The organism is Dinghuibacter silviterrae (assembly GCF_004366355.1).
GTDB lineage: Bacteria > Bacteroidota > Bacteroidia > Chitinophagales > Chitinophagaceae > Dinghuibacter > Dinghuibacter silviterrae.
In genome coordinates this window covers 227,659-285,329 of record NZ_SODV01000001.1, presented here as the reverse complement: position 1 = coordinate 285,329, position 57,671 = coordinate 227,659, and the positions used below count along the sequence as shown (strand labels likewise).

42 protein-coding genes (2 of these 42 only partly in view) are annotated in these 57,671 nt (G+C 57.6%); 30 read left to right on the top strand and 12 right to left on the bottom strand.

Annotation, left to right across the window (positions count from 1 at the left end; all coding sequences use genetic code 11):
- From EDB95_RS01205 to EDB95_RS01175, 8 genes are all read left to right on the top strand, one after another.
- Positions 1-2,878, top strand: the 3' portion of a protein-coding gene (locus EDB95_RS01205) for a SusC/RagA family TonB-linked outer membrane protein (RefSeq protein ID WP_133989762.1). 221 nt of this gene lie to the left of the window's left edge; the window shows 2,878 of its 3,099 coding nt (coding positions 222-3,099); the start codon falls outside the window, past its left edge; its stop codon occupies positions 2,876-2,878.
- Between the two features lie 34 nt (positions 2,879-2,912).
- Complete coding sequence (locus EDB95_RS01200; protein ID WP_133989760.1) at positions 2,913-4,391, top strand: RagB/SusD family nutrient uptake outer membrane protein; 1,479 nt, start codon at positions 2,913-2,915, stop codon at positions 4,389-4,391.
- Positions 4,392-4,408: 17 nt separating this feature from the next.
- The gene (locus EDB95_RS01195; protein WP_133989759.1) at positions 4,409-6,232 is read left to right on the top strand and encodes an arylsulfatase; all 1,824 of its coding nucleotides are present in this window, start codon (positions 4,409-4,411) and stop codon (positions 6,230-6,232) included.
- Between the two features lie 114 nt (positions 6,233-6,346).
- The gene (locus EDB95_RS01190) at positions 6,347-7,366 is read left to right on the top strand and encodes a sterol desaturase family protein (protein ID WP_133989757.1); all 1,020 of its coding nucleotides are present in this window, start codon (positions 6,347-6,349) and stop codon (positions 7,364-7,366) included.
- Between the two features lie 57 nt (positions 7,367-7,423).
- Complete coding sequence (locus EDB95_RS01185) at positions 7,424-7,753, top strand: hypothetical protein (protein ID WP_133989756.1); 330 nt, start codon at positions 7,424-7,426, stop codon at positions 7,751-7,753.
- A 131-nt stretch (positions 7,754-7,884) separates the two neighbouring features.
- Entirely contained in the window at positions 7,885-8,052 is a 168-nt protein-coding gene (locus EDB95_RS27195; protein WP_162852444.1) for a hypothetical protein, read from the top strand.
- Between the two features lie 11 nt (positions 8,053-8,063).
- A complete protein-coding gene (locus EDB95_RS01180) occupies positions 8,064-8,264 on the top strand; it encodes a hypothetical protein (protein WP_133989754.1) in 201 nt (66 codons plus the stop codon).
- 42 nt (positions 8,265-8,306) lie between these two features.
- Positions 8,307-11,279, top strand: a complete 2,973-nt coding sequence (locus EDB95_RS01175; protein WP_133989753.1) for a M43 family zinc metalloprotease — start codon at positions 8,307-8,309, stop codon at positions 11,277-11,279.
- Here EDB95_RS01175 and EDB95_RS01170 read toward each other — a convergent pair.
- Entirely contained in the window at positions 11,269-12,042 is a 774-nt protein-coding gene (locus tag EDB95_RS01170) for a hypothetical protein (RefSeq protein WP_133989751.1), read from the bottom strand. The genes EDB95_RS01175 and EDB95_RS01170 overlap by 11 nt on opposite strands.
- A gap of 36 nt (positions 12,043-12,078) precedes the next feature.
- On the opposite strand from EDB95_RS01170, the gene pxpB reads away from it, so the two are divergent.
- From pxpB to EDB95_RS01150, 4 genes are read left to right on the top strand one after another with little or no spacing between them, the layout of a single operon-like run.
- Entirely contained in the window at positions 12,079-12,780 is a 702-nt protein-coding gene (gene pxpB, locus EDB95_RS01165; RefSeq protein WP_133989750.1) for a 5-oxoprolinase subunit PxpB, read from the top strand.
- Positions 12,761-13,774, top strand: coding sequence for a 5-oxoprolinase subunit C family protein (locus EDB95_RS01160; protein WP_133989748.1), 1,014 nt, complete (start codon positions 12,761-12,763; stop codon positions 13,772-13,774). The genes pxpB and EDB95_RS01160 overlap by 20 nt, the downstream gene beginning before the upstream one ends.
- Positions 13,710-14,489, top strand: a complete 780-nt coding sequence (locus tag EDB95_RS01155; RefSeq protein ID WP_246073432.1) for a 5-oxoprolinase subunit PxpA — start codon at positions 13,710-13,712, stop codon at positions 14,487-14,489. The genes EDB95_RS01160 and EDB95_RS01155 overlap by 65 nt, the downstream gene beginning before the upstream one ends.
- Entirely contained in the window at positions 14,461-15,648 is a 1,188-nt protein-coding gene (locus EDB95_RS01150) for an NRAMP family divalent metal transporter (RefSeq protein ID WP_133989747.1), read from the top strand. The genes EDB95_RS01155 and EDB95_RS01150 overlap by 29 nt, the downstream gene beginning before the upstream one ends.
- On the opposite strand, the gene EDB95_RS01145 is transcribed toward EDB95_RS01150, so the two are convergent.
- The 3 genes from EDB95_RS01145 to EDB95_RS01135 form a co-directional block, all read right to left on the bottom strand.
- Positions 15,635-16,456 (bottom strand): hypothetical protein, encoded by an 822-nt coding sequence (locus EDB95_RS01145; RefSeq protein ID WP_133989746.1) that lies wholly within the window; start codon positions 16,454-16,456, stop codon positions 15,635-15,637. The two genes, EDB95_RS01150 and EDB95_RS01145, sit on opposite strands and share 14 nt — an antisense overlap.
- Positions 16,457-16,596: 140 nt before the next feature.
- Complete coding sequence (locus EDB95_RS01140; RefSeq protein WP_133989744.1) at positions 16,597-16,929, bottom strand: hypothetical protein; 333 nt, start codon at positions 16,927-16,929, stop codon at positions 16,597-16,599.
- A 148-nt stretch (positions 16,930-17,077) separates the two neighbouring features.
- Positions 17,078-17,965, bottom strand: coding sequence for an AraC family transcriptional regulator (locus tag EDB95_RS01135; protein ID WP_133989743.1), 888 nt, complete (start codon positions 17,963-17,965; stop codon positions 17,078-17,080).
- Positions 17,966-18,074: 109 nt separating this feature from the next.
- Here EDB95_RS01135 and EDB95_RS01130 point away from each other — a divergent pair, with 109 nt between their 5' ends.
- The 7 genes from EDB95_RS01130 (at position 18,075) to EDB95_RS01100 (ending at position 28,511) form a co-directional block, all read left to right on the top strand.
- Complete coding sequence (locus EDB95_RS01130; protein ID WP_133989742.1) at positions 18,075-19,616, top strand: alpha-amylase family glycosyl hydrolase; 1,542 nt, start codon at positions 18,075-18,077, stop codon at positions 19,614-19,616.
- Between the two features lie 14 nt (positions 19,617-19,630).
- A complete protein-coding gene (locus EDB95_RS01125; protein ID WP_133989740.1) occupies positions 19,631-20,458 on the top strand; it encodes a phytanoyl-CoA dioxygenase family protein in 828 nt (275 codons plus the stop codon).
- On the top strand, positions 20,455-22,371 hold the full coding sequence (locus tag EDB95_RS01120) for a beta-L-arabinofuranosidase domain-containing protein (RefSeq protein ID WP_133989739.1): 1,917 nt from the start codon (positions 20,455-20,457) through the stop codon (positions 22,369-22,371). The genes EDB95_RS01125 and EDB95_RS01120 overlap by 4 nt, the downstream gene beginning before the upstream one ends.
- An 18-nt stretch (positions 22,372-22,389) precedes the next feature.
- Entirely contained in the window at positions 22,390-23,730 is a 1,341-nt protein-coding gene (locus EDB95_RS01115; protein ID WP_162852443.1) for an APC family permease, read from the top strand.
- A 3-nt stretch (positions 23,731-23,733) separates the two neighbouring features.
- Positions 23,734-24,204, top strand: a complete 471-nt coding sequence (locus EDB95_RS01110; RefSeq protein ID WP_133989737.1) for a heme-binding domain-containing protein — start codon at positions 23,734-23,736, stop codon at positions 24,202-24,204.
- Positions 24,201-26,219, top strand: a complete 2,019-nt coding sequence (locus tag EDB95_RS01105; RefSeq protein WP_133989735.1) for a DUF3857 domain-containing transglutaminase family protein — start codon at positions 24,201-24,203, stop codon at positions 26,217-26,219. Before EDB95_RS01110 ends, EDB95_RS01105 begins: the two co-directional genes overlap by 4 nt.
- Positions 26,220-26,294: 75 nt before the next feature.
- On the top strand, positions 26,295-28,511 hold the full coding sequence (locus EDB95_RS01100; RefSeq protein ID WP_133989734.1) for a glycoside hydrolase family 3 N-terminal domain-containing protein: 2,217 nt from the start codon (positions 26,295-26,297) through the stop codon (positions 28,509-28,511).
- Here the strand turns inward: EDB95_RS01100 and EDB95_RS01095 are convergent.
- On the bottom strand, positions 28,469-29,365 hold the full coding sequence (locus tag EDB95_RS01095; RefSeq protein WP_162852442.1) for an N-acyl homoserine lactonase family protein: 897 nt from the start codon (positions 29,363-29,365) through the stop codon (positions 28,469-28,471). The two genes, EDB95_RS01100 and EDB95_RS01095, sit on opposite strands and share 43 nt — an antisense overlap.
- A 34-nt stretch (positions 29,366-29,399) precedes the next feature.
- On the opposite strand from EDB95_RS01095, the gene EDB95_RS01090 reads away from it, so the two are divergent.
- The 3 genes from EDB95_RS01090 to EDB95_RS01080 all read left to right on the top strand — a co-directional run bounded on the left by EDB95_RS01090 (position 29,400) and on the right by EDB95_RS01080 (position 33,891).
- Positions 29,400-30,188 carry an ABC transporter ATP-binding protein gene (locus EDB95_RS01090; RefSeq protein ID WP_211352031.1) on the top strand — a complete coding sequence of 263 codons (789 nt, stop codon included), beginning with the start codon at positions 29,400-29,402 and terminating at the stop codon, positions 30,186-30,188.
- 4 nt (positions 30,189-30,192) lie between these two features.
- Positions 30,193-31,896: a hypothetical protein gene (locus tag EDB95_RS01085; RefSeq protein WP_133989730.1), complete on the top strand. Its 1,704-nt coding sequence runs from the start codon at positions 30,193-30,195 to the stop codon at positions 31,894-31,896.
- Positions 31,897-32,025: 129 nt separating this feature from the next.
- Positions 32,026-33,891 carry a BamA/TamA family outer membrane protein gene (locus EDB95_RS01080; RefSeq protein WP_133989729.1) on the top strand — a complete coding sequence of 622 codons (1,866 nt, stop codon included), beginning with the start codon at positions 32,026-32,028 and terminating at the stop codon, positions 33,889-33,891.
- A 207-nt stretch (positions 33,892-34,098) separates the two neighbouring features.
- On the opposite strand, the gene EDB95_RS01075 is transcribed toward EDB95_RS01080, so the two are convergent.
- The 6 genes from EDB95_RS01075 to EDB95_RS01050 are packed head-to-tail and all read right to left on the bottom strand — an operon-like array spanning position 34,099 to position 42,748.
- Positions 34,099-35,244: an acyltransferase family protein gene (locus tag EDB95_RS01075; RefSeq protein WP_133989727.1), complete on the bottom strand. Its 1,146-nt coding sequence runs from the start codon at positions 35,242-35,244 to the stop codon at positions 34,099-34,101.
- A 10-nt stretch (positions 35,245-35,254) separates the two neighbouring features.
- Complete coding sequence (locus EDB95_RS01070) at positions 35,255-36,118, bottom strand: BT_3987 domain-containing protein (RefSeq protein ID WP_133989725.1); 864 nt, start codon at positions 36,116-36,118, stop codon at positions 35,255-35,257.
- Positions 36,115-37,650 carry a SusD/RagB family nutrient-binding outer membrane lipoprotein gene (locus EDB95_RS01065; RefSeq protein WP_162852441.1) on the bottom strand — a complete coding sequence of 512 codons (1,536 nt, stop codon included), beginning with the start codon at positions 37,648-37,650 and terminating at the stop codon, positions 36,115-36,117. The genes EDB95_RS01070 and EDB95_RS01065 overlap by 4 nt, the downstream gene beginning before the upstream one ends.
- 16 nt (positions 37,651-37,666) lie before the next feature.
- On the bottom strand, positions 37,667-41,155 hold the full coding sequence (locus EDB95_RS01060) for a SusC/RagA family TonB-linked outer membrane protein (protein WP_133989722.1): 3,489 nt from the start codon (positions 41,153-41,155) through the stop codon (positions 37,667-37,669).
- 6 nt (positions 41,156-41,161) lie between these two features.
- Positions 41,162-42,148: a FecR family protein gene (locus EDB95_RS01055; protein WP_133989720.1), complete on the bottom strand. Its 987-nt coding sequence runs from the start codon at positions 42,146-42,148 to the stop codon at positions 41,162-41,164.
- A gap of 51 nt (positions 42,149-42,199) precedes the next feature.
- Positions 42,200-42,748, bottom strand: a complete 549-nt coding sequence (locus EDB95_RS01050; RefSeq protein WP_133989719.1) for an RNA polymerase sigma factor — start codon at positions 42,746-42,748, stop codon at positions 42,200-42,202.
- 116 nt (positions 42,749-42,864) lie between these two features.
- On the opposite strand from EDB95_RS01050, the gene uxaC reads away from it, so the two are divergent.
- The 3 genes from uxaC to EDB95_RS01035 are packed head-to-tail and all read left to right on the top strand — an operon-like array spanning position 42,865 to position 45,990.
- Entirely contained in the window at positions 42,865-44,265 is a 1,401-nt protein-coding gene (uxaC, locus tag EDB95_RS01045; protein ID WP_133989718.1) for a glucuronate isomerase, read from the top strand.
- Complete coding sequence (locus tag EDB95_RS01040) at positions 44,262-45,338, top strand: sugar kinase (protein ID WP_133989716.1); 1,077 nt, start codon at positions 44,262-44,264, stop codon at positions 45,336-45,338. The genes uxaC and EDB95_RS01040 overlap by 4 nt, the downstream gene beginning before the upstream one ends.
- A complete protein-coding gene (locus EDB95_RS01035) occupies positions 45,331-45,990 on the top strand; it encodes a bifunctional 4-hydroxy-2-oxoglutarate aldolase/2-dehydro-3-deoxy-phosphogluconate aldolase (RefSeq protein WP_133989715.1) in 660 nt (219 codons plus the stop codon). Before EDB95_RS01040 ends, EDB95_RS01035 begins: the two co-directional genes overlap by 8 nt.
- A gap of 25 nt (positions 45,991-46,015) precedes the next feature.
- Here EDB95_RS01035 and EDB95_RS01030 read toward each other — a convergent pair whose 3' ends face one another.
- Positions 46,016-47,581: an ArnT family glycosyltransferase gene (locus EDB95_RS01030; protein WP_133989713.1), complete on the bottom strand. Its 1,566-nt coding sequence runs from the start codon at positions 47,579-47,581 to the stop codon at positions 46,016-46,018.
- 70 nt (positions 47,582-47,651) lie between these two features.
- Between EDB95_RS01030 and EDB95_RS01025 the strand changes: the two genes are divergently transcribed.
- The 5 genes from EDB95_RS01025 to EDB95_RS01005 form a co-directional block, all read left to right on the top strand.
- The gene (locus EDB95_RS01025) at positions 47,652-48,395 is read left to right on the top strand and encodes a ThuA domain-containing protein (protein ID WP_133989712.1); all 744 of its coding nucleotides are present in this window, start codon (positions 47,652-47,654) and stop codon (positions 48,393-48,395) included.
- Entirely contained in the window at positions 48,395-49,030 is a 636-nt protein-coding gene (locus EDB95_RS01020) for an MgtC/SapB family protein (protein WP_133989711.1), read from the top strand. Before EDB95_RS01025 ends, EDB95_RS01020 begins: the two co-directional genes overlap by 1 nt.
- A 25-nt stretch (positions 49,031-49,055) precedes the next feature.
- Positions 49,056-51,158: an ATP-dependent DNA helicase RecG gene (recG, locus tag EDB95_RS01015; protein ID WP_246073430.1), complete on the top strand. Its 2,103-nt coding sequence runs from the start codon at positions 49,056-49,058 to the stop codon at positions 51,156-51,158.
- A gap of 64 nt (positions 51,159-51,222) precedes the next feature.
- Positions 51,223-54,936 (top strand): DUF7948 domain-containing protein, encoded by a 3,714-nt coding sequence (locus EDB95_RS01010; protein WP_246073428.1) that lies wholly within the window; start codon positions 51,223-51,225, stop codon positions 54,934-54,936.
- Between the two features lie 68 nt (positions 54,937-55,004).
- Positions 55,005-57,671, top strand: partial view of a DUF7948 domain-containing protein gene (locus EDB95_RS01005; RefSeq protein ID WP_133989707.1) — the 5' portion only. The gene runs 909 nt beyond the window's last position; the window shows 2,667 of its 3,576 coding nt (coding positions 1-2,667); it begins with the start codon at positions 55,005-55,007; its stop codon lies off the right edge, out of view.

The following is a 57,671-nucleotide window of genomic DNA, read 5'->3' as shown; positions in this document are numbered from 1 at the left end:
ACGCGTTCCCCTTACCTACGAGGTATCGTTTACCGGCTATAAGACAAAAAACGTAGACATCAAAAGCTACGGACACGTGGACATACAGCTGGAGGAATCCAACAAGGCGTTGGGGGACCTCCTGATCGTGGGCTACGGTACCCAGCGCAAAAGCGACCTCACGGGTTCGGTGGCCACGGTGTCCAAAAACCTGTTGACCCAACCTTCTTCCTCCTTTGACAACCTGCTGCAGGGCGCTGTCTCCGGGGTGTCAGTGACCCAAAGCTCGGGCCAGCCGGGAAGCACGGCCACGATCCGGGTCCGGGGTGGGAATTCCATTTCATTTGGGAACGCACCCCTGTACGTGATCGACGGGTTTATCGTCTATAACGATAACGACTATGTCAATTCGGGGGCGACGAGCGGGGCAGCGGTCAACGCGCTGTCGACGATCAACCCGAGCGATATTGAAACGGTGGAAGTGTTAAAAGACGCTTCCGCCACGGCCATCTATGGATCCAGGGGCGCCAACGGGGTGGTGATCATCACGACACGCCGGGGCAAAAAAGGAACCAACGAGGTCAACTACAGCACTTATATAGGGTCGCAGGCGGTCTCCAAAAAGATACCGCTGATGAACGCATCCCAGTGGGCGTCGCTGATCAATGACGTGAATGTCAGCGACGGCGTGGCCAAGACATATACCGACGCCCAGATTACGGCTGCCGGTACGGGCTCGGACTGGCAAAGCAGCGCGCTCCGGAAAGCCCTGGAGCAAAACCATGAATTGTCGATCTCGGGAGGCGATGAGAAATCAAGGTACCTGATCTCGGGGAACTATTTCGACCAGGAAGGGGTCATCGTAAACTCGGGTTTCAAACGCTATGCGGGTCGTATCAATTACGAGCGGAATGTATCGGACCGGCTGAAGGTGACGGTCAACGCCTTTGGGAGCGCCTCCAAACAAACGGAGTTGCCGGGCAGCACTTATGGAAGCATCAATTTCAGCAACTATTATTCCACCTTGCTGACGACCTCGCCCATCGTCCCGATCTATAACGCGGACGGTTCCTTTTATGTAAAAAGCCCTTACCTCACCACACCGACAAACCCGCTGCAGGACATCGAGGCGACGACGAACCAAAGCAATATCGTCCGCACCTTAGGGAACTTTGCAGCGGAATATAAGCTGTTGAAAGACCTTACGCTCAAGGAAACGATCGGGGCGGACCTGCTCTATACCAAGCAGAACTATTATGCACCGTCCTATACGTCCGCGGGCTATGCCTCCAGTGGCGTCGCGTCGATTGGAACGGTTACGGCCACGACCTGGGTCAATGAAAATACGCTTACCTACGACCACTCTTTCCGGGACGTCCACTTTCTCACCGTGCTCGGGGGGTATACCACCCAGGCGGAAAAGGACGAAGAGGCGGTGACCAATGCCCAGAAGTTCCCCAACGACCTTACGGGCTACAACAACTTAGGTTATGCGGGGACCCCGGTGCTGGGCACTTCCGGGGGGCATACCTCGGTGCTGAATTCCTACCTGGGCCGGGTCAGCTATTCCTACCGGCACGTGTATAATGTGACGGTTTCCGGCAGGGCGGATGGGGCTTCGGTACTTGGCGCCAACCACAAGTGGGGCTTTTTCCCCTCTTTGGGTCTTTCCTGGAATGCCAGCGAAGAGCCCTTTTTCCGGAGTCTTAAGAATACGGTCAGCAACCTGAAGCTGCGGTTGACGGGTGGGCAAACGGGTAACTCCGCCGTCCCGCCGTATAGTTCCCTTGCGGTTTTGGGTGCCAGCAACTACTATTTCAATTCCACCCTCGTCACGGGTACGGCGCCGACACAGCTGGCCAACCCGAACCTGAAGTGGGAAACGACCACCCAGTACGACCTGGGCGTGGATGTCGGGTTTTTGAATAACCGGGTCAACTTTGTGGCGGATGCCTATTATAAGAAGACCACCGATTTGTTGTTGAATGTCCCCTTGCCTTTGTATACGGGGTATGCCAGCGAACTGGAGAATGTGGGGAGCGTCAACAACAAGGGGTTGGAATTCTCCTTGCGCACGGACAATATCCGGAGCAGATCCTTCTCCTGGACCTCCAACCTGAACTTTGCCACCAACCGCAACAGGATCCTGAACCTCGGGCAAGGCGTCAGCAGCTACTTCCCCCTCGCGCCCACAGGCCAGGTATCGCCGGTGATCGTGGCCGTGGGACTCCCCGTCGGGGCGTTCTGGGGGTATAGTACGCAAGGCTTGTTAACCGCTGCGGACCTTGCCAAGGGGGTGCCTACCCTGGCGGGTGTACCCCAGCGACAGGGCGATACCAAATACGTGGACTATAACGGCGACGGCAAGATCACCACGGCAGACAAGCACTACCTGGGGAGCGCCCAGCCCAAATACACGTATGGGTTCTCCAGCACCTTTACGTATAAAGGCTTTGACCTGTCCTTCCTGTTTCAGGGCGCCTACGGGAACAAGATCTTCAACCTCCTCCAGCAGACCCTGGAGCGGCCCACCCTGTCGCAGAACGTATCGGCCGTCCTGGTCAACCGTTGGAGTGCAACCAACCCCAACGGTACGGTGGCCCGGGCGACGGATTCGCCGGTGCCGCAGGTGACGGACCGTTACATAGAAAACGGATCTTATCTAAAGCTGAAAAACCTGTCCCTCGGCTATACGCTGGACAGAAGCGTGGCGGCGAAGATTCACGCCAAACAGCTCAGGGTATATGTGTCGGCGCAAAACCTGTGGACCATCACGCGGTACAGCGGGTATGACCCGGAAGCCAATTTTTATGATGGGGACAATACCAAGGCGGGGATCGATTATGGGATTTATCCGCCGACCCGGACGTTTCTCGGCGGGTTGAGTGTCACCTTTTAATGGCGCCGCAGGCGCAACTCAAAAATGAATTTCGATGAAGAAAATATTTTTGCCGGCAGCTTTGCTGGTGGTCTCCTGCAATAAGCTCTCGGAGAACCCCAATTCGGAGATCGTGAGCTCCCAGTTTTATAAGACCTCGTCGGATGCCGTGGCGGCCGTAACGGCGGTCTACAGTACGCTGAACAGCGATCCGGCCGGTGACTTTCCGATCTATGGCCGTAACCTCAACCTGCTCATAGAAAATGCGAGCGACAACCAGGTATACAGTCCGTCGAATACCAATCCCGATGTACGGGCGCTGGGGACGGAAACCTATGTATCGTCCAACGACAGGGTCCATAAGACCTGGCAACAGCACTATTATGGGATCAGCCGGGCCAACGTAGCGATTGACAACATCCCGCAAATACCGCTGACCCAGTTTGCCGATACGACGCTCCGGCCCCGGTTGGTACGGGAGGCCAAGTTTATACGCGCCCTTCTCTATTTCAACCTGGTGCGGATGTTCGGGCCCGTGCCCCTGGTGCTGCACGATCCCGCCACGGTCAACGTCAATGCGCTCAAGATTCCCCGGTCTTCGGTGGACAGCATCTATGCGCAGATCATCAATGACCTCAACGATGCGACCCAACTGCCGGCGATCTACACCGGGGCAAATATAGGAAGGGCCACCAGCGGGGCGGCGCACGCCTTGCTGGCAAAGGTGTATGTGACCCGCAGGGACTGGACGGACGCGCTTTCGGAGATCGACACGGTCACTAACAGCGGATTGTATGGCTTGTTCCCGAATTTCAGGGACGCCTTTCAAAAGGCGACCAAGAACGGGATCGAGCATATTTTCTCGGTGCAGTTCGAGAGCAACCTGGGGGCCGTGAACAGCGAACAATTTCTAAGCCTGAGCTTCGCCTCCTTTAATACGTCGGTCTGGCCGGCCGACGTTCCCGCGGACAGCAGCGTTTCCCAATTGTTCTCCAACGCGGATACGCGGAAGGTTGTGACCTTTTACACCACTCAGTACAACGCAGCCACGGGGCAGACCGTGGTCTTTCAAAATGCTTATACGCCTTATCTGAACAAATTTGTCGATTATAGCCTTTCCCCGCTGAGCAATCAAAGCAAGAGCGGTTTGAATTACCCGGTCATCCGGTATGCCGAGATCCTGTTGTTAAAGGCGGAGGTATTGAACGAACTCCAGGGGCCCACGGGGAGCGCTTATACGGCGATCAACCAGGTCCGCGAAAGGGCCGGGATCGGCGACCTGTCGACCGGGTTAACGCAGGCGGCCTTCCGCGACTCCGTTTTTCTGGAACGCCGAAAGGAATTCATACAGGAGGGGCAGCGCTGGTTCGACCTGGCGCGCAGGGGCGGTACGTATTTGTTTGACGCCGTCACCACCATTGCAGCCAAGCAGGTGGCCAACGGGGGTGGCGCCGCGGTCAAGGATACGCTTTTCCCTATTCCGCTCACCGAAATACAACTCAATTCCCTACTCACGCAAAACGCGGGGTGGTAGACCATAAACAAAAAAATATGCGCAAAACCTTATTGACAGCGGGCATCATGGCAGCACTGACCCTGCCCGCGACCGCCCAAACCTACAAGGGAACCGTGGGCCGGACGCTGGCCGAATCGACCGAATGGTGGCAACAACCCACGCGGGCGCCCCAAGGAGCACCCAACGTGATCTGGATCATTTTGGATGACGTCGGCTTTGGCGCCAGCAGCACCTTTGGGGGCGTGATCCGTACCCCTACTTTCGACAGCCTGGCCGCGGCCGGTCTTCGCTATACAAACTTCCACACTTGCGGCATCTGCGCGCCGACGCGGTCGGCGCTGCTGACGGGACGGAATCACCATTTCGTCCACGAAGGCGGGTTTTCGCACATCAGCCTGTCGGCGGGTTTTCCCGGGTATGACGGGCGCATACCGTCCAAGGATGGAACGATTGCGGAGATCCTCAGGGACAATGGGTATAATACTTTTGCCGTGGGTAAATACGGTTTGACCCCGGACGAGGATGCCACCGACGCGGGGCCGTTTGATCGCTGGCCCAGCGGGAAAGGGTTTGAACGCTTTTTTGGTTTCCTGGGGTCACAGACAGACCAGTACCAGCCGGACCTGGTAGAAGACAACGCCCACGTAAAACCCGACGGGCGAAACCTTAACGAGCAGATCACGGATAAGGCCATCGCATTTATCCAGGCCCAGCACAAGGCGGCGCCCACGAAACCCTTTTTCCTGTACTATGCCCCGGGCGCGACGCATGCACCCCACCAGGTTTCTCATGAGTGGAGCGACCTGTATAAAGGCAAGTTTGATGAAGGATGGGATGTTTTCCGGGAGCGCGTTTTCGAGAATCAAAAGCGCCTGGGGATCATCCCCGCCACCGCCACCCTGCCTGCCCGGAATCCGAATATCAAGGCGTGGAACAGCCTGACGGCGGACCAGAAAAAGGTGTACGCGCGGTTTATGGAAGTATACGCGGGATACCTTACCTATGCGGATCACCAGGTCGGAAGACTGGTTGATTATTTGCGGGAAAGCGGACAACTGGACCACACCCTCATCTTCGTGATCATCGGGGACAACGGGGCGAGTAAGGAAGGGACCCTGGCCGGTACGATCAACAGGGGAACGCTCAGCCGGAGTTTACCCGAGGAAGAAGCGGTCCGCAGGAACCTCGACTCCTTAGGGGAGGTCGGTACGCCCCAGGGGCACAATACCAACTATCCCCTGGGATGGGCCCAGGCCGCCAATACGCCCTTTAAATACTGGAAGCAGGACGCCAACGCCGAGGGCGGAACGCGGAACCCGCTTATCGTTTACTACCCCAAAGGCATTACGGACGCCGGGAGCATTCGTACCCAGTACGGACACGTTAACGACCTGCTGCCGACGACCCTGGAATTCCTGGGCATACCGTTCCCCTCGCAGATCCGGGGCGTGACCCAGGACACGCTGCAGGGGACCTCGCTGGTCTATTCTTTTACCGACCGTAACGCGCCTTCCCGTCATACGGAACAATACTATTACATCTTCGGTGCACGCTCGGTATACAAGGACGGCTGGAAAGCCGAGGTCTATCACCACCCGGACATCCTGGACCTGAGCCGGCCGGGTGGTCCGGATACGTCGATTCACAGGGACTATGACAAGGATACCTGGGAGCTGTACCACCTGGACGAAGACTTTAACGAACAGGTCGACCTGGCGTCGAAATACCCCGAAAAGCTGGCCGAGCTAAAGGCCCAGTTCGAGACCGACGCCAAGCGGTACAACATCTATCCCTTTATCGATTGGCAAGACGTGTTCACACGGAAATTCCATAAAACCGTCCTTTATGATCATCCATGACGTTGACATTTTGCTAAGGAAGATCGCCGTGGGTATCGTCATCGCCCTGGTGCCGTTCCTGTTGTTTTTCGGCGGGCTCTGGTTGATTCGTCACATCCTATAATCGCTATCGTTATGAAAAAAATTACCCGGGACGCGGTCATCAGCGTCTTTCTCTACCTCGCCCCGCTGGCCTTGATGTTGCTGACCTTCCGGCTGACGGGCAGCCGTCCCTGGCTGCATACGGTGACGCCTACGCTGGGATTCAAGGCACCGGCGTTCCTGGAGGCGGTCTTCCAGAACCTGTCTACCTGGGGCCTGCCGGCCATCATGGTGGTGGTCGGCCTCGTCGAGTTCGGCTATGGTTTGTACGAGCGTAAGTGGACGCGGAATGAAAGGTTTCTGGACATCGTCTGCTTTATCGCACCAAAGATCATCATCCGTCCGTTGCTGACGTATACCACGCTAAGGTTGTTGCCCCTTGCCCTCCCGGGTTTGAAGGGGACCTTTGCCTGGGTACCCTTCTGGTGGGGCTTTTTTATCATCGCGGTGGCGGACGACCTGACGCAATATTGGTACCACCGGCTGCACCACCAGGTGCCTTTCCTGTGGCGGTTCCACCGGACGCATCACTCGGCACCCTATATGGGGATGGCGATGGCCAGCCGGCAAAACATCATTTATACGATTTTCTTTTCCCAGACTTATCTGACGGCTGCGCTGGTGTACCTGGGTCTGGGCTATCCCGCGCTTTTCGTCGGGGGCATCAAGTCGCTGATCACCCTGTCGGCCCATTCCAGCATACCCTGGGACAAGCCCTTTTATAAATACAGGGTGCTTCATCCGATCGCCTGGGTGTTGGAGCGGCTGATTTCCACACCCGCTACCCACCAGGCGCATCATGCCGATACCACCGGCGACGGGGTAGGGCACTACAAAGGCAATTTCGGGAATATGTTTTTTCTCTGGGACATCTTCTTTGGCACGGGGATCATCACCCGCAGATACCCCCAGACGTTTGGGATCAAACACTACCAGCAGGAGGAGTGGTATGTGCAATTCCTGTGGCCGTTGTTCAAGTCGAAGAAACCCGGTAGCGAACTTTCCGCGGACGGCCCCATGGTGGGCGGAGAGGCAATCGTTAAAAATGGTTAAAGCCTTAAACGAAAAGAACGGTAGAAGATCCTATATACAACACGAAAAACTAGAATTATGAAAACGAAAATCTTTACTACGATGTTGATGGCTGCCGGTCTTCTGATCACTACCAGTTCTTTTGCCGACGGACATTTTGCTCAAACGCATCCCCGCCGCGACCAGGTCAATGACCGCCTGGGTAACCAATACGGCCGGATCGACCGGAAGGTGGACGACGGGCGGATGAGCCGCGCGGAGGCCTTTAAACTCCATCGTGAAGACCATGATGTCCGGATGGAAGAACGGTCTATGGCCCGCCTCGACCACGGTCATATCACCAGGGGTGATCAACGGTTGTTAAACCACCAGGAGAATCATATCAGCCGCCAGATCTATCGTCATTAATTATTCCATACGCAGATGGTTTTGAATACAGCAGGCCGCCCGAAAGGGCGGCTTTTTTTATGGCAAGGCCGCTGGGGCGTCTTTTCGCAGGTGCGGCATCCAAGTGGGCCGCCGGTTCGTATCTTAAGGGTATGAAAAAGTTCCTCGTCGTGGCCTTGCTCATTTCTATCCGTGGGTTGAGCCAAAACAGCTTTAACGATAGCCTGGCCGTCAGCCGCAATACGTATACCCGCAACGCCATGGAGGCGTTGGGCGGTTTTGTATCGACCTCGTGTATATCACCGGCGGTTTCTATCTGAGGGAACGAGGGATGTCGGAATCAAACGTCGTATCGAAGGAGCAATACCGGGGATATGGTAGTAGTATTTCTATACAGGGCGGCTGCCTGGGGGTCATGGATGCGCTCATGATCCTGCTGCATCACAGGAACTCCGTGCGTTTGAACAACAATCTGAAGAATCTGGAGATGCGGGTCGGTCCCGGAGGGGTAGGACTGGCGTATAAATTCTAGGAATGGTATACTTTTTGAAGTATATTTGGTTGCCACTACCCAATGAAATCCAATACATTCCGTCTATACTCGCTACTCATCTGCTGCATGCTCGCGCTCACCGCCCGTGGCCAGGTTCCTTCCTATATGCATCCCATCAGTGCCTCTTATTTCGCTTCCACTTGCGGAACCGAACAAAGAATGCGCAACGGACGTCTCGACGCTACCTTCAGGCTGCAGGAGCAACGGATCAACGAACAAATCCTAAAGGCCGAGGAAAAAGAGCCGGCGTTGGTCGATTATACGCTTCCCGTCGTTTTTCATATTGTAGGAACCAATCCTTCGGCTGTCACGGATGCACAGATTGTGGCCGCCGTCCAGGACCTTAACGATGCCTTTGCGCACACCGGCGTGTACGCCACCGGGCCGGGCGCCAATACACATATTCATTTTTGCCTCGCCCAGACCGATCCGCTTGGTGGAAATACCACGGGGATCACACGGACCACGTCTTTCTTGGGGGACGAAGAAGCGGATATGGAAGACGACAAGGTTAAAGGCCTTGTGGACTGGGATCCCACGCACTATGTCAACATCTGGGTGGTCAGCACGCTGAAAAAGGAGGACATCGCCCTTTTCCAGTGTGGGGCCTGGGTAAGGATGAACGAAGGGGGCTATGCCACCATGCCCCCCAGTGCAGGGAGCACGTTGGACGGGATTGTCGTGACGGGTTTTGGCAAACTGCTGGCCCATGAAATGGGTCACTACCTGGGGCTTTACCATACCTTCCAGGGGATGGATTGCAAAAACAACAACTGCGCCACGGATGGGGATATGGTTTGTGACACGCCCCCGCAAAGGGACATCTTCAGCTCTCCTGCCTGCAACCGGCCGGTGAATTCCTGCAGCACGGATACGTTGTCCGGGTTTACCACCGACGTGCCCGACCTGATCTCAAACTTCATGAGCTATGGGAATGCGCCCTGTATCAATGAATTTACCCAGGGGCAGGCGGTCCGGATGCAGGCGACCATCGCGACCGTGCGGAGCTCCCTTTTGCAAAATGAATGTACGCCGGCCTGCACGGAGGGGAGCATCGCTTCCTTTACCAGGGATCTTCCTTATCCGAATCCGGGGAATACGGTGAACTTTACGAACACCTCGACCGGTGCCACGCAGTATCAATGGAGTGTCAACGGGGCCGTGGTGTCTACGGGCACCAACTTCAGCTATACCGTTCCCGCTTCCGGTACCTATACGGTCAGCCTGAAGGCCTTTAACGCCAATCCTTCGTGCTACGCGTCTTATACGGACAACGTCATCGTTTCGTGCGGGACGATGGCCCGGTTTTATGCGGACAAGCAAGCCATTGCCTCCAAGAATCCTATTTACCTGGACAGTATACAATTCACCAACCGTTCGGTGAATGGGGTGACGTATCAATGGTTGCTCAATGACAGTGTGGTATCCACCGCTCCGAACCTGACCTACACCTTCAACACCCCTGGGACGGACACCATGCGCCTGGTGGCCACGAACGGGTCGTGTGTTGATACAACGGAGGGCTTTATCATACCGGTTGCCGACCCTACGCCTGATGCCGTACTGACCCTGGAGAACGTGCATTGTTACGACGAAGACAGCCTCCAGGCGTCGGTGGTGGTGTGTAACGAAGGATATGCCCCCCTGCCCAAAGGCATCCCGGTCACCTTTTATGATGCGGATCCTTCTACGCCCACGGCGCATATCCTGGGAAAACCATTCTTTGTGCCGGGTACGATTCTGGGCAATTGTTGCGACATCGCCTATAAGGTCACCCTGGCTGCGGGACAGATCGGATTGAACCAGCTATACGCGGTCATCAACGACAGCAGCACCAAGGTCCCCCTGGTCATGCCCAACACACCTATCCTGGAATCAAACTATACCAACAACGAGTCGAGCATCAGCGGCTTCCAGTTCTCCGCTGCTATAACACCCGCCGACACGGAGGTCATCCGCAAATCGTCTTACCTTCTGAACATTGTCGGGAGCGACCAGGAAACCTTTACCGCTGTCTGGGCGCCGGGACCGCAGTACAACCTGAGCTGTCTGAATTGCCTGACCCCATCGGTCCAGGTTTTTGGCAAAAGCATGGTCCGCGTGCGGGTCACGACCCAATATGGTTGCACGGTTTCCGACAGCGTACCCGTCATGATCCTGCCGCCGGATTTTACGATGACGATCGATACCACCCAGTGTTATAACAAGGACAGCGTGATGGTTGCTTTTACGGTCTGTATGAACAACGGGTATGACAGCCTTTGGGCGGGTATACCGGTGGCCTTTCAGAGCGGGCCCGTATTTGTGACCCCGGCCTTGGTGGGCACACCGTGTGTCTCCTATCACCTGATCGTGCCTTTCCCCGGCGGAGACAGCCTGAGGGCGTCGGTGAACGGCCAGGACAGCATCCCCGAGACCGACTTCACGAATAACGGCGCGTCCGTGGCCGTCACGCCTTTCTCCCTGGTGCTGGTACCTTCGGACACCAGTGTGCCGACAGGGGCCACGCTGCAAATGACCGCCCTGGTGAGCGGCGGCGCTCCCGGGCTGGCGTCATGGACGCCCGGGGAAAACCTCTCCTGCACCGGCTGCCTGGAGCCGTTGCTCACGGCACCCTACACCCAGCAATACCGGGTTGTCGTACGGAATCAATACTATTGTATCGATACCGCCTACGCCCTGATCAAAACATATACCGGCGGGGAAGTCAATATCCCCGGCGCCTTTACCCCCAACGGGGACGGGCGGAACGATATCTTTTTCATCATGGGGGGCAAGGACGTGCAAAGCATCCGTCACCTGGCCATATTCGACCGGTATGGCAAACCCGTTTTTGAATCCTCCAATGCCCTCCCCAACGACCCCTCCCTGGGCTGGGACGGTACCGCACATGGGCAGCCGGCCGCCCCGGGCGCTTATGTGTACATGGCGCTGATCACCTTCACCGAGGGGCGGCAGCAACTCTATAAGGGAACCCTGGTGCTTATTCGGTAAGATGATAGGCTTTTTGGAGAAAGGCGATGTTCCGGGAGAGCATCGTTTTACAGGCTTGCATGCCCTCCAGACGCAAACCGGCAAGGTTCCGGAAAATACCGATCCGGCCCGCAAAACGCTTCAAGGCCGGGGGATCGTAGCTTAAAAGGGGTGGGTTACGCTCAAGGTGGAGAAAGCCTTCATCGTGCAAATTCAGGCTCCCATCGGGGCGTGTATTGGCTTTTACATATACGGCATAGTCAAAGAAGGCCAGCCCCTCGTCCACCACCTTGGTCTGGGCTTCCAGGAAGAAGGCCATGCGGTCATTGAAAAACTGGATCTGGTCGTCGAGCCCCGCCAGGGAATCCGCCACCGCGGCGGGTATGAGGCGAAGATTGCCGGAGCTTTTGAGTTGTACGAGGGTTTTGTCGTAGAGCTTCAGGTCGTACCAGTTCCGGCAGAAGTGATGGTAGGCATAGTACATCCGGGCTGTTTCCATCTTGCCCTTTGGCAAGTAGCACTGTGTCGCCAGGGTACCCAGGCCGTCGTAGGCGGAGCGCAGGGTATCGGTATACAGGGACAGTTTTTGCGTATCCGCCTGGAGGTCCGAAACGAGGGAAGCCATGTATTCGTGTTCAATGTGCCGCTCATGGATCGCTTCGCGGATGTTCTCGGCGACAAAACCCATGGTCACCGCCAGGAAAATCATCAGGAATTCCAGGAGGTATTCCCTGAAAGGCTTTTTCTCACCCTTGGGCATGTGGGGATGGTAGTGCACTTCCATGTGCACAATCTAGCAATTATTGGATATATTTAATACATGTACACCATCTATCCCGTTGGGGAAAGGGCGTTGGCCATACAATGGGGCGAGGGTATCGACGAGCAAACCAACGATGCCATCCTGGGGATTTTCCAGTGGTTGAAGGAAAAAAAGATCCCGGGCGTGACCGACCTGATCCCGGCTTACCAGACGCTGACGCTGGTGTATGACCCGGTGCAGACCCGGCGGGTGACCGGCGCGCCTTCGGCTTACGAGTGGCTTTACGGCGAGTTGCGCTACCTGCTGGAAGATCAGCGGGAAATGCCCCTTCCGCCCTCCCGGCGTATCGACCTGCCTGTGTGTTATGACCCCAGCCTCGGGCCCGACCAGGAGGCGCTTTGCCGCCAGAAGGGAGTGTCTCCGGAAGTCCTGGTAGAACTCCATACGAGGCGGGAATACAAGGTGTACATGATCGGCTTTTTGCCCGGCTTTGCCTATATGGGTATGGTCGACGACCGCATCGCCGTCCCGCGCAAGCGGGAGCCGGCCAAGCATATCCCGCCGGGGAGCGTGGGCATCGCGGCGGTCCAGACGGGTATTTACCCCGTTTCTTCTCCCGGGGGCTGGCACATCATCGGCCGGACGCCCCTTGCCCTTTTCGATCCCGCTTCGGAAGACCCGGTGTTTTTCAGGGCGGGCGACCGGGTGCGATTCGTACCCATAACCCTGGACGCATATTATGGGTATACAGGTCATTAAACAAGGGATGGCGGACAGCCTTCAGGACCTGGGCCGGAAGGGCTACCAGCACCTGGGGATCAATCCCGGGGGTGTCATGGACGAGGTGGCCTTCCGGGTAGCCAACATGCTCGTGGGTAATGAACCCACGGAGGCGGTGATCGAGCTGCACTTTCCGGCGGGCGTTTTCCTTTTTCAGGAGGAGGCGCTCATCGCCTTGAGCGGTGCGGACTTCGGGGCTACGGTCAACCGTATCCCCCTGCCCGTGAATACACCCGTGGTCGTAGGGCAAAACAGCGTCCTTGAATTCAAAGGGGCCGTCCGTGGCGCCCGGTGTTACCTGGCGGTCCGGGATGGCTTTCACGTTCCCCGCTGGCTCAACAGCTACAGCACGAACCTAAAGGCGGGGGCGGGGGGCTATAACGGCCGGACCCTGGAAAAACAGGACGAGATTCCTTTGTTCGGCCGGGGGATACACCCCTCCATCACGGGGAACCGGGACGCCGTCGTCCTGCCCTGGAAGGCCGACGTACAACCGATGTATCGCCAGGGATCGGCCATACGCCTTGTGGAGGGACGGGAATGGAGCTGGATCAATGAAGCGTCCCGTCAGTTGCTCTTGTCCCTGCCGTTTACCATTACCGCCCACAGTGACCGGATGGGGTACCGGTTGAAGGGGCCTTCCCTAAAAGCGGTTTTTCCGGACCAACTGATCTCTACCGGGGTGACGAGGGGTACCTTGCAACTGCTGCCGTCCGGGGAACTGATCATCCTGATGGCGGATCATCAATCGACCGGGGGGTATCCGCGGGTGGCGCACGTGGCCGGCGTGGACATACCCCGGCTGGCCCAATGCCGGCCGGGTGAGCGGGTCGCCTTCGAGCTGATTACCGGCGCCGAAGCCGAAGACCTGCTGGTGGCCAGGGATCAATACATACAACAACTCCAGGGTGCCTGTGAACTGCGCCTGGGCAAATATTTACAGGAATATGCAAAGGATCGATCTGAATTGTGACATGGGAGAAGGGATGCCGGACGACGAGGCGCTCATGCCGCTGATTAGCAGTGCGAATATTGCCTGCGGCGGGCATGCGGGGGATGAGGACACCATGCGGCGTACGGTGGAGCTGGCGATGCGGCATGGGGTTTTTGTGGGCGCGCATCCTGGGTTTGAAGACCGGGAGAACTTTGGTCGGGTGGAAATGTCGTTGCTGCCGTCCGAGGTATTTGCGCTGGTGCTGCGGCAGATCGAGTCCCTGGCGTCGGTGTGCCGCTCGCTGCGCGTTACTTTGCACCACGTTAAACCCCATGGCGCGCTCTATAATATGGCGGCTCGCGACCCGGCATTGAGCCACGCAATTGCCTCCGCGGTCGTGGAGGTTGATCTGGCGCTTGTCCTGTACGGGTTGAGCGGAAGTCACCTGATTACTGAAGCACGCCGCCTGGGATTACGCACCGCCAGCGAGGTATTTGCAGACCGGACCTACCAGGATGATGGAAGCCTTACACCCCGGAACGCGCCAGGGGCGCTTATTGAAGATGAAACGCAGTCGCTGGCCCAGGTGTTGCGGATGGTCCGGGAAGGGACCGTGGTGAGCCAGTCCGGTGCCGTCGTGCGCATCGCAGCCGACACCCTGTGTTTGCACGGGGACGGTGCGCACGCAGTATCTTTTGCCAAGACCATCAGAAATAGGCTTATCCATGAAGGGATCGGGATCCAGGCGCCTTAGCCTGTCTGCGGGCGGCGCCGTCGTGGGGGCGGCTTTCCTGATGGCCAATTCGTCCATCGGGCCGGGGTTTTTGACCCAAACCACCGTTTTTACCGCTCAGCTCCTAACCAGCTTTGGGTTTGTGATCCTGGTGTCGGTATTGCTGGACATCGGGGCCCAGCTAAATACCTGGAGGATCCTCACAGTGTCCGGTCAGCGTGCCCAGGACCTCGCGAACCAGGTTTTCCCCGGGCTCGGATACCTGTTGTGTCTGCTGGTGGTGTTGGGTGGTTTTGCCTTCAATATCGGGAACATTGCGGGCTGCGGTCTGGGGATGAATGTCCTGTTCGGGTTGTCTTTCCGGACCGGTGCAGCCTTGAGCGGGGCACTCGCCCTGTTGTTGTTTTGGAGCAAAGAAATCGGCCGGATGCTGGACAACCTCACCAAGGTATTGGGGGTCCTCAAGATCGGGCTTACCTTTTTCGTGGCTTGCGCGGTGCATCCACCCCTTGGCCAGGCGCTGGCCCACACCTTTGTTCCTTCGAAGGTGTCGGCCCAGGCCATCGTGACGATCGTGGGGGGGACCGTCGGCGGTTATATTACGTTTTCCGGGGCGCATCGCCTGCTGGACGCGGGGATTTCCGGCCGGGATAATATCAAAAGGGTCAATGCCAGCGCCGTCAGCGGCATCCTGATTTCCACCCTGATGCGGTTTGTTCTTTTTCTTGCGGTGGTAGGCGCGATCGTGCACGGCGCGGTGCCGGACAAGGACAATCCGGCCGCCAGTGTTTTTGCCTACGGAGCCGGGGCTGTGGGGTTGCACATCTTCGGGCTGGTCCTTTGGAGCGCCGCTCTTTCCTCGGTCATGGGGGCGTCGTATACGGCGGTCTCTTTTTTCAAAACCTTTCATCCTGTTCTTGCAAAGTACGAGAAGGCGTGGATCACTTTGTTCATCGTGGTCTCCACGCTGATCTTTATGGTCGTCGGCAAGCCCAGGGAATTGTTGTTGCTGGCGGGCCTCGTCAACGGCTTTATCCTGCCTTTCGCGCTGGCCGTACTGCTGGTCGGAGCAACACGGCCAGCGCTCATGCAGGGGTATCGTCATCCCCTTTGGATGCAAGCGGCGGGATGGATCGTCGTCCTGGTCATGGGGGGGATGTCCATCGCTAGCCTTTTTTAATGACGTGGGTGTCCAGCCATTTTTGGGCGGCCTTATTCCCGGGGAATACGGCGGCGTTGAGGCGCTTTGTTAAGAAGGCGTTTGTTGTGTCTCCATGCAGGTAGAGCACATAGCTCAGGGTGCATAGTTCGAAAGCGTCCTTTGTCTTTTCTTTTATGCTGTCGGCGAGCGCGGGTTCATCGACTGGTCCGGCTTGCCTGAGCTGGTGGCTCAACCACCAGGCGGCGCGGTATTGGGGTTGGTATGGCTCGCCCCGGGCGATGGAGAGCAGGTCCTTTTCCAGAGAAACAACCGGGGATTCGACGATCCGGGCCTGTTCTTCTGTTCCGTTTTTGACAAGGAGGTCGGGGACGTGTACAATATCCAAGCCGGCTTCTTCGTGCTGTGGACTTTGTTTGTACATGCGACCGCGGTAGTCCAGGGTGATCAGGCGGATGTGGTCCCGGGGTACGCCGCAGGCATCGAGGATCTTGAACATGCGGGGCACTTCCCGGCGGCTGTCGCCGCACCAGGTGCCCATGAAGATCTCAAAGGTGCGGTCCTTTAGCAACGGGCTTATCAGGGCTGTTGTGGCCGTGTCCACGGTATACGCTGCGTAGCCGCTGTCAAACCAGCGGGCAAAGGGTTTTTGTTCCAGGTCGGTCCGGGGGTGTTCTCCCAGGAGCATGAGCTGGCCGTTGGCGTCGTAGGCGGTGTCGCCGTGGAAGGCGATGGTGGTGTCTCCCTGGAAGTGGGCGGTTGCGGGGCGCGTATGGGCGCAGGCGGTCAGCAGCAGTAGGAGGCTGCTGAAAACATATAGACGGGTCATTGTGTGTTTGTTAATGGGTAAAACAATCCTGGGCTCCCATCGGGAGCCACGTGTCGCCGGCGGCCTGTTGGGGCCGCGAGCATTCGGCTCGCCCGTTCGGCCGCGCGTTTCGGCGGTGCGGTCGGGCGTGGTATGTCCGGTCAGGCGCGCGGTGGGCGAAAGATGTCGGTAAGACGGGTAAAGGTATAGCCGGGGCACCCGCGGGTGGGCGCGTCAGGGCGCAGCCCCGGCGGTGTTTGCATCGCCCAGGGCGACACGGGCAGGTAGTATTCCTCGAAAACGACGTTCATCCCCTTGGGTGGGGGCAGGTCGCGGGCGTCGGCCCGGTAGTCGGCGGGGACTTGTTTTTCGCAATCGCAGGGCTCGCCGGGGCTGACGAGGCCGCTGATGGTACACTGCATATAGGCCAGGAACCGTCCGTATTGAGACAGGATCAGGGTGCAAAAGAGGCATATCGCAGTGATTTTCCGCACCTAAGTAAAATACGCTTTTTCTGTTAATAATCCTGTAAAACCCCGTTCGGGGCTAAACGGGAAGAGCCGGGGCGGCTCTAATAAGTAAATATCTATTTTATGAAACACGTTAAACTTGTACTCGTAGCCTTGGCAGTTGCCGCCGCGTTTAGTTCCTGTTTAGTCGTAAGGGAACCTTACCACCATCATTATTATGGTTACTACCGCTAACGCCCTTTCTGAACTCCCTCGGTCGCAAACCCTTTTTGCGCAGGAACACCCGGTTGAAATAAGAAAGGCTGTCGAAGCCCGACCGGTAAGCGATCTCCGAGATCGGGTCGTCGGACTCGCTTAACAGATGACAGGCATGTCCCAGGCGGATCTCTACCACATAATCCGAGAACGTCTTGCCCGTCGTCCGCTTGAAGAACTTACAAAACGCACTTTCGGATAAATGCACCAGCGAGGCTATCTTTTGCAGGGATACGTCTTCGGAGGAGTGTTTTTGTATGTATTGGCAAACTTTGTTGATCCGTCCCTCGGCTTTCCGTCCGCGGGCGGGCTGGAAGTAGGGGGAGGCCAGGGATGGGGCCGAAGCGGAGGCGAGGGCCTGGAGCACTTCCAAAAGGGCGGTGATCCGGGCCACCCCTTTTTGGGTGGGCAGGGAACAGACGTTGTCCACCATCGTCTTTGTCGTCCGTTGGAAAAATACCCCCTGGTTGGAGCGCGTCAGCAGCCTGCGGATGCGGTCGCATTCAGGGTATTGAAGAAACGGGCCGATAAAGGCTTCGGAGAACTGGATCACCACGGCGGCGGAAGTGGATTCACTAACCCAGGTATGGGGGAGGTTAGGACCCAACAGGACGAGGTCCCCGGGCGAAAAGTGTTCGTGGCTGTCTCCCACCATCCGCACGCCGGAGCCTTCCAGGATGAGGGTCAGCTCGTATTCGGGATGGTAGTGCCACTGGAACGGGAAAAACGGTACGCCATACCGGTAGGCTAGATACGAATTGCTTCCCTTCTTGCTGTCGATGTCCTCAAAGGACGGCCTTATCATACTTAATGTGTCTTTTCCACCAACAATTTACCGTTTTTTGTCAATATAGTGCCAGTTTATGGCGATATAGTGGGATATTTTTTGCACCGGCTTGGCTAGGTTTGCTTCAATGAGAAGGATGCTCTATACCATCGTCTTACTGATGGGTGTGTCGATGTCAGGCCGGGCTCAACAGGAGGTGATCTATCACGTTTTCCAGCGGAGTTTTTGCGATGCAAACGGGGACGGCCAGGGGGATTTGCGGGGGCTTAGGGCTCAATTGCCCTATCTTCAGCGCCTGGGGATTACGTCCCTGTTGCTGACGCCGTTGTATGCTTCCGCGTTTTACCACAATTATTTTGCGGACGACTGGGAAAAGATCGACCCGGCATACGGAACGATGCAGGATTACCTGGACCTGGTCCGGGACATCCACGCCCGGGGGATGAAGATTTACCTGGATATGGAGACCCAGTACGTAACGGACAGGCATGCGTGGTGGGGCTCTTCTTTTCTTCTATACGACGACTCCCTTCACCATATACCCAGCCCCATCATCTGGGGGATACGGGAACTCAAAGGATACAACGGTGCGGTCCGGAAGGTGGCGTTGGTCAACCTCCTGGATCCGCAGGTACTCGCCTATAACAAACGGCTTTTTGGGTTTTTTGCGGACCCCAACGGGGACGGCCGGTTTGACGACGGGGTTGACGGCTTCCGCCTGGACCACACCATGGATGACCTGGACGGAGACCCGCGGCTGGCCGGTTTGTTTACCCGTTTCTGGGCACCCCTGCTGGGCGCCTTGAGACAGGTCAACCCCCGCCTGACCTTTGTGGCGGAACAGGCCAACTGGGGGTCGTTTGGCTTCGACTATTTCGACAAGGCGACGGTCGACCGGGTTTTTGCATTCCGGTTGGCGGGGGCGATCGGTTCTTTTGACAAAACCAACCTGGAGCGGACGGCGGATTCGACCCTCGGGATGCTGCCGGCAGGGAAGGAACAGGTCGTTTTTTTGGAGAACCACGACATGGACCGCTTTGCCTCCCGGGTGGGTAAACATCCGGGTAAGGAAAGGGTAGGCGCGATGCTCAACCTGATGTTGGGGGGCATCCCCTCCATTTATTACGGACAGGAACTCGGTATGACGGGCATCGGCGGTTTTAACAAGTTTGGGAATACGGACGCCAATGACATTCCAAGACGCGAAGCTTTTGAATGGTACGCGGCGGATACGGGCCGGGGGATGGCGTTGTGGTACAAAGGGACCGGCCCCTGGTGGGACAGCACCTACCTGAAGCCTTATGACGGTATTTCCCTGGAGGAAGAGATCGGTACCCCTGCCTCGCTTTGGGCCTGGTACCGGGACTTGTTATTGGTGAGAGCGAATCATATTGCATTGACGGAGGGGCGCTATGTTCCGGTAAGGAATACGAATGAAAAGGTGTTTTCATGGGAACGGGTGGCGCAGCGGATGACGGTGGGGGGACCCCAGCACGAAACGATGGTGCTGGCGGTGAACCTGTCGGGCCGCGAGCAACCCGTGACGATCGACCTCCCGGCGGGGACCCATCTCCGGAAAGTGTTTGGACCTGGGGTGGGGCCGGTGGACAGTCCGGGTTTTACGGTGACTTTGCCCGCCTGGGGAGTGGCTGTGTGGAGAATTCTTTAATCAAAAAAGATACTATGACAACGACAGTGGACATCCTCAAGGAGCTGGACGAGCCCTACGCGCTGACGGAGGAGCAGGTGTCCTTTTTCCGGGAGAACGGCTTTATCAAGCTGAAACACGTTTTATCACCCGAAGCGATCGATTACATGGACGATACGATCACCCGGGAGGTGCACCGGCTCAATACCCAGCACCTGCCATTGGACGAAAGGGATACTTATGGAAAGGCGTTCCTGCAGATCATGAACATCTGGACGCAGTCCGGACCCGTCAGGGAAATCGTCTTTAGCGAACGGCTGGCGAAGCTGGCGTCGGACCTGCTGGAGTTGCAGGGGGTTCGGCTCTACCACGACCAGGCCTTGTACAAGGAGGCGGGGGGCGGTATCACGCCCTGGCACGCAGACCAGTATTACTGGCCCCTGGCGACGGACCGGACAGTGACGGTCTGGATCCCTTTGCAGGAAACGCCCTTGGAGCTGGGGCCCCTGGAATTTAGCGCGGGGAGCCACCGGATGCGGAAGGGCCGGGACCTGGAGATCAGCGACGAGAGCCAGGATACCCTGGAGTTTGCCCTCAAACAGGAAGGGTTCCGTCACGTGATCGAACCGTTTGACCTTGGTGAAGTCAGCTTTCATACGGGCTGGTTGTATCACCGGGCGGGAGCGAACCGGACGGACCGGATGCGGAAGGTGATGACGATGATCTATATGGATAAGGATATGGTGCTGAAGGAACCCTGGAATGAACACCAGGTGACCGACTGGAACAGCTGGTGTCCGGGTGCGAAGGTGGGGGAGGTGATCCGCACCCCCAGGAATCCCTTGCTGTATGAAGCGTCATGAGAAGACATTCGGTTTTTTTCATAGTGATGCTGCTGGGTCGCGCTGCTTTTGGGCAGGATTCCGCGTTTGTACAGCGGACCCCGCGGCCGGAGGTTTTTACACCGCTCCCCTTTGGGGCGGTGCGGCCGGCCGGGTGGCTCGCGGCGCAGATCCGTGGAAACCTGGAAGGGTTCACCGGTCACCTGGACAGCCTCGTTCCTAACCTGGTGGTGAAGGACGACATCTATGGCAAAGACCGGTTGACAAAGGACGTGACGCGCAAAGATGTGGGCGCGCTGGCGGGTGGGGGTGACGCCGCAGAGGTACAGTACCTCTGGTGGAACAGTGAAACCCAAAGCAATTGGCGGGATGGCTTTATCCGGTCGGCGGTGCTGACGGGCGATAGCGTTTACCTGAGGAGGGCCGCCGCTTATGTGCGCCGCATCCTGTCGACGCAGGATAAGGATGGATATTTAGGTGTCTATGATCCGGGGCTCCGGTATCGTTTTGATGGAGAGAACGGAGAGCTTTGGGCAAAGACGACGTTGCTCCGGGGGCTTTTGGCGTGGTACGCGTATACCAGGAACCGGAAGGTGTTGGTGGCGGTTGAACGGGCGGTCGGAGACGTCATGGTCCATTACCCGGCGGGAAGATCCCGTCCGTTTTTTTCAAAAAGCCCGGACGTGGGCGGTCTCTCTCATGGGCTTATGTTTACGGACGTGCTGGAGGAATTGTACCGGCTGACGGGGCGGCGCGTGTATCTGGACTATGTCCTATTTCTTTATAAGGATTTTTCTGAAGAGACCCTGCACGAGGACGCGCAATATGCGAAGTTGGTGGACCCGGGTGACTATTTACGCGGGCATGGGGTGCATACTTATGAACACCTACGGGCGGTGGCTGCGGCGGCATACACCTCGGGGAATCCTTTCCTGATGAGGGCGTTGGACGACTACCTGGACAAGGTGTCCCGGGAACTGACGCCGTCGGGCGCTCCCGCGGGGGATGAATGGATCGGGGGCCGGCCGGCAGATGCCACCGCCACGGGATATGAATATTGTTCCTTGGAAGAATTGCTGGACAGCTACGCGGACCTGTTGGGGAAGACGGGCGCTCCCGTTTTTGGAGACCGCGTGGAGCGGCTTTTCTTTAACGCGGCCCAGGGGGCGCGGGATCCTCATGCGTCTTGCATCGCCTACCTGAAGACCGATAATTCCTACGAGATGACAGGCGGGTTGAACGGGGATGACCATGATCCCCGGCAGACACGTTATAAGTATTCGCCCGTTCACCAGGACGTGGCCGTTTGTTGTGTGCCCAATGCCGGGCGGGTTGCACCTTATTACGTCAGGCAGATGTGGATGCTGGGGCCGACCGGGCCGGTGGCGACGCTCTTGGGGCCCTGTACGGTCAGGTTTGCCTGGAAGGGGGTGCCGGTAAGCATTTCCGAAGAAACGGATTATCCTTATGGGCGTGCGATGACCTTTGTGGTGCACGCGGCACGGCCAGTGGACTTTACGCTGGCGGTCCGCCGGCCGGACTGGGCGACGGGTGTGTCCGTGTCCGGGGCGTATATCGGGAAGAACGGGTACATATATGTGCGGCGGCCCGGTAAGGTGCGCATCACGTTTACGTCGTCGGGTGTGCGGGTTTGTCGCGACAGCAAGGGGGATGCGTATTTCATGAACGGGGCTTTGGTCCTGGCGCGGCCCATTCCGGCCACGCCCGTGGTTACCAGGCGTTATCCCCTGCCTGGTTTTTATGACTACAAATACAAGCCGGATAGCGCGGTGCGGTATGCGTACCGCGGCGGGCGCGTTTCCGCCGATGGGGTGTCCTTTTGGAATCCGGCTACCGGTCAACCGGAAACGGTCCGGCTGGTACCCATGGGGGAGACGGTGTTGCGGCAGGTGACGTTTCCATCGAAGCCGTAAATGGTGTATTATTGCGCGTTGACAAACGCGCCCCCCACCAAGAAACTGCTGCGCCCCCTGGCGCTGGTGGCCGTGATTTTTTTCACGGTCTCCGGCGGGCCGTATGGCATGGAGCCCCTGTTGGGGTATGGGGGGCATGGGGGGAGCCTCCTCATCCTGCTGCTCACCCCTTTGTTTTGGGACATTCCTACGATGCTGGCGGTGCTGGAGCTGAACGCGATGATGCCCGTGGGTGGCGGATACTATCAATGGGTCAAACGGGGGCTGGGTTTGCGCTGGGCCTTTTTTGAGGGCTGGTGGACCTGGTTGTATACGTTTGTGGACCTGGCGATTTACCCGGTGTTGTTTGTGCAATATGCCTGTTGGTTCCTGCCGGGGCTGGCGGCGTGGAAGATACCGATCTGCCTGGGGTTGATCTGGTCTTGCGCGGGGTTGAACATCCTGGGGGTGGTGCCGGTGGGGCGGGCGAGTCTGATCTTGGGCACGGCGGTGCTGATCCCTTTTATCATTTTGTTTGGGCTGGGTTTGTATCACCTGGGACCGGCCGCTTACGCGTTTACGCCCCTTTCGCTGAAGGGGGTGGGGTTTTCGGCGGCGGGGATGGGATGTTATACCGTGATGTGGAATATGCTGGGGTGGGACAATACCTCAACGTATGCGGACCAGGTGGAGCGGCCGGCGCGGTCTTATGTGGTCTCGATGGGGATCGCCTTTGTATTGGTCCTTTTGGTTTATGTAGCGACGTTGATGACGGCCAGGGGGTCGGGTATCGGAGCGGATGTACTCCGGGACAACGGTTTTCCCGCGTTGGGGGTCCTGGTCGGCGGACGGGTGCTGGGCATCCTGCTGGCGGCGGGGGGGATGGCGAGCGCGGTGGGTTTGTTTGCGGCGGTGTTGTTGTCGGTTGCGCAGGTACCCAAGGCGATGGCGGACGACCGGTTGCTGCCGTCAAAACTGAGCGCGCTTAGTCCCCGTTTTGGGACGCCCGCACGGTCGATCGTGGTGTGCGCCGGGGTAGTGAGTGTGATGATCCTTTGGACTTTTATGGACCTGGTGGTCATCGACATCACTTTGTATGGGGCGGCGCTGTTCCTCGAATTTATTACACTCGTCGTGTTGCGGATCAGGGAACCGGGGACGCCCCGGTCTTTCCGTGTTCCCCTGAACGTGACCGGTCTTTGCGTTTTGTTCGTGTTGCCGGTGGGGATCTACCTCTTTGCGCTCAACGGGGCGCTGACGGACAGCGGGAGCGCTTGGAAACCGGCGATCTTTGCGCTGGTGCTCCTGGTGTCGGCGGAAATTGCCTGGCAGGGTGTGCGCTGGAAGAGAGCCCAGACACGGAAAATGGATTATATTTAGCCCATGCTGAAAAAAATCCTTATCGGTATCCTGGTGTTTGTCGTGCTGATCCAACTGATCCGTCCGGCCCCGAACGTTTCCTCCGCCCCCGACCCGAATGCCCTGAAGGCCCACTACCCGCTACCGGACAGTGTGGAAGCGGTGTTGCGTGTGGCCTGTTACGACTGTCATTCCAACCATTCCCGGTATCCCTGGTTTGACAAGGTGGCGCCGGTGTCCTGGCTGGTGGCGTATCATATCAAGGGGGGCAAGCGTCACCTGAACTTTGACGAATATTTTGCCTACCCGGTGAAAAGAAAGGTCAAAAGACTCAAGGACATCGCCGAAACGGTGGAGAACGGTTCGATGCCCTTGTCCACGTATACCTGGGCCCATAAAGACGCCGTCCTGACGGAGGCGCAGAAAAAACTGATCATCGATTGGGCGGACAGCCTTGGTAAACAAATCGCCGACACGACGCAAGCGAAGTTATGAAACAGTGGTGGTGGTTGTTGCTGGTCACGCAAGTGACGGCCCAGGGCGTCCGGGTGGGACCGGTCCCCGGTTGGGTGAAGGAGTATCCCGTCCATATCGACGAAGCCCTCGCGCTCCGGGACATGGAAGACGGGTATGTGCACTTCCTGGCGGACCGCCAGTTTAACATCGCCACGGCCAGCACGTATCATCGGAATGTCCTTTGCCTGGAAACAGAAGCGGGGGTACAAAATGCCTCGCAGGTATCGGTCGGCTTCGATCCTTCCTACGAGCAGGTGGTTTTTCACTACATCCGGATCATCCGGGGGGCGAAGGTCATCGACGCGCTAAAACCTGGAGGATTCAAGATCCTCCACCAGGAAAAGGACATCTACAAAAGCATTTATAACGGGGGCCTGACGGCCATGCTTTTTCTAAAGGACGTCCGAAAGGGTGACCGGGTGGACTTTGCGTATTCGGTCAACGGGAACAACCCGGTCTTCCAGGACAAGTTTTCGGAAACCCTGGACGCGGGGTATAGCGTGCCCGTGACCCACCTGCGCTACCGGGTGGTTTGTCCGGAGGGGCGTGACCTCCGGGTACGGAAATCAGAAAGCGTGCTTCCCGATCCGCAGATGAGCAAGGTGCCGGGGGCCAGGGTGTATACCTGGAACCTGGACAACGTTCCCGCTTATGACGACGAGGACGACGCCCCGTCCTGGTACGATCCCTATCCCTCCATACAACTGAGTGAATTCCAAAGCTGGAAGGAAGTCAACGACTGGGCCCTGTCCCTTTTTCAAACGGACGGGAAGGTCTCGGGGGCCCTGGCGAAAAAAATCAGGAGCATACGCGAAACCTGCCCCACAAAGGAAGCGGAGGTCCTGGCCGCCCTGCGGTTTGTACAGGACGAGGTCCGGTACCTGGGGATCGAGATGGGGCCCAACACCCACCAACCCCATGACCCCGGGCAGGTGGTCGACCAGCGTTTTGGGGATTGCAAGGACAAGACCCTCTTGTTGTGTACGATGCTCCGGAACCTCGGCATACCCGCTGACCCGGTGTTGATTAATACCGACGACAAGTCGAGGCTTTTACGCGAGTTGCCTTCCACGGATGACTTTGATCACGCGACCGTGCGGGTGTGGCTGGACGGCAAATATTATTGGCTGGACCCCACCATTTCTTTCCAGAGGGGAAGGCTCCGGGACATCGCTTACCCGGACTACCAGTGCGGCCTGGTGCTCACGGATACGACGACGGCGCTGACCGTCATCCCTCTCCAGGACAAGGGCATGGTGAGCTGTCATGAACTTTTTTGGATCGACAGCGTGTCGGGCTCGGCCCGGATGGATGTCACCACGCGGTATTCGGGGTCTTTTGCGGACGATGCCCGGGGGGATTTTAACACCAGCAGCCGGGGTGAGATCCAAAAGAACTACCTGGACTTTTACGCGGATTCCTACGAAGGGATCAGGGTCCGGGACAGCATAGGTGTGGTGGACACCGCCGTGGACGGGTCCTTTGTCACCCATGAATATTACACGGTACCCAAACTGTGGACCAGGGACGCGGGCGGACCAAAAGCGTCTTTCGACGCCTCGCTGATCCGGAGCATCCTGCCCAAATTAAAAGACAAAAACAGGAACGAGCCGTTTGCGCTGTCCTTCCCGGATCACTATGTGGAGACGTTGGAGGTACGGTTGCCCGAAGACTATGACCTGGCGTCGCGGAATAAGGTGGTCGAGGACCCGGGTTTTATTTTCCATACATCCGTCAAGAGCTTCGGCCATACGGTGCGGCTCACCTATACCTACGAAACGCGTAAAGACTTTATTCAGGCGGGGGACAGCCGGAGCGCCTATCGTCACCTGGACAAGGTCAGGGACGAGCTGGGATATGCCCTGGGGGCTGGCTGGGAAGAAGACGAAGAGGGTGGATCGCACCCGATGCGGTACCTGTGGGTCGGCATCCTTATTGGTGTGCTGGGCACCACTGTGGTATTCCTGCTGGTCCGCCGCCGGCCGGCAAAATAGTACCGGTATTCTACAATAAAGTGTTAGATATTGGAAAGCGGGCGTGGTAACTTGCCGGTCTAAACATTGCCTGCTATGCGCGCGTTTCTGTCCGCCCTCTTCCTTGCTTCGGTTTCCTTCGCTTCCGCCCAAAGCCGGGTCGACGACCTGCTCTCCAAAATGACCCTGGAGGAAAAGATCGGTCAAATGACCCAGGTTACCCTGGATGTGGTCCTCCGGCCGGGGGTACACATCGATACCGCCAAACTGAAACAAGCCCTGGAGACTTACCACGTCGGATCCATCCTTAACACGGCCGGGCACGCCCTGAGCCGGGATCAATGGAAGGAGCTGATCACGGATATTCAAAAAGAAGCCACCGGGCATACCCGGCTCCACATACCGGTGATCTATGGTATCGACGCGATCCATGGCGTGAACTATGTCTTAGGTGCTACACTTTTCCCCCAGGAGATCGGACAGGCGGCGACGTTTAACCCGGAACTGGTCCGGAAGGCCGCGGACATCACGGCTTATGAAACCCGGGCGGCCTATATCCCCTGGAATTTCTCGCCCGTACTGGACCTGGGGAAGTCCCCGCTTTGGCCGAGAATGTACGAGACTTACGGGGAGGATCCCTATCTGTGCAAAACCATGGGCGCGGAAGCGGTAAAGGGCTACCAGGGGAGCGTCTCGGGCGCGATCGACAAGTACCATGTCGCTGCCTGTATGAAACACTATTTGGGGTACAGCTATCCCCTCAGCGGGAAGGACCGTACGCCGGCCTGGATACCCGACCGGTATATGCGGGAATATTTTCTGCCCTCCTTCCGCGAGGCGGTAAAAGCGGGTGCCCGGACCGTTATGGTCAACTCGTCCCAGATCAACGGTGTGCCGGTGCACGCCAGCCATTACCTGCTCACGGACGTACTGAGGGGCGAGCTGGGTTTTGACGGGGTCATCGTCACCGACTGGCAGGATATAAAATACCTTCATGACCGTCACCATATTGCGGCCACCCAGGAAGACGCGGTCCTGATGGCCATCAACGCCGGCATCGATATGAGCATGGTGCCGTATGATTTTTCCTTTTATACGTATCTCCTCGACCTGGTCAAAACGGGCAAAGTATCCGTGGCCCGGATCGACGCATCCGTTCGGCGTATCCTCCGTCTCAAGGAAGAGCTGGGTTTGTTTGCGTTGCCGGTTCCGCATACGGAAGACTATCCCGATTTCGGATCGGAGGCCTCGCGGCAGGTCAGTCTTCAGGCGGCAGAGGAGTCTATTACTTTGTTGAAAAATAATAATGCTGCCTTGCCTTTGAAGACCGGTGCGCGGATCCTTGTCACCGGGCCCACCGCGAATACGCTTCGTTCGGTGGACGGGGGCTGGAGCTATTCCTGGCAGGGGGATGTCAACGACGCACTGGGAGCGGGACACGCCACCTTCTTAGACGCGCTGCGCAAAAAACTGGGCAGCGACCACGTCGTCTACGCGGATAGTTTGTCCGATGCGCTGTCCGCCGCAGCCGGCGTGGATGCCATCGTGCTTTTCCTGGGTGAATCGTCTTATGCGGAAAACCCGGGGAACATCGATGATCTTGACCTGCCCTTCGAACAACTGCACCTGGCGGCCGAACTGGCCAAGACGGGTAAGCCCGTCATTCTCGTCCTGGCGGAGGGCCGGCCCCGGATCGTCACGTCCGCGGACGCGGTGGCCGCGGCTACGCTGACCGTCTATTACCCGGGTAATGAGGGCGGGGAAGCGCTGGCCGATATTTTGACAGGGGATGTGAACCCCTCCGGCAAACTGCCTTTTACCTACCCGCGTTACGCCAATGCCCTGGTGAACTATTACCGGAAATTCCTGGAAAACGGAAATCCGGACGACCAGCATGGCTTTCATCCACTGTACGAATTCGGTTCGGGGCTTAGCTATACGACATTCACGTATAGCCACCTTCGGTTGTCTTCGCCGGTGCTGAGTGGGAATGGATCGCTCCAGGTCTCCGTGGATGTTCAAAACACGGGTCAGCGGGAAGGCAAGGAATCCGTGCTGCTCTATACCAGCCAGTGGTACGCGAGCATCAGCCCGGATGTCAAGAGGCTGAGGGCATTCCGGAAGATCGACCTGCAACCGGGGGAAACAAAAACGGTAACTTTTGCGTTGACACCGTCGGACCTCGCCTTTATCGGGGATGACAACAAGCCGGTCACCGAGCCCGGACAGTTTACCATCCGCATAGGAGACCAGACGGTGGACTTTACCTATCAGTCCTCCCGCTCTGCCAAACCTTCGGAGGGGAGGTTGTAAAGCGGCTCCCAGTCGAGCAGCCGTTTGGGCGCTTCCGGGTCGTGGGACGGAAGGACGATCAGGGGCTCATGACGGGCGAAGGCCTTGATGCGTTCGTAGGTGTCGTTTGCAAGGCGGTGGCTGGCATTGGCTCCGGTGTATTTGTCTGTCAGGAGCTGGTCCTGGGAGTAGCAGACGTCTCCTGCAAACAGGATGGGTCCAAGATCGGTTTTGATCAGCACGGACGCGTGCCCCCAGGTATGACCGGGTGTATGGACCAGGAGGAGGTCTTCCGACCCGGTCAGGGCGTATGTCCTTTCAAACATCTCGTAGGGACAGTCCAGGGGAACGGCCACGGGGTGAAAATCCTGCGGCCAGAGCCGTTTTAGCGCGCCATAAGGTTTTTTCCATTCCAGGTCACCCAACAACACCCGGGTCCCGGGAAAATGGCTCAGCCCGTCGGTGTGGTCGAAGTGCAGGTGGGTCAGGACAATCGTCTTGACCTGCGAAGGCGGTATGCCTATGTTGGTCAACTGGACGTCGATCTCGTCTTCCCGGCGGACGTCAAACCGGAATTGCGAGCGGTCAAACCAGTGCACCAGGGCGCCGGAAGACCGGAAATAGTCGGGATCCATGACGGCGGCCACTTCCCCGGTATCGATAAGAAAGGTACCGTCGGGGTGTTCGATCACCATGACCCAGATCGGCAGCCATTCTGTAAACCGGTTGTCCCACATAAAATCGAGGAGGGCACCCAGCCCGCGGCCCCGGGCATCCCGATAGCGGCGTTTGACCGATACGACACCGGTCGAAATAAGATGAAGACGTAAAGGCCTGCCTCTGGTCGTGAGTTCGATCGTCGTGGGAGCGTACATACGCGATTTAAGATACATAAAACGCACTATATTTATGGCTTCAACCCACACCATGACCCCAGCTGTCAGCATCCGCCACCTCTTCAAGCGTTATGGGGACAAAACCGTCCTCCACGATATTTCCCTGGATATACAACCCGGCCAAATTATCGGGTATATCGGCCCCAACGGCGCGGGCAAGTCCACCACCGTCAAGATCCTGACGGGACTGATCCCCGACTTCGAAGGGGAGGTCACGATCGGGGGGATGGACCTCCGGACGCACGCCCAGGACATCAAACGCACTATCGGATATATCCCGGAAAACGCGGAGATCTACGACGTACTGACACCGATGGAGTACCTCACTTTTACAGGGAGGCTGTATGACCTTAGCCCCACCATGGTCCGGGAAAGGGCGGAACGAATGCTGACGGCCTTCGGTCTCCAGGACGTCCTCGACCAACGTATGGACACGTTCTCCAAAGGGATGAAGCAAAAAGTGCTGATCACCTCGGGCATCATGCACAACCCCAGCCTGATCATCCTGGATGAGCCGCTTTCCGGTCTGGACGCCAACGCGGTGATCGTCATGAAAGAAGTGATGAGCCGGCTTGCCCGGGAAGGCAAAACCCTTTTCTATTGTTCGCACATGATGGACGTGGTGGAAAAGGTGTCCGACCGCATCATGCTCATCAACCACGGCACCGTCATCGCGGACGGCACGTTCGAGGAGTTGAAGCAAACGGGCGGGGATACCCTCGAAAAGATATTCGCCCACCTGACCGGGGAAACAAACCTGGAGGGTGCGGCCGATCAGTTTGTCACCGCTTTCGAACCCTAGCCCCATGAAAAACTTTATCCTTCGCCTGGTCATGCTTTTTTCCCCGTTCTGGAGGAAGCTCGGGGCGGACACGAACCAGCTCGAAGCCATTCTTTGGGTAAAACTGACCATGGACGACCGGCGGCCCCGGGCCGTCTTTGCCCGGCACCAAAAACGCAAAAAGGCAGTGAACAACGCCACCGTGGCCACGGTTCTGACCTCGCTGGTGATGGGTTGTTTCTACCTGTTTACCTTTTGGGTCGGCAAAGACAACTTTACCGCCCTGACGCTCTATTTCCTGATGTTCATGGTGATGTTGTCGGTGACGCTGATATCGGACTTCACCGATGTGCTCATCGACGTCAAGGACAACTACATCATCCTCCCCAAACCGGTGGGCGCCCGGACGATCCTCCTGGCCCGGTTGCTCCATATCCTCATCCACCTGTCCAAGATCGTCGTGCCGATGATGTTGCCGGGGTTGGTCTACTGCTTTGTGCGTATCGGTATCGGGGGTGGTCTTTTGTTTGGCCTGGACGTGGCGTTCGCCACCCTGCTTTGTATCTGCGTCATCAATGCGGTGTACCTGGTGATCCTGAGGATTACCACGGTGGAGCGTTTCAAGGATGTGATCGGGACGATACAGGTGGCTTTTTCCATCCTTATTTTCGCTACGTATTATATGGGGCCTCGCCTGGCGGCCAACCTCCACCTCGACCAGACGGCGATCTTAGGGCACGCCTATTTTTATCCGGCGCCCCCGCTTTGGCTGGCAGCGCTTTGGGAGGTGCTGCAGCATCCGGCCGGTCAGACCGGCCTGTTGTATGGGCTCGCGGCGCTGGGACTTTTGATACCGCCCCTGAGCATCTGGGCCGTCGTCCGGTTTTTGGGGCCGAGCTTTGACCGGAAATTGAGCGGATTGGGGGCGGGGACACCGGCTGTTGTTACGAAGAAACGTCGGGGGAGGGGCACATTTTACCGGTCGATCTCTGCGTGGGTGACCAAGGGGAACGCCGAAAGCACCGGTTTCGAGATCTCCTGGCTGTTGACGGGCCGGAGCAGGGATTTCAAGCTCAAGGTATATCCTTCTTTTGCCTACGTATTGGTGTATTTCTTCTATTACGGGCTCCAGGGCCGGGGACAGTCGTCTTTGGGCGAGACGTGGAGACACCTGCCGGAAACCAAGACCTATATCCTGCTCATCTATATGAGCAGCCTGGCCATGATCACGGCCATCACCAACCTTGTCTACTCGGATAAATACAAGGCTTCCTGGGTGTACTATGTAAGCCCTTTGCGCGTCCCGGGGGAGGTGCTCGTCGGCTCCGTCAAGGCGATGCTGGTCAAGTATTTTATTCCTTTTTACCTGGCCGTTGCGGTGTTTGCCCTGTACATCTGGGGGATCCGGATCCTGCCCGATCTTGCCCTGGGCCTGGCCAACGTGATATGGTTCGGATTGCTGATGGGATACGTCCGTCTTAAAAAACTGCCCTTTTCCGCCAGCATGAGCATCCAGGCCGGGACAGGGCGGTTTATGAAGGGCCTGATGATCGTCCTTATTCCGACCGCCGTAGGGTTCGGTCACTATTTCATCCGCCTGTTCCTCCCCGCCTTGTCGTGGGTTATCTGGCTGATCTTCGTCCTTGCTGCGATCCTGGTATGGCTGCTGTACAGCAGGTACCGGGAAGTGAGTTGGGCGGAGTTGGAAAAGGCTTCAGGGGATTTTTAAGATTTCTTTAACGCCTTAAAATTTTTTAACGCAATAAAAGTTGCGCGCCGCCAAACCATCTGAGACCCTCATTCGTTTTATATTGGTAACTTAAGATTTGATTTGGGAGCGATTGGAAAAATAGTTGGATTGTTGGTGGCCTGTTGGTGGTGCATAGCCGCGACCGGCGGGCCCGTTACCCTTGATACCGTACCTGTCATCCGGGACACCCCGGTGGTAAAAACGTCATGGTGGAAACGGAACCTGCAGGAATTAAAGAACAAGCGCTACCGCGATTCCCTTTTAAGCCGTTTGTCGAGGGACAACGCCACGTCACCCGGGGACGACAGTTCCATCCAAAAAAGCGAACACGTCTTTTTGCCCCAGCAGGGCCGGCATATCCGCCGTATTTATTTCCGGAGGGTCCAGGTGTTTGGTCCCAACGACATTTACGACACCACCTTCCAAAGCTCCAACAGGCTCCTGAAGCTGGCCAATAATATGCACTACGATTCACGCCAGTGGGTCATCAAACAATCCTTGTTTTTCCATCCCGGAGACACGGTCAATGCGTATGAGCTGGCCGACAACGAACGGTACCTTCGTAACCTGCCCTTTATACAGGACGCCCGGATCTACCTGACCAGCGCGTCCAGCAACTCGGACTCGGTGGACATCAACGTGGTGACCAAGGACGTATTCGAATACGGGGGCGACCTGAGCGAGCTGAGCAACACCAACGCCAAGTTTGACATCTACAACAACGACCTGTTTGGAGCGGGGCAATCCTTTGCATTTGGGTTTCTTTGGGACAAAACCTTTATGCCGAGGGTGGGGACCCAGGTTCAATATACCAAAAGCAATATCGGGGGGACGTTTATCGACGGCTCGGTGGGGTATACCTACCTCAACAACAACGCGCCCCTGGATACGAATACCTACGAGGGGTCGTACTATATCTCCCTGAACCGGCCGCTGTACCGGCGCGTGACGCCGGTGATCGGGGGGCTGTCCTTAGCCAAAAATTTTTCCATAAATATCCACAGCTTAGGTGACAGCCTTTACCGGAACTACCAATACAATATCGTGGATGCGTGGGTGGGTTACAATTGCTGGCCGGGCATGGAGCGGAGCAATGGGTCCGAGGCGAGGGGGCCCAGCCTGGCCATCCTCTTGAGACACTACAACCTTTACTTCACCCAATACCCGATTCCCCAGTATAAGGCGGACCCGGTGTATAACAACCGCCGGTATCTTTTAGGGGAGTTTGCATTGTACCGGCAGGACTTTTTCAAGGCGCACTATTTCTTCGGCTTCGGCCGTACCGAGGACGTTCCATTGGGCTATACCATCGGTCTTTACGGAGGGGAAGAAACGTGGGTCCAGCGTCAGCGGGCTTATTCGGGTCTGAACCTCCAAAAGTACTGGGTCACCCCGCTCAAGGGGTTGCTCAACACACAGCTTGGTTTGAGTAGCTTCTGGCATCCGGGAACCGGGTCAGAAGATGCGGTGATCCATGGAGAGGTCGACTACTACAGCCGGCTGGTGACCTTTCCCTGGTCCCGTTTTCGCGAGTTCATTATGCTGGACTACCTGGACTGCCCGAACCCGTTTTTCTACAAACCACTCAACATCAATAATCAGTTCGGCATCTACGGGATCAGCAACACCCAGATCAACGGGTTCCAGCGCCTGAATATGCGCGCCTATTCGAATTTTTATACCCCGCTAAAGGTGTACGGATTCAAGTTCAACCTCCAGGCGACCATCCAGACGTCCCAGCTGGCCTATAGGGACGAAAACCTTTTTGACAACCGCCTCTACGCCGGTTTCGGCCTGGGCTGCGAGGTCCGCAACGAAAACCTGACGTTCAACACCCTTAAAATCGACGCCAACTATTACCCCTACGTCCCCCCGGGGATGCGCGGCAATTTCTATTTCGAGATCACGACCGTCTCCGATTTCCGGTTCAACATCTTCGCGCTGACGGCGCCGTCTTACCTCTCTTATCGGTAAATGCACGGTGCTTCCCGCGAATGTTGGCCACCGATGGCAGACCATGCCTCGCGTGGGGTGGGGTGGTTGGTCCATTTTTTCCTCTTTTCCTTAGCGGTTAAACACTCTCCGAATTCAGTCGTTCGAATCCGCTAAGGAAAAGAGGAAAAAATGGACCAACCACCCCACCCCACTTCAGAGGGCTGCCGGGCCTATACGCGGGAGACTTTATAGCCGGATGTATATTTTTTTGACCTCCATCCACTTCCCTACGCTCCAGCAGACCAGCATGTAGGCTATGGCGAAGCAGAGGGAGCCTAGTTTTTCGGGGGAGATGTGGCCGGTGGTGTGGGTGATGATCCACTCGGTGAGGCTGGTGTCGGGGCCTACCTTGATGAGGTCGAGGACCACGATCAGGAGTTCACTCAATAAGTAAATGGCCAGGGGGTTTTTGCCTACGGTGGTGAAGAAGCCTGTCCAGCCTTTGAGTTTTTGGAAATCGATGATAAAGATGAGGAAGCTCAGGAGGATCAGGTCTATGCCTACGGTGTTGAGGACGAAGGAGCTGGTCCAGATCTTTTTATTGACGGGGAAAACGGGGTTCCATACCCAGGCCAGGATGATGAGCAGGGCGCCCACCCCGGCCATTTTCCAGAGGGACTTGGCTTCGGTGCTGTGTTTTTGTACAAAAAGCCCTGCGTAGTAACCGGCTACCACGTTGACGATAGCGGGGATGGTGCTGAGGATGCCCTCCGGGTCAAAGGGGAAGCCCTCTCCCCGGTAGAGGTGATTGTCCCCCATGATCAAACGATCGAGCTTCAGGTCGGCGTTGCCGTGCAGGGTAAAGGGGCCGGTGACGCTGTCCGGGGATACACCGCCGGGGTCTCCGAAATACCAGGCCAGGAACCAATACCCCAGCAGGAAGATAACCGATAGCGTGAGCACCGCACCCTTGGGGAGGAAGTGGATCATCAGCGAAGCGATGCAATAACAAAGCGCAATCCTTTGGAGCACCCCTAAGATACGGGTGTGGGAAAGGGGTTTGAAGGCCCAGCCGGCGTCCGTATGCTGGACGAAGGGGAACCAGTAGAGCAAAAAGCCGCAAAGGAAGATGAGCAGGGTCCTCTTGAATATTTTCGAGAGCACGGCGCCGTTCCCCTGTTCTTCGTACCTGCGCATGGTAAAGCTCATGGCGTTCCCGACAACAAAAAGAAAAGTAGGGAAAACCAGGTCCGTGGGGGTGAAGCCATTCCAGGCGGCGTGGTCCAGCGGCCAATAGGAAGGACCTCCGGGGGTATTGACGATGATCATGAAGCAGATCGTCATACCCCTCAGGACGTCCAGCGGCAGGAATCGTTGTTTGGTCAGTGTCATGTTATTTCAATTACAAGGGTTTCCATGTGAGTATTTCCTGGAGCGTATCGGTATTTCCGTAGGCGTTTACATAGCTATAGTTCAAGGTGAATACACGGGTGACCGGGTCATACTTGCAAACCCCCATATTGTTCAGGGGGATCTTGCCGCTGGCACCCTGGTGGGGGTCGGAGGTCAACGTTACAAGGTTGGTCGCAGGATCGACGGTGAGGTCCATGCCTATCCCATAATCGATATACGTCACATCATCCCCCGCCTGCGCTATGACCGTGTTGGACGGGTAGAGTCCACCCGTCGTGTCTGCATAATACAAATATTTATCCTGATCGATGACAAATGTTTTGCCTACTTCCTTCCGGTAGCCCATGGAATGATACAGCCCGGTATACGCATTGCCGTTCTGCACCAGCCAGAAGCCATAGCCAAAGTTGCTGCTGATGGGCAACCCCGAGGCATCGGTGATATGAAGGGGCAATATAAATCCCAGGTTCGATCCCAGTTTGGTGCTGTTGATCTGGATGTGAAAGGTGCCCGAATCCTTGCCGGCGGGGATCGTGACCTGCCAGGTGGACACTATATAATCGCTGTCCGGGAGCAGGCTGTATCCGTTTGCGGCGAGCTGCGCATTGAAGTCAGCGGTATCGATCGCCAGGGTAAAGGTCACGGCCTTACCCAGCGGGTTGGGGGCCGCGACATTCACCATAAGGGTATAGTCAGTCGGGGTGGATTGTACCGTTATCCAGGCATTGGTGATGGAATTCCCCCCCAATGAAAACTGGGCGATGGCGCTGATGTCCGAGAAGTCGGTATAGTACTTCGCCGGTTTCAGACAGGAGACCGCGAGGAGGGCGGTGGCGAGAAGAATGCGTCTCATGGTATCCAGAATATTTTGGAGGTGAATTGATTGATCGAGCCTTCGGCGTTGACGTTGGCGGCGTTGGTCTGGTACTCGATCTGGGGGTACAAAAGGCGGACGGGTGGCGTCTTTGAAACGGCGTTGGGAGAGTTGGACGGTGGGAGGTCTGATGGGAACCCGGTCCGCCGGTAATCGCTCCATACCTCTTCCAGGTCGATGCCGTTCAGGGCGGCCCACTTCTGGACGATGATGGCTTCCAGTTTGTTGGTGGACGCGCTCCAGCCTACATTTTGGATCGGTTGCGCATAATAGGCGCCCGCGGCGCTGTCCGGGTTATTGACCAGCAAATAGGCGTAGGAAGCGGTGATGGCCTGTTGATATAAAGTCTGTGGATCGCTGGAGATCCAGCCGCGCTCCGCTGCTTCGGCCTGGAGAAACAGGCTTTCGGTGGCGGTCAGGAGGGGACAAGACTGGGCGTCGCTTTGCAGAAGGCCGACCCGCGGACCCGCCTGGGTCGAAGAGGTGGCTGGCATATAGGCGCCGATGGATGAGGCGGAAGAAGGGGAGGGAAGACCGATCGTTCCGAAGGGAGCGCCCACATACAAATAGGGCGGGTTCCCTGTGTACCCGGTGAGCGGGGCATAGTCGTATCCGATGCGGACGTCGTTGGTGTTGTTGAAAAAAGCAATCGTATAGATGTTGGCCTTAAAACTGGTGTAGTTCGAGGCCGCGCCCCCGGTGGAGTTGAAACCGAAGGAAGAGAAAAATGGGTTTTGCTGGTTGGTGTTCTGGGAATAGCCGGGGTTGACCCAAGCGTTGCCGGCCAGGAACCCATCACCTTCAGTAGCGATGTCGGCAAGACGGGCCTGTATATAGGCCGCCTTGGCCGTCAGCCCCGCCTGGTGGAGCAGCATGCGCAGCTTTAGCGTATTCCCCAACTGTTTCCAGGAGGTCATATTGCCGGAGAACATGATGTCGTCCGAGCCGGTCGGCTGAACCGCGCCGGGCGTGGCGCCGTTGATCATGGCGATGGCCGTGTCTATGGTCAGAACGAGGTGTTGGTAGACTGTATCGGCGTTGTCATACTTCGGATAGATGTTCAAGGGGCTGGAGGCGTCGAAGTAGGGGATGTTGTTATAGACATCGACCAGGATCTGGAAGTTGAGGGCCTTGATGATTTTGGCCATGGCGCCGTAGAGCACGAGGGTGGTGTCGGCCTTGGCCGCGGCCTCTATCTGCGCGAGGTTACCTAAGTTGCCGTAGACGTCGGTCCAGATGTTCTGGCCGAAGTTCGTGCTGAAGTTATAGTTGGCGTAGTCCGTGATGTCGGAAAATCCCTGGGCAATGGTCCAGTAGCCCTGGTAGCAACCTAAGAAGGGGAAGTCGGTGGTCACGATGGAAGCCGTAGTGTTGAGCGTTCCGGCCAGCAAAAGATGGGGCGAAACCGTGGTGACCTGGTTGGGATTGTTGTTGTTGACGTCCAGGTAGCTTTTGCTACAGGAGCCCATCAGGAGGAGGACGCCGGCTGTTCGTATTATATTTCGGAACATAAGGATCGATTGGGTGTTAAAAAACGAGGGTAAGGTTGGCACCGAAACTGCGCACCGGCGGGGGCTGGGACGTTGAGTTCTGGCCCACGGCATTGGAGTTGTCGTCGTTGAACTCGGGGTCTGTCCAGATATTGTCCTTTGGCCTCCAGGTAAACAGGTTCCGGCCCACCAGGGTGACTGTGGCCTTGCGGATGACCCGGGCCTTGTGCAAAACGGAGGCGGGGATGTCATAGGCCAGGGAAATTTCCCTCACCTTCCAAAAGGCGGCGCTGCTCACGAACATCGAAGGAGGCAGGTATGCAAAGCCGTTTTGTCCCCAGAACAGGAAGATGTCGTTGATGGTCGTCGTGGTATTCGGCACATACTTGCCTGGTGCTGTCTCGATGACGGAATTCGGGTAAACAAAGCGCTGATGGCCGGACGCCGCCGAACGGGGGGTGAGCCCGAATTCGTCGATATAGGGTTCGTTGTTAAAGACAACGTTCCCCGTCCGGAACTCTGCCACCGCCGACAGCGTGAACCCTTTGTATTGAAACGAGGTGTTGAGACCGAGGGTGGTTGTGGGATTGAGCTGACCGAACGGACGGGGATTGGGATCCTGGCTGGGTAGACCGGTGACCGGGTCAACGATCACGTGTCCCTGCGGATCGCGTGCCCAGTCGATGACCTTTAGATACGGATAGGCCTGACCCACGATGGCATAGTCGTTGGTGACGGTTCCCTTGGCCCCGGAGGAGGTGCCGATATTGAGCTCGCTGGTCCCCGGGAGCAGGCTAACGACCCGGTTGGTGACCACGCTCAGGTTGGCCCCCGCATTCCAGCGGAAGCTGCCGAAGCGGACGAGGGGCGTGAGGTTCAGGTCGGCTTCGAATCCCTTGCTGTTCATCTCGCCGACATTGATGTATTGGATGTTGTAGCCGGAGACGGGGGACACCTGGACGGGTACCGTTTGGTTGGTGGTTTTTTCGTTGTAATATGCTACCTGGACATTGACCCGGTTCCGGAGGAACCCCAACTCCGCACCGACCTCTCTGGCGGTTGTAAATTCCGGTTTTAGCAAGGGGTTATAGATGGTCTGGTTGATGGCGTAGCTCGTGGTCCCGGTACTGGTGAATGGGAAACCATTGTTGGGCGTGGTGGACAAGACGTACGTGTTGGCCAGCGAATAGGGTGGGATATTGATGTTCCCTACCTTGGTAAAGCTGGCGCGCAGCTTGGCGAAGGACAGGATTTTGTTGTCCTTTAGCCACGGCAGTGCTTCGGTGGGAATAAAGGCGGCATCCACTCCCGGATAGTAAAAGGTCCGGAACTGTTCGGCCAGGAGCGAGCTTTGATCGCGGCGCACGGAGCCGTGGATAAAAAGGTATTCCTTATACCCCAGGGTGAGGTCCGCAAAGGCGCCCGTCGTCCGGATGGTCTGGCGGTAGTCTCCCACCAGGGGGGACTGGGTCCCGCTCCCGATATTGTAAAACCCGGCGAAAGCCAGAGAAGAGCTGCTTTGTATGGACGTCCGCTCGTAGGCGCTGTTGGTGGTATAGCCCAGGATGAGCTTTCCGGAAAAGTCTCCAAAGGTCTTATCCGCGCTGACCATGGTGGTGGTGTTCAGGTTGGTCCGGATGCCAAAACTATCGGTGACCGCGGGCGGTGCCGGGGGAAAGGCGACATAGTTGTCTCCGCTAAAGGAAAGGTTGTTGTACAGGATGGCGTCGTTTGAATAGGATTTGTCCGCAGTGGTCAGCTTGCCGTCACCCACAAACAGGTTCATGCCTACCCGGTAGGTGGCGGTCAGCCAGGGCGTGACGCGGTACGTCAGGTCCGCGTTGCTGACCAGGTTGTGGCTGGTGACGTTGTCCCGGCTGTTGTTGATATACCAGTAGGGATTCAGGGAGTAGGGGATGGGGAACCCGTTGATCGAGGCGTCTACATAATTGTTGACGTCCTTAAAGGCGGGCAGGTCGATGTTCGGGGGAAAACCCATGACGCTGAAATAGGTGTCCGCCCAGTCGCCGTCCTGGCTGACCTGGAACTGGTTATACGCCAGGCCGATGGTGGCGGTGAACTTTCCATAGGTGCGGTTCCCGTTAAACCGGAAGCCCGTCCGCCGGGATTGATCGTCGGGGACGATGCCTTTGGTGTTGACGTCCTGGACGGACAGGTAGAAGGAACCTTTGTCGTCGCCTGAAGAATAAGAAATGTCGTTTTGCCAGGTGTATCCCTTGTTGAAGAAATCATACTTGGCGTGGGGGTAGGCTTTATAGGGCCCCGTCAGGACGCTCCCGTCCCGTTGCGGGAAGCCGATCAGGACCGTGTCACCGTTAAACGCGGGACCCTGGGCTTGTTGCTCGAAGGGAATGTAGAGCCGGTTCCCGTTATAGTCGGTAAAAAGCGCATAACCCTGCTGGTATTCTCCGGCGTGCGGTCCGAATTCGTTTTGCAGCTCGGGAAGGTAGGCCACGCGCTCCTGTGTGATGGTGGAGCTCACCGTAATGGATGGCTTGCCCTGGCTCCCCTTTTTGGTGTTGATGATCAGCACCCCGTTGGAGGCATCGGAACCGTACAGGGCGGCGGCGTTGGCGCCCTTCAGCACGGTGACGTTGTCGACATCGTTCGGGTTGATGTAGTTGATATAGTTCAAATCCACCGGGACCCCGTCGACGATCAGCAGGGCCTGGTTGTTGCCTAAGAAAGACCGGTTCCCCCGGAGCACCAGGCGGGTGGTGGGGTTGACGCTGTTGTCGATGGTGTTGATCTGGAGACCGGATACTTTGCCGGACAACTCGGTGGCGAGGTTGGTTTGTTTGGTTTCGTTGAGCTCCGCGTTCCCGACCCGGGCAGTGGAGTATCCCAGCTCCTTTGCCTGGCGTTTGATGCCAAGGGCCGTGACCACCACTTCGTTGAGGACTTTATGGATGTCCTTCATGACCAGTGCCAGGTCCGCACCGGTCACTTTCACTTCCTGGGTTTCGTAACCTACGTACGTGACGATCAGCGTGGTGCCGCTGGCGACATTGATGGAAAAACGCCCGTCGGCGTCGGTTTGCACCCCTGTCATGGTCCCCTGTATCTGGATGGTCACCCCCTGAAGGGGTGTACCGGACACATCGGTGACCCTGCCCTTGACGATACCGGGGGGCAGCACCGACAGTTCCTCCGGGGGAAGCGGGGTATCCTTTCCCAGGACCAGGATTTTGTCGCCCCTTTGCTGAAACACCCAGCCGGTCTGGCGGGAAAGGGCTTCCAGGACGGTGCTCAGCGGTGCCTTGTCGAAGTGCAGGGTCACGACCTGGCCGGGGTTGATCTCCGTTTTGTCAAAGTGGAAAGTGAGGCGGGTTTGTTTTTCGATCAGGCGGAACGCCTTTTCCGCCGGTTGGTGGTTGAGTGTGATGCGGATGTCCGCCTGACCCTGGCTGCCCCTGGCGGACAGCGCGTAGATGCAGAAAAGCGAGAACAGAACGATCCCTCCCCATCCGGGTCGCTTTCCCGGGGGGGCCGATGATTTTCTCATGTGCGGTTAATTTTTATTGATCAGTATGATGCGGCCCTGGTCCGATCGGAAATCCAGGTGCTCGGTAATACAGATGGTGCGGACGATTTCCCAGATGCTTTCGTGTTCGAAAAAGCCGGTATAGCTCCAGTGCTTTTTGCTGCTGGCGTTGACCAGCGTGACGTTGTACGTATTGGCGATGTCGAAGGCGATGTCCTCGAAGGAGGCGTCCCGGAAATACATGGCCTTTTGCTCCCAGGCGGTGATGTTTTTCTCGTCGTCGAAGCGGGTCTTAAGCTTGTTGCCGCTTTTGTTCACTGTTAATTCGTCGCCCGGATCCAAGGTCGTGGTTTCGTCAACGGATACCTTTCCCGTGACGAGCGCGATGACGGTGGCGGTGTCCCTGTCATAGGAGCGGATGTTGAAGGAGGTGCCCAGGACCCGGGTATTTATTCCTTTTGTCTCCACGGTAAACGGCCGGTTTTGATCTTTCGTTACCTCGAAAAATGCTTCGCCGGTCATCAGGCGGACCTGCCGGGTTTTGAAGCTTTTTGCGTACGCCAGGCGGCTGGACGCGTTGACGGTGACGCGCGAGCCGTCGGGCAGGGTGAGTTGTTTTACCTCGCCGGGGACGGTGGCGATGAGGACGGTGTCCTCGGGCGCCTCCTTGGTGGTTCCTGTCCGCTTTGCCAGCGTGTAAACGCCGGCCAGCAGCAGGACGGCGGCGGCGATCTCCATTACGCGGCGCGTGGTGCGGCGGTTGAACGGGACGAGCCTGCGCACCGGCGCTGCTTCGCTGCCGGCCTCCATTTCGCCGCCTGGGGCCCCGCCGGCCGTGGTTTCACGCAGCCGCGCCCACACCTTTTCCAGGCTGGATTCGACTTCTTTTTCCTCTGGCGCCGGCTCGCTTCCGGAAAGGCTTTCGTACCATTCCTCGACGATCTTCCGCTCTTCGGGTGTGCACCGGTCCTCGTGGTACCTCTTTAGCAAAGCGGCCAGCTCATCTATCTGCATATACTAATGAATCGGGGGAAAAAGAAAAATGTACTATGGTGTTCTAAAATTTTATTCCTCCCATTTAAGCCGGAGGGTTTTGAGCGCTTTGGAGATCTGGTTGCGCACGGTTTGGTTGGAAAGTTGGAGCTTCTGAGAGATGTCGTCTATAGACAAACCATCGTAGCGGCTCAGGAGGAAGATGGTGCGGACGCTGTCAGAAAGCGACTGGATGTGGGTGTGGAGGGTTTTTTCCTGTTCTTTGGCGTAAAGGGCATCTTGCAGGGGTGCCTCCGGCTGGTCCATCAGGTGGGTCAGGGAATCAAGGTGACGGAGACGAAGGGCGGTGAGCCGGTAATAATCGATCACCTTGAACCGGACGATGCCCAGCAGGTAGGCTTTTAGGGACTTGTCGGGCTGGAGGGTCGCTTTCCCGGTCCAAAGGGCGGAGAATACTTCCTGGAGGATGTCTTCGGCCACTTCACGGACGCCCACTTTTTTGAAGGCCTGGATAAACACCATGCGGCTGTAGCGGCGGTAGATCTCGGAAAAAGCCTCCTGGCTCCCTTGTTGCAGGGCGTGCACCAATGAGGCGTCATCCGGTATCATAGCAGTTTGCATGGTTCTTCAATATAATAATAATTTAATGATTTATTGATGCCCACCCCACGCGCGCCAGCGCAAACGTTATCGGAGTACGATTTGGGCGGAAACCCCGTTTTGGTTTACCTTCGGCTATGCAGTTTCTGGACGATGACTTCCTATTGAATACCAAGACGGCACGACAACTGTATCATGAATACGCCAGCGCGTTGCCGATCATTGATTATCATTGCCACCTTTCCCCCGCCCTGATCGCTTCCGACCATCGTTTTGCCAACCTCACGGAGGCCTGGCTGGCCGGAGACCATTACAAATGGAGGGCGATGCGTGCGAACGGTGTATCCGAGGACTTTTGCACAGGAGACCGTCCGGACGCGGAAAAATTTGCGCGTTGGGCAGAGACGGTGCCCTATACGCTCCGCAATCCTCTTTATCACTGGACCCACCTGGAACTACAGCGATACTTCGGTGTACGGGAGGTGCTTAATCCATCGAGCGCCGCCCGTATTTATGAGGCCTGCACCGGTTTGCTCCAAACCCCCGAATTCTCGGTGCGTTCGCTGCTGACCCGGATGAAGGTGGAAGTGGTTTGTACCACGGACGATCCGGCCGACACCCTTTCGGATCATAAGGCGCTTGCCGCCTCGGGTTTTACGACCCGGGTCCTGCCGGCCTTCCGGCCCGACAATGCCTTGCTCGTCGACAACCCGCCTGCGTTCAACCAATACCTTTCGCGGTTGGAGAAGGCGGCCAATATATCCATCACCACGTATGGGGACCTGCTGGATGCATTGAAGCACCGGCACGACTTCTTTGCCGTGAACGGTTGTACGGTCTCCGACCATGGGTTAGAGGAGATGTATGCCGATCATTTTGACCCCTCCACTGTGATCCGTGTGTTCGACCAGGTCCGGTTGGGGCAGCTGCCTTCTTTAGAAGAGCGCCGCCAGTTCAAATCGGCCTTGCTCCTGCAACTGGCCGAGTGGGACCACGAGAAGGGATGGGTACAACAATACCATCTTGGTGCCCTGCGGAACAACAACTCCAGGAAGTGGAGGGAACTGGGACCGGACACGGGCTGGGATTCGATCGGCGACTTTCCGCAAGGGAAGGCGCTGGCACGCTTCCTGGACAGGCTCGATACCAACGACCGGCTGGCGAAGACCATCTTGTATAACCTCAACCCGGCGGACAACGCCCTTATGGCGACGATGATCGGGAACTTCAACGACGGTTCTTTCCCTGGAAAAATCCAGTTCGGGTCCGCCTGGTGGTTCCTCGACCAGAAGGATGGGATGACGCAACAGATCAACGCCCTTTCCAATATGGGGCTGCTCAGCCGTTTTGTCGGCATGCTCACCGATTCGCGCAGCTTTTTGTCTTTCCCCCGGCACGAATACTTCCGCAGGATTCTTTGCCGCCTTTTCGGGGAAGAGGTGGAAAACGGCGAACTGCCCCAGGACCTTCCCTGGATCGGAAAAGTCGTCAGCGATATATGTTACCATAACGCGAAGCACTACTTCGGATTTCTATGACCTCATCGATCGTCGTTTCTTTTGGAGAAATCCTCCTGCGCATGTCTCCCATGCTGGAAGGACGCTGGCTGTCTGACGCCAGCATGCCCGTCTACGTGGGGGGAGCCGAAGCCAACGTTGCCTGTGCCCTGGCCAGCTGGGGGCAGCCCGTGGCGTATTGCACCGCCATGCCCGACCACTACCTGGGCCGGGAAATGGCCGCCTACCTGGAATCCCGGGGCGTCGACACCACCCCCGTTTTGTGGACGGGGAATCGCGTCGGGGCCTACTACCTCCCGCAAGGGTCTGACCTGCAACACGCCGGCGTTATCTATGACCGGGCCCACTCCTCCTTTGCCGGGCTGGGTCCGGGCATGATCGACTGGGACCTGGTGCTGCAGGATGCAGGCTGGTTTCACTTCAGCGCCATCAGCCCGGCGCTCACGCCCTCCGTGGCCGCCCTTTGCCGTGAGGGCCTGGAGGCCGCCACCCGCAAAGGGGTCCGGATCTCCGTCGACCTGAATTACCGCTCCAAGCTTTGGCAATACGGGGTTTCCCCCGTTTCGGTCATGCCCGGGCTTGTCGAATACTGCGACCTCGTCATGGGGAACCTCTGGGCAGCGGAAAGCCTGCTGGGGATTCCTGTCGACAAGGACGTTCACCAGGATGGGAACAAACAGCGATACCTGGATCATTCCGTGGCGACCTCGGAGGCTATCCTGCGGCGGTTTCCGCGGTGCGGGCGCGTGGCACACACCTTCCGGTTTGAGAAAGTGGCCGAAGGGCTGCGGTACTATGCCACGTTGTTCGAGCGCGAGCGTGCCGCGGCTGCGGGCAGCGCCGCTCACGGCACCGCTTCTGCCGCCGGCCGTTTGCACGTCTCGCGGGAGTTCCGCACCGACGCTGTCGTCGACAAGGTCGGCAGCGGAGACTGCTTTATGGGCGGCCTGATTTATGCCAGCCTCCAGGGCTGGGACCCCCAGCAGACCATCGACTTTGCAGCCGCCGCGGCCATCGGCAAGCTCCAGGAAAAAGGCGACGCCACCCATCAAACCGTTTCACAAGTACGCACAACGATTGAACGTCATGCATAGCATCCTCCAGAAGATAAAGACGCAAGGGCTGCTGCCCCTTTACTTCCACCCCGACCCCGCCGTCTGCGAAGCCGTGATGCGCGCCCTGTACGAGGCCGGTATCCGTGTCGTGGAATTCACCAACCGGGGCGAACAGGCCCTGGAGAACTTTGCACACCTCCGCCATATCCGGGACCGCGAATGGAAAGACCTGACCCTGGGGATCGGTACGATCAAGACGGGCGAACAAGCCCGCCATTATATCGCCGAGGGCGCCGACTTCCTCATCTCCCCCGGCTTCGTGCCCGAGGTAGGGGCCGTCGCCGCCCAACACAACCAATTCTGGGTCCCCGGTTGTATGACGCCAACCGAGATCATTGCTGCGGAAAACATGGGCGCCACCTTTGTCAAGCTTTTCCCGGGGAACCTGCTGGGGCCCGCCTTTGTCAGCGCCGTACGCGAACTTTTCCCGGGACTTGCCTTTATGCCCACGGGTGGGGCCGAGCCGGAACGTGCCAACCTCGAAGCCTGGTTCAAGGCGGGGGTTGCGGGCGTCGGCATGGGGAGCCGGCTTATCAGCGCGGCGGTACTTCAGGAGAAGGCGTATGCCAAGATTACGGAGCAGACGCGGATGGTGTTGGAATTGATTCGGGAGATCAGGGCGGCGCGTTAGCGCCTTCGCGCAGCGCGTGCTGCTGTTAGGGCTCGTCGTACGACTTATTTACCATTGCTTTTACGGAATCGACCGGCACGTTGCGGAAGGACGTGACGAAAACGGCTTCGGCTACGGCGCCGCCGCGGCGGACGGCCAGCGTGTCTGTGTGGTGGGCGGCGGTCAGGAAGAAAGGCGGGAGTTGGTCCAGGGCCTGGTATTCGCGGCTGTTGGTGACCATGCAGTAGTCGCTGACGCTGTCCCAGTCGTGGTGTTGGTTGATCCAATAAAATTGGTGGATGTTTTTGAGGGGGCCGAGGACGAGGGTGTTTTTCCGGACGGGCCGGGCGATATAAAAGTCGACGTGGGCGCCGTTGAACCAGTTGACTTGCAGGAATTGGTAATCGGGGTTGAGAGACCCTTCGCGGACCTTGGCGGTGAGGAGGCTGTCGATGAGAACCTGGCTTTTGCGCCAACCGTACATGTCGAGCGTGAAGTCGTCCTGGCCGAGGGTTTTGTCGAGGGGGGCGTTGCGCGGGGCGCCGGGGATACCGGTGTTGATGACGATGAGGCCGGCGATAATGATCAGCGCGGTGAAGGCGATGCTGAACCGGAGGATGAAGGGAGTGCGGCGTGCCCGCGCGTCGACGCAGGCATCCAGCCAGGCGGCTGGCAGGAGCATCAGCGACAAATAAGAAGGTCCGGTCCAGTGGGGCAACGTTTCACGTTGCGTGCTAAGGACCCAGACGAAGATGATCAGCGGCAAGCTCATGCACAGCAGGAAGACAAATTGCTTTTTTTCCAGGTAGGGATGGCGACGGAATGCAAAGAAGGCGATAAAAATAAGGGCCACGACGGGGAGGCCGTTGTAGAAGAACTCGCCTAAGACCTGCTGGAGGAGGTTGTCCCAATTGATGAGGGCCTGGTGGCTTAGGGTGCGGTGGCCGTGGTAGACGAAGGACGCCCAGCCGTGGTGTTGGTTCCAGTATATGATCGGGGCGAAACAAGCGATGGTGATGAGTCCGCCGAGGTAGACGTAGGGGTTGGCGAGCTCTTTTCTTTCGCGGAGGAGGATGTAGAGACCCGCGCCTGCCCAAAGGAAGACGCCGTGGTATTTGGATAGGACGGATAGCCCGGCGAAAAGGCCGAAAAGAAGCCAATAGGCCCTGGGGGCTTTTCCAAAAATCCGGACGAGGCAGAGCAGCGACAGGAGCCAGAAAAAGGATTGGGCGGTGTCGGGGAGGATGAATACGCCGCAGATGACCGACACGTAAAGCGAAGAAGCGTAGAGCAGGGTGGCATAAAAACCGCAACGCGGGCTGCGCAGGGCCGATCCCAGGAGAAAAGCCAGGTAGAGGTTGATGGTCCCGAAGACGAGGGCGGGCAGGCGCATGGCCCAGGCGGTGGAGGCGAGGTGCCCGCCGTTGAGGAGCCGGACGACCCAGGCGATCATGGCCGGATGGTCGAAGTAGCTCCAATCGGGATAGCGGGGATAGAGCGCGTAATACACTTCATCATTGCCCAATTCGGTCATGTTTGCGGCGACGATTCGGAGGATCAACGAGCAAACCATGACGATGAGCACCTTGCGCTGGGCATCCTTTTTTTCCATGGGGGAGCACTTTCCGGGGCAAAATTAGGGTTTCATCCGTATTTTAGAGGATACCTTAAAACGATTGCCCATGCAAAACAAAAGATTTCGCGTCCTGTATATCGTTGCCCTGGTCATCCTGGGCGGCGCCTTCTCCGCGGCTGCCCTCGCGGCCAAACACCGTCCCCGTGTCCTTGTCTTTAGTAAAACGGGGGGGTACCGTCATGGCTCCATCGGCGTGGGGAAGCTGGCCATCATGGCGCTGGGTAAAGACAACGGGTTTGACGTCGATACGTCGGAGGATGCTTCGGTCTTTACGGACAAAAACCTGGCGAAGTACGGGGCGATTGTATTCCTGAGCACCACGGGGCACATCCTGGACACGCCCCAGCAAATGGCGATGGAACGCTTTATCGAATCGGGGAAGGGTTTTGTCGGGATACACGCAGCCACGGATACGGAATACGATTGGGGATGGTATGGCAAACTGGTGGGCGCTTACTTCCTCAAACACCCGGCCCAGCAGCAGGCGACGCTGCATGTGGTGGATCGCGATGACCTGTCTACGCGCCACCTGCCGGAGACATGGAGCCGTTTTGACGAATGGTATAACTTCAAGAATATACAGCCCGACCTGCACGTGTTGATTACTATTGACGAGCACAGCTATACAGGGGGTGTTAACGGGGATCCGCATCCGATGGCCTGGAAGCATTCGTATGACGGCGGGCGCGCCTTTTATACGGAGCTGGGGCATACGGATGCGTCGTGGCAGGATCCGTTGTACCTGAAGCACGTGTTGGGGGGCATCAAATACGCATTGGGGGAAAAATAATGCACGCAAACATAGAGGACATCTACAAACTCCTAGTGGCGCTCGGCCTGGGCGCGGTACTGGGACTGGAACGGGAATACCGCAGCAAGGCGGCGGGGTTCCGGACGCTGACGATGATCAGCGTGGGGGCTTGTCTTTTTACGATCCTTTCCCAGATGATCGGGGGGGCCGGGAACCCGGACCGGATCGCCTCTAACGTCGTCCAGGGGATTGGTTTCCTGGGGGCGGGGGTGATCTTTAAGGATAATTTTTCGGTGTCGGGGCTGACGACGGCGACGGCGATATGGGTGTCGTCGGCGATCGGGATGGCTGCGGGCTCGGGGAGTTTCGCGTTGGCTGCCTTCACTACCGCGGCGGCGCTGGTTGTGTTGTCTGCTTTTGAGATTATCCAAAGCAGGGTGGACCGGCTGCACCAGTACCGGCAGTATAGGGTTTCCTATAAAATGGAAGAGCTGACCGCGAGCCATGTGGAGGACGATTTTAAGCGCAGCGGGTTGCGATACCGTAAGCAAAAACAAAGCAGGGATGGGATGGTCGTTACCAGCTGGTACGAGGTGTTTGGAAACGAGGGTTGTTTCCAGGCGCTGGATAAGGTACTGCTGGCGGACGAGCGTATCCTGTCGTTCGATAATTGACCCTACATTTGCAGAAATACCGGCGTTGACCTCCATACTATCCAGTCCGATCGAGTACCTGAAAGGGGTCGGGCCGCAAAGGGCCGATCTGCTGAAAAAAGAATTGCAGGTATTTACCTTTAAGGACCTTCTGGACTGTTTTCCATTCCGTCACGTGGACAAAACACAGGTGCGGCCCATCCGGGAGCTGTCGCCTCAGTCGGACTATGCCCAGGTGTCGGGAACGGTCATCAGCATAGAGGAGCAGGGGGAGAAGCGCGGAAAACGGTTGGTGGCGGTAGTGACGGATGGTACGGGGATGCTGGAGCTGACGTGGTTCCAGGGGATTCCGTGGGCGCTGAAGCGCATCCAGCGGGGGGGGCGTTACCTGGTCTTTGGAAAAGTCGGTTTTTTTATGGGGCGGCCGCAGATCGTCCATCCGGAGCTGGAGGAATTCAGCGAGGAAAAGGTCAACGGGAAGCCTTTCCTGGAGCCGGTGTATCCGAGTACGGAAAAACTAAAGGCGAGGGGGTTGAACGGGCGCCAGATCGGCAAACTGGTGTGGCAGCTTTTCGAGGCCCTGGGTCCCAGGGACCTGCCGGAAAATCTGCCGGCGGAATTGGTGGAACGGTTCCGCTTTCTTTCGCGGTACGAGACGTACCGGCAGGTGCACTTCCCCGCCCGGCCGGAGCTTCAGACAAAGGCGGTGGACCGGCTGAAGTTCGAGGAGTTCTTTTTTGCCCAGCTCCGGTTGAACATTTTGAAAATCCAACGGCACAAGGAGTCGCATGGGCCTTTGTTTGCAAAGGTGGGCGACCTGTTCAATACTTTTTATAAAGACTGTCTGCCCTTCGAGCTGACCAACGCACAGAAAAGGGTGCTTCGGGAAATCCGCCAGGACACGGGTTTGGGCAAACAAATGAACCGTTTGCTCCAGGGGGATGTGGGGAGCGGCAAAACGATCGTGGCGGTGCTCGCGCTGCTCCTGGCGGTGGACAACGGGTTCCAGGGGTGTCTCATGGCGCCGACGGAAATCCTGGCCCAACAGCACTTTGAAGGAATCAGCCGGTTGCTGGAGCCGTTGGACGTGCGCGTGGCTTTGCTGACGGGGTCGACGCGTTCCAAGGAAAGAAAGGAGGTCCTCCGGAATTTGCAGGAAGGGAGCGTCCACATCGTCATCGGAACCCATGCGCTGATCGAGGACCCGGTACAATTCCGCGCGCTCGGGTTGGCGATTGTTGACGAGCAGCACCGGTTTGGGGTGGCCCAGCGCGCGAGTCTTTGGAAAAAGTCGGTGGTGCCGCCGCACATCCTGGTGATGACGGCGACACCGATCCCCCGGACGCTGGCGATGACGGCGTATGGGGACCTGGACTATAGCATCATGGACGAACTGCCACCCGGGCGCCAGCCGATCGTGACGGTGCACCGTCATGAATCGGGCCGGCCGAAGGTGATGGATTTTATCAAGAGCGAGATCGCCAAGGGGCGGCAGGCGTATATTATTTTCCCCCTGATCGAAGAATCTGAAAAACTGGCTTACGAGGATCTGATGAAGGGGTACGACAACGTGAAGGCGTATTTCCCGGAGCCGACTTATTGGATCAGCATGGTGCATGGACGCCAGGCCTCGGACGTCAAGGAAACGAACATGCAGCGGTTTGTCCAGGGTGATACGCAGATCATGGTCTCCACGACGGTGATCGAGGTGGGGGTGAACGTACCGAATGCGTCGGTGATGGTGATCGAGAGCTCGGAGAAGTTCGGGCTTTCCCAGCTCCACCAGCTACGGGGCCGGGTGGGCCGGGGGAGTGAACAGAGCTATTGTATCCTGATGACGGGTTCGAAGCTGGGTCAGGAGGCCCGGGAGCGGATCAAGGTGATGACGTCTACCCAGAACGGGTTTGAGATCGCGGAAAAGGACCTGGAGCTCCGGGGGCCGGGGGATATAGAGGGAACGCGTCAAAGCGGGGAATTAAACTTTCGCCTGGCCTCTATTGTCCAAGACAAGCAATGGCTGGAGTTGGCCAAACGGGAAGCCGTGCGGATCGCCGAAGCCGATCCGGAGCTGCTGTCGGACGACCATCGCCCCATTCGGGAGTTTCTTTTGTCTCAAAAGGGTAAAACCGCCTGGAGTAAAATATCTTAGCATAAGATTTGCGCCCACCTTACCGTTATAGAACGGCCGACGCCACCAGTCAAATGAATCGCAGATGAACCACCCCTTCCCGCAAACCGTCTTCTTCACTTTGATGACCATGGGCTGCATCCTTGGTCGTGCCCAGTCCCCGGGAACGCTTCAATTCATTGAGAATAAAGGTCAATGGGATAAGTCCGTTTTATACAGCGCGGACATGCAGGCCAGCGGATTTTATCTGAACGCGAACGGATATACCGTGCTGAACGTCCAGGTGTTCGACCAGGCGGGCAAACCGGTGGGTACGGGTACGCCTTTGTATGAGCATGCCTGGGCCGGAGGTAAGGGACAACTATCGCCCGTAAAGACGTCGGTGGCCGTTGGGAACGAGGAGCCGGGGGGAATGCGCACCGTAAAGAAGTATACCTACGGGGTGCAGTTCCTGGGGACCAATCCCCAGGCCCAGATCGTCCCCGATAAGCCTTCGGGCAGCTATTGCAACTATATCCTCGGGAACGACCCCTCCACCTGGGCGTCCCATTGCCAGACCTACCTCGGGGTGATCTATAAGGACCTTTACCCGGGGATCGACGTCCGTTATTACTCCGAGGGAGGGCAGCTGAAGTATAACATGATCGTGCACCCCGGGGCGGATCTGAGCCAGGTCCGGCTGGAATACCAGTCGGTCGGAAAATTGTATGTCAAGGGGAACCAGTTGCACATCGGCACGCCCCTGGGGGAAACCCTGGAACTGGTCCCGGAGTCCTTCCAGCCCAACGATTCGGGCCGGACGTCGGTGGACATCCGATACAAGGTCAAGGGGAACATCGTGACCTTTAGTCCCGGTTCTTATGACCACAACAATACCCTGGTGATCGATCCGACCTTTATTTTCTGCTCCTTTACGGGGAGTAAGGGGGATAACTGGGGTTTTACCGCTACGTATGGGGGAGACGGGAGCATGTACCTGGGCGGGATCTCCCAAAACGGTTTTTTGACGACCCCCGGAGCCTTCCAGCCCGGTTTCCAGGGAACGACGGTGCAAAGCGCCTATCCACCGGACGTGGCGATCATCAAGCTGTCTCCGGATGGCACAAAACGGGAGTGGGCGACCTACTTAGGCGGAAAGGATGACGACGAACTGCCCACGAGCATGATTGAGAACCACAACGGGGACCTGATCGTCGTGGGGCATACCCGTTCCGCGGATTTTCCGAGTTACCTGAACATTGGCAACAGGGGCGGCTGGGATATTTTCGTATCCAAACTCAGCAACGACGGTTCCCAACTGCTCGGCTCCATCGTGCTGGGTGGCTCCGGCCAGGATGGGAGCAACATCACCGACGAGTACGAACAACCCGTGGGTGCGCAGTCCCTCAAACAAAACTATGGAGACGATTCCCGCAGTGAGGTGATCGTGGACAAAAACGATAATATATACGTGGCTTCCTGCACCCGTTCCACGGGGACTCAGGCTGCCGGCGGGTTCCCGACTTTGGGTGGTTTTCAGACGCTCAACGCCGGGGGACAGGACGGGGTGGTGTTCAAGATCAATGCCGCGGACAACACGCTTCTTTGGAGCACCCTGATCGGGGGATCCGACGAGGATGCCGCGTATGTCCTCGACATCAGCCCGATCACGGGGCAGTTGTTTGTCGCGGGCGGCACGGCCAGCAACAATTTCCCCGGGGTTCCGGCCTCCGGGGTGGTGCAACCGGCATACGGGGGCGCGATCGACGGGTTTATTGCCTGGCTGCAGGACAACGGGAATTCCGTGTCGCTGATAAAGTCTACGTATATCGGGACGGGGGCGGTCGACCAGATCTATGGTCTGCAATTCGACCGGCTTGGTTTTCCGTACATCACCGGGACGACCCTGAGTGCCAACTGGCCGATCATCAACGCCACGTATTTTACAAAAACAGCCAAACAATTTATCTGCAAGCTCCAGCCGGACCTCTCAGCTTATGTCTACTCCACGACCTGGGGAACGGCCTCGGTCGAGGGCGCGGGTCCGAACATCTCACCGGTGGCTTTCTTAGTCGACCGTTGTGAAAATATATACGTGTCGGGCTGGGGCGGGATCGTGGACCATGGGAACGGGTATCCCTCCTCCGGTACGGCGGGGCTGCCGATTACCCCCAGCCCCGCGCAAAGCACTACGGATGGGAGCGACTTTTATTTTTTTGTGATGCAAAAGAACGCGACCGGACAATTGTACGGGAGCTTCTTTGGTCAGAGGGGCGGCAATTTCCAGGAGCACGTGGATGGGGGAACCAGCCGGTTTGACGTCAATGGCGTAATATACCAGGGGATCTGCGCGAATTGTTATGGAGGCGCCGTTTTCCCTACCAAACCCCCCAACGTGTGGGCGCCGGTCAACGGGACGCTGACAGCGGGGTCACTGACGGGGTCTATCGGCGGTTGTAACGAGGCGGGGGTCAAGATTGCGTTTAACCTCGCGGGCGTGGGTTCGGGGGTCAAGGCCTCGATCCAGGGGAAAACATTTTCCAACCTTGGTTGTATTCCGCTGCTCGTCAATTTCACGGACACCATCGGGAATGCGGTGACGTATCTCTGGCATTTTGGGGATGGGTCGCCGGACGTGACGACCACTGTTCCCTCGACCAGCCACCTGTACACCAACACGGGGGTGTACCAGATCCGGTTGATCTCGATCGATCCCAACAGCTGTAACGGGCAGGACACTTCTTATACGGTCATTCGCGCGAACGACGACAGTGCGCACGTGGCCTTTACCGATGTCAAAATCCCGCCCTGTTCGGACCTGGCCTACCAGTTTACCAATACGTCCGCGCCGGCTCCGGGCGCCAATCCCTTTACGGATACGTCTTTCACCTGGAAATTTGGGGACAATACCCCGGCGATCCGCGCGGGCACCCAGACGGAAACGCATCCGTATGCGAATCCCGGGGTGTATACCGTGCAACTGATCCTGACCGACACCAACTATTGCAATGCACCGGATACGGCCGCGATCACCCTTCGGGTGGCCGCCAATGTGAAGGCGCAGTTTACCGGGCCCACGACCGGGTGCGCCCCGGATTCCGCGCAGTTTACCGACGAATCGGTGGGCGGGATGCAATGGAACTGGAGCTTTGGGGACGGTTCCACGTCCACCGAAGAAAGCCCGATGCACTACTATCCGAATCCGGGTACCTACCAGATCAAGCTGGTCGTGACAGATACGTCTACCTGTAACAAGGTCGACTCTGCCACATCCACGCTCGTCCTGATGGCCAAACCCACGGCTGGTTTTTCGTGGGGGCCCAACCCGCCTTTGACGAACACGCCGACGGCGTTTACGAATACCTCCTCTCCGGATGCGGTCAGCTTCAAGTGGCTGTTCGGGGACGGGGACACGCTCTTTACAACCAGCCGGGATACGGTGCTGCACCAATACAACAAAACCGGCACCTATAATGCCTGTCTGATCGCCTTTAACGCCAATGGCTGTACCGACACCGTTTGCGAGGTGGTCAGCGCGGAAGTGGTGCCGGACCTGGACGTGCCCAACGCGTTTACGCCGGGCCGCTTTGGGGTCAATGGGATAATCAAGGTCAAGGGCTTTGCCATTGCGACCATGGACTGGAAGATTTATAACCGGTGGGGGCAGCTGGTGTTTGAATCGGCAAGCCCCGATATCGGCTGGGACGGGCACTTCAGGGGACAGCTTCAGCCCATGGACGTGTATGCGTATACGTTGAGCGTGACGTTTACGGATGGAACGAAGGCGCGGAAAACGGGAGATATCACACTCCTTCGTTAAAGGGCTTTAATACGCTTTGAATTAGTCGTAAAGCGGCGTAATTTAATAGAGAAGTAAAAAGATCCCCCTTGACAAAAGTTCTTTTTGGCTGGCTATGTGGGCTACTTTGCGGTAGCGTAACCGCGTCCGCACAGACGGGGGGTGTCTTCCGGTTTATAGAAAACAAGGGCCAGTGGAACAAAGGGGTGGTATACCGGGTGGAGATGCAGGGAGCGGGTTTTGCGCTGGGTAAAAACGGGTATACAACCACCTTGTCGGATCCGAAGGACTTTAACCGTGTCCTGGGGCTCGTCCACGGACTCGGGCACCTCACCCCCGCACCGGACGACTCTTTTCTCATCCACAAACACACCTATACGGTCCGGTTCCTGGGGGCAAACCCCGCGCCCGACATCATCCCGGCCAAACCGGAAGAGGGCTACAACAACTATTTTATCGGCAACGACCCTTCCAAATGGGCTTCCCGGTGCCGGATCTTTGACGAGGTCTTGTACAAGGACCTGTACCCGGGGATCGACGCCCGGTATTATTCAGACGGGGGCAAGCTGAAGTACGACCTCATCGTCCACCCGGGTGCGGACATTTCCCAGGTCCGGATGGCGTATGACGACGGGGTCGCACTGAGGGTGCGGAACGAGGCGCTTCACGTCGGGACATCGGTGGGGGAGACGGTGGAGCAGGTGCCCCTGGCCTACCAGCCGACCGACTCGGGCAGGTCTCCCGTCCACTGCCGGTATAAGATCCGCGGGAACATGGTATCGTTCGACCTGAAGGGGTACGACCGGAACACCACCCTGGTGATCGATCCCAATTTTTATTTCTGCTCGTTTTCCGGGAGCCCCGCGGACAACTGGGGTTTTACCGCTACTTACGGGGCGGACGGCAGCATTTATATGGGGGGGATTGCCGACGCGGGGTATGACACGTCGCCGGGGGCCTACCAGGTCAATTACAAAGGGGGTGACGGATCGGGCATACCGGGGGACATCGCGATCATCAAGTTGAACTGGAACCTGCAATTCCGTACCTGGGCGACTTATATCGGGGGCTCGTCCGAGGACCAGCCGCACAGCCTGATCGAAAACGGTAACGGCGAGCTGATCATCGCCGGCAGGAGCAAATCCACAGACTTTCCGCAAACGGTCCCGGCGGTGGGGCCGAACGGTGGTTGGGACATCATCGTCTGCCGGCTGAGCGCGGACGGCAGCCAGCTCATGGGGTCGATGAAGATCGGGGGCAGTCAGAACGACGGGGTGAATATCGCGGACTACCTGACCCAGGGCACCAACATTCTCAAACAGAATTACGGGGACGACGCCCGCAGCGAGGTGAACGTAGACGCCTCCGGAAATGTCTACCTGGCGTCCTGCACCCAGTCGTCGGACTTCCCGGTGAGGGGAGGCGCTTTTCAAACCACCTTGCAGGGCACCCAGGACGGGGTCGTTCTGAAGATCGACCCTACGGTTAACCGGGTGATCTGGTCGACCTATATGGGCGGCAGCGGTTTTGACGCCGCTTATGTACTGGCCCTTTCCCCCACGGTTCCCGGCATGCTGTTCGTCGGCGGTGGGACGACAAGCAATGATTTTCCCGGCAGGGGCGGGCTCCAGCCCGGTTTTGCGGGCGGGCTTTGCGACGGTTTTCTGGCCTGGCTGACGGACGCAGGCAACAGTGTCGCCCTGACAAAGTCGACCTATATCGGTACGGGAGGCGTCGACCAGGTGTACGGGGTGCAGTTCGATAAACTGGGATTCCCCTACATCATGGGGACGACCACCGGCACCTGGCCCATCATCAACGCACCCTACAACGTCCCCGGGAGCAAACAATTCATCGCCAAGCTCCAGCCCGATCTTTCGGCCTACGTGTATTCCACCACGTTCGGTACGGTGGCCGAGGTGCCCAATATCTCACCCGTGGCGTTTTTGGTGGACCGGTGTGAAAACGTCTATGTATCCGGCTGGGGAGGCAAGGTTAACACCATAGAGGGCTATCAGTCCGCGGGTACCGCGGGGATGCCCATCACCGCCGGGGCGGTGCAAAACCATACGGACGGGAGCGATTTTTACTTTTTCGTTTTGCAGAAAAATGCCGCCAGCCAGCTCTACGGGAGTTTTTACGGGCAAAACGGGGGACAGTTCCAGGAGCACGTCGACGGGGGGACCAGCCGGTTTGACAAAAACGGGATCATCTACCAGGGGATCTGCGCCAACTGCGGGGGCGGGGCTATTTTCCCCACCACCCAAAACGTCTATTCCCGGACCAACAAATCCAACGGCCGTTGCAACGAAGCCGGGCTGAAGATCGGCTTTGACCTGGCAGGGGTTGCTTCCGGGCTCAAAGCCACCATCGCCGGCAGACCCGGATTTGCCCATTTGGGTTGTACACCGATGCAGGTCCACTTTACCGATACCATCGCCAACGCCGTTACCTACGTCTGGTCCTTTGGGGACGGTACCCCGGACGTCACCACCACGACGCCGGCCACGGACCATAACTATCCCCAGGTGGGCATGTACAAGGCCCGGCTGATCTCCATAGACCCCAACAGTTGTAATGGGGCGGATACCTCGTATGTCACCCTCACCGCCAGGAACAACGAGGCCACGGTGGCTTTTACGCTGACCAAACTCCCGCCCTGCGACAGCCTGGACTTCCGGTTTTACAACAACTCTTCGGCGGGCGCAGGGACGTTCACGGACAGCGGTTTTGTCTGGAATTTCGGGGATGCCTCG

Excerpts from the sequence above, each read along its gene's own strand:
- EDB95_RS01200 (WP_133989760.1), top strand. The coding sequence starts at position 2,913 with ATGAAGAAAATATTTTTGCCGGCAGCTTTGCTGGTGGTCTCCTGCAAT.
- EDB95_RS01195 (WP_133989759.1), top strand. The coding sequence starts at position 4,409 with ATGCGCAAAACCTTATTGACAGCGGGCATCATGGCAGCACTGACCCTG.
- EDB95_RS01190 (WP_133989757.1), top strand. The coding sequence starts at position 6,347 with ATGAAAAAAATTACCCGGGACGCGGTCATCAGCGTCTTTCTCTACCTC.
- EDB95_RS01185 (WP_133989756.1), top strand. The coding sequence starts at position 7,424 with ATGAAAACGAAAATCTTTACTACGATGTTGATGGCTGCCGGTCTTCTG.
- EDB95_RS27195 (WP_162852444.1), top strand. The coding sequence starts at position 7,885 with ATGAAAAAGTTCCTCGTCGTGGCCTTGCTCATTTCTATCCGTGGGTTG.
- EDB95_RS01180 (WP_133989754.1), top strand. The coding sequence starts at position 8,064 with ATGTCGGAATCAAACGTCGTATCGAAGGAGCAATACCGGGGATATGGT.
- EDB95_RS01175 (WP_133989753.1), top strand. The coding sequence starts at position 8,307 with ATGAAATCCAATACATTCCGTCTATACTCGCTACTCATCTGCTGCATG.
- EDB95_RS01170 (WP_133989751.1), bottom strand. The coding sequence starts at position 12,042 with ATGGAAGTGCACTACCATCCCCACATGCCCAAGGGTGAGAAAAAGCCT.
- pxpB (WP_133989750.1), top strand. The coding sequence starts at position 12,079 with ATGTACACCATCTATCCCGTTGGGGAAAGGGCGTTGGCCATACAATGG.
- EDB95_RS01160 (WP_133989748.1), top strand. The coding sequence starts at position 12,761 with ATGGGTATACAGGTCATTAAACAAGGGATGGCGGACAGCCTTCAGGAC.
- EDB95_RS01150 (WP_133989747.1), top strand. The coding sequence starts at position 14,461 with ATGAAGGGATCGGGATCCAGGCGCCTTAGCCTGTCTGCGGGCGGCGCC.
- EDB95_RS01145 (WP_133989746.1), bottom strand. The coding sequence starts at position 16,456 with ATGACCCGTCTATATGTTTTCAGCAGCCTCCTACTGCTGCTGACCGCC.
- EDB95_RS01135 (WP_133989743.1), bottom strand. The coding sequence starts at position 17,965 with ATGATAAGGCCGTCCTTTGAGGACATCGACAGCAAGAAGGGAAGCAAT.
- EDB95_RS01130 (WP_133989742.1), top strand. The coding sequence starts at position 18,075 with ATGAGAAGGATGCTCTATACCATCGTCTTACTGATGGGTGTGTCGATG.
- EDB95_RS01125 (WP_133989740.1), top strand. The coding sequence starts at position 19,631 with ATGACAACGACAGTGGACATCCTCAAGGAGCTGGACGAGCCCTACGCG.
- EDB95_RS01120 (WP_133989739.1), top strand. The coding sequence starts at position 20,455 with ATGAGAAGACATTCGGTTTTTTTCATAGTGATGCTGCTGGGTCGCGCT.
- EDB95_RS01110 (WP_133989737.1), top strand. The coding sequence starts at position 23,734 with ATGCTGAAAAAAATCCTTATCGGTATCCTGGTGTTTGTCGTGCTGATC.
- EDB95_RS01105 (WP_133989735.1), top strand. The coding sequence starts at position 24,201 with ATGAAACAGTGGTGGTGGTTGTTGCTGGTCACGCAAGTGACGGCCCAG.
- EDB95_RS01100 (WP_133989734.1), top strand. The coding sequence starts at position 26,295 with ATGCGCGCGTTTCTGTCCGCCCTCTTCCTTGCTTCGGTTTCCTTCGCT.
- EDB95_RS01095 (WP_162852442.1), bottom strand. The coding sequence starts at position 29,365 with ATGTACGCTCCCACGACGATCGAACTCACGACCAGAGGCAGGCCTTTA.
- EDB95_RS01090 (WP_211352031.1), top strand. The coding sequence starts at position 29,400 with ATGGCTTCAACCCACACCATGACCCCAGCTGTCAGCATCCGCCACCTC.
- EDB95_RS01085 (WP_133989730.1), top strand. The coding sequence starts at position 30,193 with ATGAAAAACTTTATCCTTCGCCTGGTCATGCTTTTTTCCCCGTTCTGG.
- EDB95_RS01075 (WP_133989727.1), bottom strand. The coding sequence starts at position 35,244 with ATGACACTGACCAAACAACGATTCCTGCCGCTGGACGTCCTGAGGGGT.
- EDB95_RS01070 (WP_133989725.1), bottom strand. The coding sequence starts at position 36,118 with ATGAGACGCATTCTTCTCGCCACCGCCCTCCTCGCGGTCTCCTGTCTG.
- EDB95_RS01065 (WP_162852441.1), bottom strand. The coding sequence starts at position 37,650 with ATGTTCCGAAATATAATACGAACAGCCGGCGTCCTCCTCCTGATGGGC.
- EDB95_RS01060 (WP_133989722.1), bottom strand. The coding sequence starts at position 41,155 with ATGAGAAAATCATCGGCCCCCCCGGGAAAGCGACCCGGATGGGGAGGG.
- EDB95_RS01055 (WP_133989720.1), bottom strand. The coding sequence starts at position 42,148 with ATGCAGATAGATGAGCTGGCCGCTTTGCTAAAGAGGTACCACGAGGAC.
- EDB95_RS01050 (WP_133989719.1), bottom strand. The coding sequence starts at position 42,748 with ATGCAAACTGCTATGATACCGGATGACGCCTCATTGGTGCACGCCCTG.
- uxaC (WP_133989718.1), top strand. The coding sequence starts at position 42,865 with ATGCAGTTTCTGGACGATGACTTCCTATTGAATACCAAGACGGCACGA.
- EDB95_RS01040 (WP_133989716.1), top strand. The coding sequence starts at position 44,262 with ATGACCTCATCGATCGTCGTTTCTTTTGGAGAAATCCTCCTGCGCATG.
- EDB95_RS01035 (WP_133989715.1), top strand. The coding sequence starts at position 45,331 with ATGCATAGCATCCTCCAGAAGATAAAGACGCAAGGGCTGCTGCCCCTT.
- EDB95_RS01030 (WP_133989713.1), bottom strand. The coding sequence starts at position 47,581 with ATGGAAAAAAAGGATGCCCAGCGCAAGGTGCTCATCGTCATGGTTTGC.
- EDB95_RS01025 (WP_133989712.1), top strand. The coding sequence starts at position 47,652 with ATGCAAAACAAAAGATTTCGCGTCCTGTATATCGTTGCCCTGGTCATC.
- EDB95_RS01020 (WP_133989711.1), top strand. The coding sequence starts at position 48,395 with ATGCACGCAAACATAGAGGACATCTACAAACTCCTAGTGGCGCTCGGC.
- EDB95_RS01010 (WP_246073428.1), top strand. The coding sequence starts at position 51,223 with ATGAACCACCCCTTCCCGCAAACCGTCTTCTTCACTTTGATGACCATG.